General features: G+C 49.5%; 46 protein-coding genes and 1 pseudogene. 32 read left to right on the top strand and 15 right to left on the bottom strand.

What is annotated here, in order from left to right; genetic code table 11:
• Positions 1–423: 423 nt before the first annotated feature.
• The 3 genes from ACTOY7_RS15840 (at position 424) to ACTOY7_RS15830 (ending at position 2,728) form a co-directional block, all read left to right on the top strand.
• Positions 424–573 (top strand): hypothetical protein, encoded by a 150-nt coding sequence (locus tag ACTOY7_RS15840; protein ID WP_482670790.1) that lies wholly within the window; start codon positions 424–426, stop codon positions 571–573.
• Between the two features lie 52 nt (positions 574–625).
• On the top strand, positions 626–1,333 hold the full coding sequence (locus ACTOY7_RS15835) for an HAD family hydrolase (protein ID WP_394684510.1): 708 nt from the start codon (positions 626–628) through the stop codon (positions 1,331–1,333).
• Positions 1,334–1,435: 102 nt separating this feature from the next.
• Positions 1,436–2,728, top strand: a complete 1,293-nt coding sequence (locus tag ACTOY7_RS15830) for a putative ABC transporter permease (RefSeq protein ID WP_482670789.1) — start codon at positions 1,436–1,438, stop codon at positions 2,726–2,728.
• 380 nt (positions 2,729–3,108) lie between these two features.
• On the opposite strand, the gene ACTOY7_RS15825 is transcribed toward ACTOY7_RS15830, so the two are convergent.
• Positions 3,109–4,014 (bottom strand): DegV family protein, encoded by a 906-nt coding sequence (locus ACTOY7_RS15825; protein WP_004076722.1) that lies wholly within the window; start codon positions 4,012–4,014, stop codon positions 3,109–3,111.
• 326 nt (positions 4,015–4,340) lie between these two features.
• Here ACTOY7_RS15825 and ACTOY7_RS15820 point away from each other — a divergent pair, with 326 nt between their 5' ends.
• A complete protein-coding gene (locus ACTOY7_RS15820; protein WP_004076720.1) occupies positions 4,341–5,480 on the top strand; it encodes a DUF362 domain-containing protein in 1,140 nt (379 codons plus the stop codon).
• A gap of 110 nt (positions 5,481–5,590) precedes the next feature.
• Here the strand turns inward: ACTOY7_RS15820 and ACTOY7_RS15815 are convergent, their stop codons facing one another.
• Together ACTOY7_RS15815 and ACTOY7_RS15810 are read right to left on the bottom strand one after the other, a co-directional pair.
• Positions 5,591–6,388 (bottom strand): hypothetical protein, encoded by a 798-nt coding sequence (locus tag ACTOY7_RS15815; RefSeq protein WP_482670788.1) that lies wholly within the window; start codon positions 6,386–6,388, stop codon positions 5,591–5,593.
• Positions 6,389–6,390: 2 nt separating this feature from the next.
• On the bottom strand, positions 6,391–6,864 hold the full coding sequence (locus ACTOY7_RS15810) for an RNA polymerase sigma factor (protein WP_300885103.1): 474 nt from the start codon (positions 6,862–6,864) through the stop codon (positions 6,391–6,393).
• 263 nt (positions 6,865–7,127) lie between these two features.
• On the opposite strand from ACTOY7_RS15810, the gene ACTOY7_RS15805 reads away from it, so the two are divergent.
• Positions 7,128–7,637 (top strand): acyl-CoA thioesterase, encoded by a 510-nt coding sequence (locus ACTOY7_RS15805; RefSeq protein WP_004076715.1) that lies wholly within the window; start codon positions 7,128–7,130, stop codon positions 7,635–7,637.
• A 75-nt stretch (positions 7,638–7,712) separates the two neighbouring features.
• Here the strand turns inward: ACTOY7_RS15805 and ACTOY7_RS15800 are convergent, their stop codons facing one another.
• Complete coding sequence (locus ACTOY7_RS15800) at positions 7,713–9,269, bottom strand: response regulator transcription factor (RefSeq protein ID WP_004076714.1); 1,557 nt, start codon at positions 9,267–9,269, stop codon at positions 7,713–7,715.
• 24 nt (positions 9,270–9,293) lie between these two features.
• Positions 9,294–11,057, bottom strand: a complete 1,764-nt coding sequence (locus tag ACTOY7_RS15795; RefSeq protein ID WP_482670787.1) for a sensor histidine kinase — start codon at positions 11,055–11,057, stop codon at positions 9,294–9,296.
• Between the two features lie 124 nt (positions 11,058–11,181).
• Between ACTOY7_RS15795 and ACTOY7_RS15790 the strand changes: the two genes are divergently transcribed.
• The 5 genes from ACTOY7_RS15790 to ACTOY7_RS15770 all read left to right on the top strand — a co-directional run bounded on the left by ACTOY7_RS15790 (position 11,182) and on the right by ACTOY7_RS15770 (position 18,664).
• Positions 11,182–12,528: an ABC transporter substrate-binding protein gene (locus ACTOY7_RS15790; RefSeq protein ID WP_160282689.1), complete on the top strand. Its 1,347-nt coding sequence runs from the start codon at positions 11,182–11,184 to the stop codon at positions 12,526–12,528.
• Positions 12,529–12,648: 120 nt separating this feature from the next.
• Positions 12,649–13,560, top strand: a complete 912-nt coding sequence (locus tag ACTOY7_RS15785) for a carbohydrate ABC transporter permease (RefSeq protein ID WP_482670786.1) — start codon at positions 12,649–12,651, stop codon at positions 13,558–13,560.
• Complete coding sequence (locus tag ACTOY7_RS15780) at positions 13,550–14,413, top strand: carbohydrate ABC transporter permease (RefSeq protein WP_394684105.1); 864 nt, start codon at positions 13,550–13,552, stop codon at positions 14,411–14,413. Before ACTOY7_RS15785 ends, ACTOY7_RS15780 begins: the two co-directional genes overlap by 11 nt.
• 10 nt (positions 14,414–14,423) lie before the next feature.
• Positions 14,424–17,624, top strand: a complete 3,201-nt coding sequence (locus ACTOY7_RS15775) for a glycosyl hydrolase family 2 protein (RefSeq protein WP_482670785.1) — start codon at positions 14,424–14,426, stop codon at positions 17,622–17,624.
• Complete coding sequence (locus ACTOY7_RS15770) at positions 17,621–18,664, top strand: zinc-binding alcohol dehydrogenase family protein (protein WP_300885109.1); 1,044 nt, start codon at positions 17,621–17,623, stop codon at positions 18,662–18,664. The genes ACTOY7_RS15775 and ACTOY7_RS15770 overlap by 4 nt, the downstream gene beginning before the upstream one ends.
• A 190-nt stretch (positions 18,665–18,854) precedes the next feature.
• Here ACTOY7_RS15770 and ACTOY7_RS15765 read toward each other — a convergent pair whose 3' ends face one another.
• Entirely contained in the window at positions 18,855–19,685 is an 831-nt protein-coding gene (locus tag ACTOY7_RS15765; protein ID WP_482672481.1) for a hypothetical protein, read from the bottom strand.
• A gap of 958 nt (positions 19,686–20,643) precedes the next feature.
• Between ACTOY7_RS15765 and ACTOY7_RS15760 the strand changes: the two genes are divergently transcribed.
• The 4 genes from ACTOY7_RS15760 to ACTOY7_RS15745 all read left to right on the top strand — a co-directional run bounded on the left by ACTOY7_RS15760 (position 20,644) and on the right by ACTOY7_RS15745 (position 23,500).
• Positions 20,644–21,090, top strand: a complete 447-nt coding sequence (locus tag ACTOY7_RS15760; protein WP_394683821.1) for a glycoside hydrolase family protein — start codon at positions 20,644–20,646, stop codon at positions 21,088–21,090.
• A 352-nt stretch (positions 21,091–21,442) separates the two neighbouring features.
• Positions 21,443–22,087 (top strand): hypothetical protein, encoded by a 645-nt coding sequence (locus ACTOY7_RS15755; RefSeq protein WP_482670784.1) that lies wholly within the window; start codon positions 21,443–21,445, stop codon positions 22,085–22,087.
• Between the two features lie 38 nt (positions 22,088–22,125).
• A complete protein-coding gene (locus tag ACTOY7_RS15750; protein ID WP_160282709.1) occupies positions 22,126–22,608 on the top strand; it encodes an RNA polymerase sigma factor in 483 nt (160 codons plus the stop codon).
• Positions 22,592–23,500 (top strand): anti-sigma-I factor RsgI family protein, encoded by a 909-nt coding sequence (locus tag ACTOY7_RS15745; RefSeq protein WP_482670783.1) that lies wholly within the window; start codon positions 22,592–22,594, stop codon positions 23,498–23,500. Before ACTOY7_RS15750 ends, ACTOY7_RS15745 begins: the two co-directional genes overlap by 17 nt.
• 197 nt (positions 23,501–23,697) lie before the next feature.
• Here the strand turns inward: ACTOY7_RS15745 and ACTOY7_RS15740 are convergent, their stop codons facing one another.
• The gene (locus ACTOY7_RS15740) at positions 23,698–24,423 is read right to left on the bottom strand and encodes a FadR/GntR family transcriptional regulator (RefSeq protein WP_160285053.1); all 726 of its coding nucleotides are present in this window, start codon (positions 24,421–24,423) and stop codon (positions 23,698–23,700) included.
• Positions 24,424–24,757: 334 nt separating this feature from the next.
• Between ACTOY7_RS15740 and ACTOY7_RS15735 the strand changes: the two genes are divergently transcribed.
• The 4 genes from ACTOY7_RS15735 to ACTOY7_RS15720 all read left to right on the top strand — a co-directional run bounded on the left by ACTOY7_RS15735 (position 24,758) and on the right by ACTOY7_RS15720 (position 29,416).
• Complete coding sequence (locus ACTOY7_RS15735; protein WP_300885838.1) at positions 24,758–25,618, top strand: hypothetical protein; 861 nt, start codon at positions 24,758–24,760, stop codon at positions 25,616–25,618.
• Between the two features lie 91 nt (positions 25,619–25,709).
• Positions 25,710–27,242 carry a phytoene desaturase family protein gene (locus ACTOY7_RS15730; protein WP_160285052.1) on the top strand — a complete coding sequence of 511 codons (1,533 nt, stop codon included), beginning with the start codon at positions 25,710–25,712 and terminating at the stop codon, positions 27,240–27,242.
• A gap of 1 nt (position 27,243) precedes the next feature.
• Positions 27,244–28,410, top strand: coding sequence for an iron-sulfur cluster-binding domain-containing protein (locus ACTOY7_RS15725; RefSeq protein ID WP_300885840.1), 1,167 nt, complete (start codon positions 27,244–27,246; stop codon positions 28,408–28,410).
• A gap of 85 nt (positions 28,411–28,495) precedes the next feature.
• The gene (locus ACTOY7_RS15720) at positions 28,496–29,416 is read left to right on the top strand and encodes a DUF5692 family protein (RefSeq protein WP_394683815.1); all 921 of its coding nucleotides are present in this window, start codon (positions 28,496–28,498) and stop codon (positions 29,414–29,416) included.
• 102 nt (positions 29,417–29,518) lie between these two features.
• Here ACTOY7_RS15720 and ACTOY7_RS15715 read toward each other — a convergent pair whose 3' ends face one another.
• On the bottom strand, positions 29,519–29,872 hold the full coding sequence (locus tag ACTOY7_RS15715) for a hypothetical protein (RefSeq protein ID WP_482670782.1): 354 nt from the start codon (positions 29,870–29,872) through the stop codon (positions 29,519–29,521).
• Between the two features lie 730 nt (positions 29,873–30,602).
• Positions 30,603–30,773 carry a hypothetical protein gene (locus ACTOY7_RS15710; RefSeq protein ID WP_160284923.1) on the bottom strand — a complete coding sequence of 57 codons (171 nt, stop codon included), beginning with the start codon at positions 30,771–30,773 and terminating at the stop codon, positions 30,603–30,605.
• 286 nt (positions 30,774–31,059) lie between these two features.
• On the opposite strand from ACTOY7_RS15710, the gene ACTOY7_RS15705 reads away from it, so the two are divergent.
• The 3 genes from ACTOY7_RS15705 (at position 31,060) to ACTOY7_RS15695 (ending at position 34,093) form a co-directional block, all read left to right on the top strand.
• Positions 31,060–31,716 (top strand): VanZ family protein, encoded by a 657-nt coding sequence (locus ACTOY7_RS15705; RefSeq protein WP_160284922.1) that lies wholly within the window; start codon positions 31,060–31,062, stop codon positions 31,714–31,716.
• 89 nt (positions 31,717–31,805) lie between these two features.
• Entirely contained in the window at positions 31,806–33,458 is a 1,653-nt protein-coding gene (locus tag ACTOY7_RS15700) for a hypothetical protein (protein WP_482670781.1), read from the top strand.
• Positions 33,459–33,613: 155 nt separating this feature from the next.
• Entirely contained in the window at positions 33,614–34,093 is a 480-nt protein-coding gene (locus tag ACTOY7_RS15695; protein WP_160284921.1) for a helix-turn-helix domain-containing protein, read from the top strand.
• Between the two features lie 37 nt (positions 34,094–34,130).
• Here ACTOY7_RS15695 and yaaA read toward each other — a convergent pair whose 3' ends face one another.
• The gene (gene yaaA / locus ACTOY7_RS15690) at positions 34,131–34,922 is read right to left on the bottom strand and encodes a peroxide stress protein YaaA (protein ID WP_394683846.1); all 792 of its coding nucleotides are present in this window, start codon (positions 34,920–34,922) and stop codon (positions 34,131–34,133) included.
• Positions 34,923–35,081: 159 nt separating this feature from the next.
• Here yaaA and ACTOY7_RS15685 point away from each other — a divergent pair, with 159 nt between their 5' ends.
• Together ACTOY7_RS15685 and ACTOY7_RS15680 are read left to right on the top strand one after the other, a co-directional pair.
• Positions 35,082–35,759 carry an ATP-binding protein gene (locus ACTOY7_RS15685; RefSeq protein ID WP_300885845.1) on the top strand — a complete coding sequence of 226 codons (678 nt, stop codon included), beginning with the start codon at positions 35,082–35,084 and terminating at the stop codon, positions 35,757–35,759.
• Positions 35,760–35,822: 63 nt separating this feature from the next.
• Positions 35,823–36,695 carry a DMT family transporter gene (locus tag ACTOY7_RS15680; RefSeq protein WP_482670780.1) on the top strand — a complete coding sequence of 291 codons (873 nt, stop codon included), beginning with the start codon at positions 35,823–35,825 and terminating at the stop codon, positions 36,693–36,695.
• Positions 36,696–36,880: 185 nt separating this feature from the next.
• On the opposite strand, the gene ACTOY7_RS15675 is transcribed toward ACTOY7_RS15680, so the two are convergent.
• Complete coding sequence (locus tag ACTOY7_RS15675; RefSeq protein ID WP_482670779.1) at positions 36,881–37,246, bottom strand: hypothetical protein; 366 nt, start codon at positions 37,244–37,246, stop codon at positions 36,881–36,883.
• A 514-nt stretch (positions 37,247–37,760) separates the two neighbouring features.
• On the opposite strand from ACTOY7_RS15675, the gene ACTOY7_RS15670 reads away from it, so the two are divergent.
• On the top strand, positions 37,761–38,081 hold the full coding sequence (locus ACTOY7_RS15670) for a FlxA-like family protein (RefSeq protein WP_482670778.1): 321 nt from the start codon (positions 37,761–37,763) through the stop codon (positions 38,079–38,081).
• Positions 38,082–38,238: 157 nt separating this feature from the next.
• Positions 38,239–38,946 (top strand): sialate O-acetylesterase, encoded by a 708-nt coding sequence (locus tag ACTOY7_RS15665; RefSeq protein WP_482670777.1) that lies wholly within the window; start codon positions 38,239–38,241, stop codon positions 38,944–38,946.
• A 58-nt stretch (positions 38,947–39,004) separates the two neighbouring features.
• On the opposite strand, the pseudogene ACTOY7_RS15660 reads toward ACTOY7_RS15665, so the two are convergent.
• The 3 genes and pseudogenes from ACTOY7_RS15660 to ACTOY7_RS15650 all read right to left on the bottom strand — a co-directional run.
• Positions 39,005–39,301 (bottom strand): annotated as a pseudogene (locus tag ACTOY7_RS15660) (hypothetical protein); the annotation flags it as partial.
• Between the two features lie 153 nt (positions 39,302–39,454).
• Positions 39,455–39,655, bottom strand: coding sequence for a hypothetical protein (locus ACTOY7_RS15655; protein WP_300886335.1), 201 nt, complete (start codon positions 39,653–39,655; stop codon positions 39,455–39,457).
• Between the two features lie 245 nt (positions 39,656–39,900).
• Positions 39,901–41,193, bottom strand: a complete 1,293-nt coding sequence (locus tag ACTOY7_RS15650) for an MFS transporter (protein ID WP_300886336.1) — start codon at positions 41,191–41,193, stop codon at positions 39,901–39,903.
• Positions 41,194–41,965: 772 nt separating this feature from the next.
• Between ACTOY7_RS15650 and ACTOY7_RS15645 the strand changes: the two genes are divergently transcribed.
• Positions 41,966–42,484 (top strand): P-loop nucleotide/nucleoside kinase family protein, encoded by a 519-nt coding sequence (locus ACTOY7_RS15645; protein WP_300886337.1) that lies wholly within the window; start codon positions 41,966–41,968, stop codon positions 42,482–42,484.
• A 138-nt stretch (positions 42,485–42,622) separates the two neighbouring features.
• A complete protein-coding gene (uraA, locus tag ACTOY7_RS15640) occupies positions 42,623–43,879 on the top strand; it encodes a uracil permease (protein WP_160284223.1) in 1,257 nt (418 codons plus the stop codon).
• Between the two features lie 505 nt (positions 43,880–44,384).
• On the opposite strand, the gene ACTOY7_RS15635 is transcribed toward uraA, so the two are convergent.
• Entirely contained in the window at positions 44,385–44,951 is a 567-nt protein-coding gene (locus tag ACTOY7_RS15635; protein ID WP_160284222.1) for a flavin reductase family protein, read from the bottom strand.
• Between the two features lie 206 nt (positions 44,952–45,157).
• Here ACTOY7_RS15635 and ACTOY7_RS15630 point away from each other — a divergent pair, with 206 nt between their 5' ends.
• The 5 genes from ACTOY7_RS15630 to ACTOY7_RS15610 all read left to right on the top strand — a co-directional run bounded on the left by ACTOY7_RS15630 (position 45,158) and on the right by ACTOY7_RS15610 (position 47,980).
• On the top strand, positions 45,158–45,490 hold the full coding sequence (locus tag ACTOY7_RS15630; RefSeq protein WP_160284221.1) for a winged helix-turn-helix transcriptional regulator: 333 nt from the start codon (positions 45,158–45,160) through the stop codon (positions 45,488–45,490).
• Between the two features lie 445 nt (positions 45,491–45,935).
• Positions 45,936–46,337 (top strand): bacteriohemerythrin, encoded by a 402-nt coding sequence (locus ACTOY7_RS15625; protein WP_160284220.1) that lies wholly within the window; start codon positions 45,936–45,938, stop codon positions 46,335–46,337.
• A gap of 201 nt (positions 46,338–46,538) precedes the next feature.
• Positions 46,539–47,327, top strand: a complete 789-nt coding sequence (locus ACTOY7_RS15620; protein ID WP_300885956.1) for a DUF134 domain-containing protein — start codon at positions 46,539–46,541, stop codon at positions 47,325–47,327.
• Positions 47,328–47,338: 11 nt separating this feature from the next.
• Positions 47,339–47,506, top strand: a complete 168-nt coding sequence (locus tag ACTOY7_RS15615) for a CGGC domain-containing protein (RefSeq protein WP_160284218.1) — start codon at positions 47,339–47,341, stop codon at positions 47,504–47,506.
• A gap of 327 nt (positions 47,507–47,833) precedes the next feature.
• A complete protein-coding gene (locus tag ACTOY7_RS15610) occupies positions 47,834–47,980 on the top strand; it encodes a hypothetical protein (RefSeq protein WP_482670776.1) in 147 nt (48 codons plus the stop codon).
• Positions 47,981–48,275: the final 295 nt, after the last annotated feature.

Below are 48,275 nucleotides of genomic sequence, written 5' to 3'. Positions count from 1 at the left end.
ATACTATTCCCTGAGATTCAGAAAACCAAGAAAAAGCTGTTAAAAATGTAATGTTTTTATAGCTTAGAAAAATAAAATTAAATTTATGCGTCAGAGCTGGAAGCGAAGGATAATCCTATCTAAAATGTGTGATATGTGTTATAATTAATAAGGAAAGCATCTGATTCATCGAACAAAAAAAGCAGGGGAAAACCTGCTTTGAATCTGATGATTTCCAATTGTACCAGATTGCGGAAATATTTTCTGACAATTCATTATGTAATTGCAATGTTTCGAGAAACAATTCTTTGAATTGACAGAAAATTTTTCGATAATACTACGTTAGAGATAGTGTAACATAATAGGATAACGTACGCAAGCCATTGCGAAGCAATTTGGTACAATGAATTGCGCAAGCAGGTCATCATTTTCCTGCGGAAATGGGTGACAAATTATAATGAATTGTACTGGTGGGTAAGACTTTTGGCGTGGATCGCCGAGGCTGTGGCGAACCGTGGGATCAATCATGAGGCATCGATGGAAAATGGAGTGGATAAATTGCGGAAGATTTATCAGATCGGCGGAAGTATATGATGCCTTGCGGCAAGGCACAAGGCACTGTAAATAGTAACGAAAGGACGGACAAATGATGAAAACAGTGATATTTGATATTGACAACACGCTCTATGATTTTGACAGAGCCAACCGGTTCGGGATGGAGGCGGCGCGGGATTACTGCCGGCGTTCCTTTGGACTGGAGGAACCGCATTTTCGGGAATATTACCGGAAGGCGTGGCGTATGGCAGAGGAGCGGGTGGGATCGGATACGGCCGCGATCCACAACCGGATACTCCGGTTTCAATGCATGATGGAGCTGCTGGGTGAGCCTCTGTTTCCCCATGTGAAAACACTGGCCTGCACATACTGGGATACAGTGCTGGAGCAGATGAAGCCCTATCCCGGCATTGTAGAGCTATTCCGGACTCTGCGCGAGGATCAGATCCGGATCGGGATCGGCACAGATATGACAGCTTATATCCAGTATCGGAAGCTGGAGGAGCTGGGAGTCGCCCCTTATGTGGATTTTGTGGTGACCAGCGAGGAAGCAGGAGTGGAGAAGCCGGATCCGAAGTTTTTCGGGCTGTGCGCGGAAAAGGCCGGATGCGCGGCGGAGGAATGCGCATTTATCGGAGATCATGTGAAAAAGGATGTGCAGGGATCGATCGCTGCCGGGATGCGCGGGATCTGGTACAGCCAGGGAAAAGAACCGGAAGCGGAACTGCCGTACCCGGTGATCCGTTCTTTTGAAGCAGCGGATGAAGTGAAAAAGTTCATAACCAATCTGGACAGGTAAGAAGCTGTAAACTGAACAGGCGGAAATCCTGATCCGCGCCGTAGACGGATCTGCCTGCGGATCATTAGGGACAGTTCCTCAGCACAGAGAAGGAGAAGTATCATGCAATACATAGGATATGGGCTGCTCTGGCTCTTTCTGGCATACTCATTTTTGGGATGGGTTCTGGAAACGGCGGCTGCGGCAGTGAAGCAGAAAAAATTTGTCAACAGAGGGATGATCAACGGACCGTTCTGTATCATTTACGGTACGGCGGCAGTTCTGATGAGCATCGGCCTTCATGAAGTGACCGGGATCTGGCTGTTTTTCGGAAGCGTCATCTATGCGGTATCGCTGGAATGGATCGCGGGGCATTGGATCGAAAAGTATTATCACGAGAGATGGTGGGACTATTCCGGGATCCGCTGGAATCTGGACGGCTATATCTGCCTTCCCATGTCCCTGCTCTGGGGAGTGCTTGGATTTTTCTGCGTCAGATGGGGAAACCGGATCCTGATCCGGCTCTTTGACATGCTGCCGGTGCTGCTCCGGAATATCCTGATCTGGGCTTTGGTGGTCGCGCTGGCCGTGGATGTTCTGGCAACGTACATCCTGCTGACAGGAAAAAGCGGCCGCCTGGACCGGTGGGAGGCGGCGGACAACCGGTTCGAGCAGGTGTCTGCGCGGCTGGGAAAATGGATCTCCGTACAGGTAGAAAAACGAATCCACAACGCATATCATGTTGTGGAGCAAATGGAGCTGGAGGAAGTATTCGGGACCTTTGCGGAAGGGTGCGGTTTTTATAAGGTGGTGTGGCTCTTCTTTGCGGGCGCGTTTCTCGGGGATATCACGGAAACCATCTTCTGCCGGATCACGGCGGGAGTCTGGATGAGCCGCAGCAGTGTGGTCTGGGGGCCGTTCAGCATCGTCTGGGGGCTTGCCATCGCGCTGGTAACGGCCATGCTCTATAAGTACCGGAACCGGTCGGACGGTTTTTTGTTTCTTGCAGGCACCTTCCTGGGCGGCGCTTATGAATATTTCTGCAGTGTCTTTACGGAAATGGTATTCGGCACGGTGTTCTGGGACTACAGCGAGATCCCCTTCAATCTGGGCGGGAGGATCAACCTGCTGTACTGCTTTTTCTGGGGGATCGCGGCGGTGGTCTGGTTCAAATGCTGCTACCCATTCATTTCCCGGATGATCGAAAGGCTGCCGGTGATCTTCGGGAAGGTCGCGACGTGGGCGCTGATCCTGTTTATGTGCTGTAATATCACCGTGTCCTGTATGGCGCTGGTGCGCTATGGAGAGCGGCAGGAAGGCGTGCCGGCAAAAGAGAGCTGGCAGGTGTGGACGGATGCGCATTTTGAGGACGCGAGGGTGGAGCGGATCTATCCCAACGCGATCCTGGTGGAATAAACCACTCCGATGCAAGCAGCAGGGCATAAAATCCTTGAAAGAATAAAAGCAGAAAAAGCGGCTGCCGAATCGCAACCGCACAGGTGGAAAAATTTCTACCTGTACGGTTGGATGCTCTTTGAGCATCCAATCCACCTCATTCATTCGTAAAATCCGTGCTTCGCACTTTTATGCCTGCTAACGCAGTCACATTTTACTTATTAATGAGGTAGGTTGCTGATCCGAAGTCGCATTTTCATTGCAATAAATTGCATAAAAATGTGACTTCGGATTGCAACCGTACAGGTGGAAAAATTTTAAGATCAGGTCCCGCAGGACAAAACACTCTGCGTCAGAGGTCTTTTGGTCTACGGTCATCCAGATGTGGGAGATCATGCCCTTTAGCTGTGGATCCCTTTTTCGATGATCCCGAATCCCAGTGGATAGGGCCCGGTGTGGACTCCAATGGTGGCGCCGATCTGGTAGACAGGGATCTCCTCGATCGCATACCCTTTTTTCTGCAGCGACTCCAGCGCATGGTCACGGAAGGCAAGCCCCTCCTCCAGGTCATATCCATAGCCAACCGCAAGGCTGTAGCATTCAATCCCCAGACGGCTTTCCTGTAAATACTCCAGCAGGAGATTCAGGGCTTTCTGAGTGGTGCGTTTCCTTCCACGGTCGATCCCGGAGGGGAAGATCTCGCCCTCCCTGAGTGTGATGACGGGACGCACGTCCAGGACGCTTCCGGCCAGGGAAGCCACCTTCCCGACCCGGCCTCCGTGCTTTAAATATTCCATATTTCCTACCGTAAAGAAGATCCGTCCGGTGCTCTTGATCTCCTCCAGCCGTGCCGCCGTATCCCGAAAGCTCCAGCCGCTGTCCCGCAGGCGCGCCGCCTCCAGCACATACTGGCCCTGGAGGACTGTATTGACGGTGGCATCGATGACCGTGATCTCCGCCTGGGGCCAGGTCTCCTGTATGAGCGCCCGGGCATTGAGCGCGGACTGCATGGATCCGCTGAATTTGGTGGTGATGCAGATGCAGATCACGGGAATATTGGCCTTGGCAAAGGGTCGGAAGGCCTCCTCGTAATCCTGGATGGAAGGCATGGAGGACTTGGGAAATACGCCTTTTTTGTCAACCATCTGCTGGTAAAAATCCCGGATATCAATGTCTACATTTTCTTTTAGATAATGCTCATCATCAAATGAGACATAAAACGGAACGACCGTAATATTTTTTTCCTGTGCCAGCTCTGCAGGCAGATCGCACGATCCGTCGCTGATAATGTGAAATGCTTCGCTCATATCATACCCTTCTTTTCATTGCGTTTCTATATAGAATACTACGTTTTTTTGGGAAATGCAATCGTTTTGCGTTTCAAAATACATGAAGAGTTTTTTAAAGCCTTATTAAGTGGTTATATATACTACATAAAACTCAAAATATGATGTAGAAACTATTTTCTAAATGTGGTAAACTGATGGAAATGACGCGTTACAGCCTTCCGGCCATGAATCTTGTTTTTGTACAGTTTAGCGCAGAATGGAAGTTCCTTAGATCAGAGAATGTACATGGGAAGGATGTTCCGCGAAAAGTACAGTAGATCCTGTGATAAGAGAGGAGAAATAACATGAGTGATACCAAAAAAGCAAAGGTATACTTTACAGATTTTCGATGTGAGATGGATGAGAGTCCGGTGGAGAAGCTGAAACGGCTGCTGAGGAAAGCCGGGATGGATCAGATCAATATGGACGGCAAATTTGTCGCGATCAAGATGCATTTCGGAGAGCTGGGGAATATGAGTTATCTCAGACCTAACTATGCGAAGGCAGTCGCGGATCTGGTAAAGGAATGCGGCGGCAAGCCATTTTTGACGGACTGCAACACCCTCTATCCCGGCAGCAGGAAGAATGCCATTGAGCATCTGTATTGTGCGTGGGAGAACGGCTTCACACCCATGACGGTGGGATGTCCGGTGATCATCGGCGACGGCCTGAAGGGTACGGACGACATTGCGGTGCCGGTGGAAGGCGGCGAATATATCAAAGAAGCAAAGATCGGGCGCGCGGTCATGGACGCGGATGTATTTCTCTCGCTGACCCATTTCAAGGGGCATGAGATGACCGGATTCGGGGGAGCCATCAAGAATATCGGGATGGGCTGCGGTTCCAGAGCAGGCAAGAAGGACCAGCACCATAACGGGCAGCCGGTCATTGACCCGGAGAGCTGCCGGGGCTGCAAGCGCTGTATGCGGGAATGCGCAAACGACGGACTGGTATTTGACGCGGAAAGAAAGGTCATGACCATTGACGGGGAAAAATGCGTGGGCTGCGGACGCTGCATCGGTGCCTGCAACTTCGATGCCATTGCATTTGGACAGGATGCGGCGGTCAAGGAGCTGAACTGCCGTATGGCGGAATATACGAAGGCGGTGGTGACAGGCAGGGATTGCTTCCACATTTCCCTGGTGTGCGATATCTCACCGGTCTGCGACTGTCATTCGGGAAATGACGTGCCGATCCTTCCGGATATCGGGATGTTTGCTTCCGCGGATCCGCTGGCGCTGGATCAGGCCTGCGCGGATGCCTGCCTGCGGCAGACCCCGCTGCCCAACTCCCAGCTGACGGAGCAGATGGCGGGCAGTAGCTTCTGCGACCATCACGACCATTTTGAGAATACCACGCCCAATTCCGAGTATAAGACCTGTCTGGCCCATGCGGAGAAGATCGGGCTGGGGACGAAGGAATATGAATTGATCACCGTCAAATAAAAGGGAACGGCTCAGGGCAGGGCAGTATTTTGCCATGAACAGGCAGATTTATTCCGAATAAAAAGGAAAAATCTGCCTGTTGTATTGCGCGCCGGAGTAATCTGCAGGGACTATTTTGTCCGGTTATCGTCAATGACATGCTTTACCAAATTCAGAAATTCACGTTGTGTAAGGCACGCTGTATCACGGTTTTGTGTTTCCGTTTCATCCTGGATCCAGTCGGGACCGGAAGAAAGGACAAGACAAAGCCCGATCTCCGGATCGACCCAGTGGGCCTCCATGCTTCTGTTTCGGGCGGCCAGATAAATCGTACAGCCCTGATACTTTGTTGTCTCCACATTTTTTATATCCGGGCCGGAACTTCCGGCGGACGATTCCGTATCCTGCTTTTCTGTGTTTTTTTGTCCGGTATCTGTCTCTGCGCCGAGCCAAACCTCCGCTTCCGCGTCATAACTGAAACAGTATGCCCAGAGAGGATGATCGGTTTTTCCGAAGCCGAGAGAAAGAGTCTGGCCGGCTTCATTTTGATATTCCGCGCTCATCCAGGTATAGTCCGGATCCAGCCAGGCTTTCAGGACGCTGGATTCTTCCGGGGCTACATGGATGCGGCGGAAAGGGGAGGGACCGGACAGCCGGTATTCTCCAAGCCGGTCCGGGCAGGAAAGCCCCATTTTTTCCACACTTCGAACCGAAGCATGATGTACCCAGCCGCCCATCCTCCGGCTGCCTGCGGCTAAGGCTGCAAAGGACAGCAGAAAAACCAGCAGGGCAGTAAGCAGGACGACAGGGCGGATCCCATGTGGTGCTTTTTTTCTGGTCTGTGACGTGAGCTTTCGAATTTCAGCCAGCGTATCCTCAGAGGCATGAAGGGCCGAAAATGTTTCTACATAGAGTTTTTTGTCAAACATGGTCATTTCACCTCCATCAGTTTTTTGCGGAGCAGCTCCCGCCCCCGGTGCAGGTGGGTGGCCACCGTTGCCTTCGGGATATGCAAAAGCCGGGCAATCTCCTCAGTGCTGCAGTCCTCATAGTAATAGAGATAGATTGCGACCCGGTATTTGCGGGGAAGATCCATGGTCAGATAAAACAGTTCGCCGTGCTCCGGTGTGGAAAAGGACAGCTTGTCCGCATAGGTTTCCAGCGGTTCGGTTTTCCTCCACGGGGACAGAAATGTTTTTTTGCAGCAATTGACCGTGACGCGCATCAGCCAGTGCCTGATGTGGTCTTCATTTTCAAAGTCCTTTTTCGTATTGTACAGCTTTAACAGGGCTTCCTGTGTGATATCATCGGCTTCCGGACGGTTCTTTACATAGTGAAACGCGATCCGGAAGATCATGTCCATATATTTTTCTGCCATTTCAATAAACTGCTCTTTCGGTAACATTTCAGGATCTCCTTATATTCTCCGCTGCTATTTTGGCGCTTCTCTTTCAAATAGTATAACCCCGGCGTTGTGTATACCACTCTACTATATATATCTTTGAAATGGGGAAAAAATTTCATCAGGGAAGAAAAAACTTGAGATTTTTATGATTTCGGAGGGATTATGGTATATACTATAGAAATGAATTCCAATTGTGCGGTTTGATGATCCAGGGATCACGAAATTCATTTATCCAATCGCAACCGCATAGCTGGAAAAAATGAATGACAAATCGAATGGAAGTGAAAGGCATGGAGCAGAAAAGAGCAATGAAAAAAGTGGGGGATTCCAGGACTGAGCAGGTCTATGTGATCCGTTCCCAGCACATCAATCCCCAGGGCAGGCTGTTCGGCGGCTATCTGATGCAGTGGATCGATGAGATGGCCGGGATCGTCAGCCGGCGCCATTCCGGGAAAATGGTGACAACGGCATCCATTGACAATCTGAATTTTAAGGCAGGAGCTTATCAGAACGACATGATCGTCCTGGTGGGCCGGCTGACCTATGTGGGACGCGCGTCCATGGAGGTGCGGGTAGACACCTATGTTGAGGACTACCAGGGAAACCGCAGGAGTATCAACCGGGCGTACCTTGTCATGGTGGCGGTGGATGAAAAGGGAAATGCGGTGGAGGTGCCGGGGCTTGAGCTGGCATCGGAGGCTGAGCAGGCAGAATGGCTTGGAGGGGAAAAACGGTATCAGCTGCGGAAGCGGAGGCGGGAGGAAGGGTACTGAATGGCCGGATACACTTCCGCCGGAGCGCGGCCGCGGGAGCGGCCAGAGCACCCGCTGTCCGGACTGCTGTTCGGATCATCGCATCTTCCGATATTGCTCCGGCGTAACCCCTTCGGCTTTCTTAAACACGCGAAAAAAGTATTTATTATTTTCATATCCCACCGCTTTGGCGATTTGATACAGCTTCCGGTCTGTCGTCTCCAGAAGCTTTTTTGCCTGTTCGATCCGGATCGAATTCAGGTACGAGACGTACTTAACCCCGGTCCGTTTGCGGAACAAATGGCTTAAATAGCTGCTGTTCATATAAAAGAGCGAGGCAAGGAATTCTACAGTCAGGTTCTTCTGGTAGTTCCTCCTGGTATAAATCTGGATCTGTTCAATGGGATCATTGACAGCGTATACGCTCTGGGGCTTGAGCATCTCCGAGAGATTGCCGAAAAACTGCCTGTAATAACCGTGGAGCTCTTCAGGAGAAAAAATTTCCCTGACAATATTATGCATGCTTCTGGACGGATTGGTCTGGCTGACATATTGCTTTAAGATCAGCATACATTCTTCAGTCAGCTGATGATAGTGGTATTTGACATCTGCCAGCGTGAGGGAGGGGATTGCCTGATAGCAATCCTGCAGTTCCCGCAGCAGCTGAAAAACGGCATCCGTCATCCCGGCTTCCACACGGAACAGAAATTCTTCCTTTTTATCCCAACTGATCTCCCGGAGTTCATTTTTGGTATCCGGATGCCAGACATAATAATCTGAGGAGGTCTGGAGGATTGGAATGGTATCCAGGGCTTCACGGCATTTTTCGTAAGCGCCATGGAGCTGTTCCGGCGCGGAACAGGGGCTGCTGACGCCCCAGTAGGATACCGCGCCGTAACTGTGCAGATGCGCCATAAAATCCTGTATAAATCTCTGGTAAAAAGACTGAGGCGTAAAATCTGCGTCATTGGGAGTGCAGAGTACAAAAAAGCCCTGCAGCGCATTGGTCGGATGCGGCAGATAAAGTGCCATTTCCGAAAAACCAAGCTCTGCCACATGTTCCTGCAGACGAAAATCATGGAGCGGCGCGGAGGAACACAGCGCGGCTAGGCAGATGCGCCCGGACTGCCTGAGAAAAGCCAGCTTTTCCGAATTGATGGCAGTGTCAGATACGGCATAGCCCAGGATGAGGTTCTGGATCAGCTGCAGATCATATTCGTAATAAGCCATTTCCTTCTGCTCTTCGCTGAGGCGTATTTTCTTGTCGATTGATTCAGAGGCTTCGAGACGCCGGAGAGCCTGAAGTACCGTCTGCTGGATCTGCTCATCTGTAAAAGGTTTTAATATATAATCAATCACGTTGGCGGAAATCGCATATTTGATATAGTCAAAGCTTTTATATCCGCTGATCACAATCAGCTGCATATCAGGATAATGCTCTGCCAGGAAGGGCAGGAGCTGTGTTCCGTCCATGACCGGCATTTCCATATCCAGAATGACAAGGTCAGGATGAAATTCTTCAATCAGTTTCAGCGCCTGCTTTCCATTGCCCGCTTCACCGGAACAATGGATCTGGTCTTTCAGCGGTTCCAGCTTTTTTAAGGTTCCCAGACGAATCAACGGTTCATCATCTACAATAATAAACTGATACATAGGATTTGCCTTTCATATTTTTTCTCAGGAATGGTCCGGGACGCTCTCGTTCAGGCAGGGCAGCTTGACACGGATGAGAGTTCCGCGGCCGGGTCTGCTTTCCGCGTACAGACCGTATCCTTTCCCATAATAAAGCTCAATGCGTGTATTGATATTTTTTAGCCCGATGCTCTGGCTGCTCCGATGCCCCAGCTCCGTAAAAGCAGGCTCTTCCATCAGGGAAGCATTCAGCGCCTGCAATTCTTCGGGAGACATTCCCTTTCCGTCATCGACAACATAGAGATAGAAGTAAGTATCAAATAAAAAACCACGAATACTGATGCGATGGCCGAACTGACAATTTTGCAGTCCGTGTGAAAATGCATTTTCCACAATAGGCTGCAGGATCAGCTTCAAAACCTTCAATCCCTTCATGCGTTCGGGAATGCGCAGGCGGAATTGAAAAAGCCCGTCAAACCGGATCGACTGGATGGAGATGTAATCCAGAACGTGGTCGATCTCGTCCCGGAGGGTAACCACCTCGCTGGGTGTCTTGATCGCATAGCGGAACATATTTCCCAGAGACATGGCCATCGTGGAGATGGATCGGCTCCCCTCAATGGCGGCAATGCTGTTGATCGCCTCCAGTGTATTGAATAAAAAGTGGGAATTGATCCGTGCTTCCAGTGATTTCATCTGGGCATCCAGAGAGATCAGCCGGCTCTGATAATTGGTCTTGATCGCGGTATCCAATTCCTCGATCATGGAATTATATTCATTGTATAAAATACCGATCTCATCCGTTCGGTTCAGATACCGCGTAGAAACACTCAGGTTCTCTTCGCTCTGGCGTGACATCTTCCGGCTCAGATGAACAATCGGCTCTGTTACGGATTTTGAAAAATACAATGCCAGGAGGATACCACTGATCACGCAGATGACCGCAATCAGGAGCAGCAGGATGCCTGCGGCGCCGAATTCGCGATATAGCCGGCTGTTATCCACAAAAGTATACAGGGACAGAGAGGGATGCGCAAGCTCAGCAGAATATGCGGCATGCGTTTCTGCTTCCTCCGGTGTCATGACGCGCCCATTTGGCGGGGTACAATAAAGTGTTTCTCCGCTTTCATGGTTGATGACCGCGATGGAAGTGACATCAGGAATCGTGTTCAGGGCATCCAGGTCGAAGATATCAGGACTGCAGTTGATCATTAAGATTCCCAGGCTTTTGGACGTATAAATATCGTAGAGATTCTTTGCCAGAAAAAAGCTTTTTTTACCTCCCTGAAAGATATCGGGGTGGGTGGAGATCCTGCTGATATACAGAGTTCCCCGCTGGCTGTACGTCTCTTGATACCAGGCTTCCTCTGAAGGGGCATATCCATAGACCAGCCTGGTGTCGGGCGTATTTTCAAATGTAAAATGAATGCCGGACGGGGTAAAAAAATATATACCGTAGATATAGTCATAGGTATTGAACAGGTTCTGGCACAGGTATTTTAGATTCTGCCTGTTCTGATAGATAGACAGTTCGCTGTGCTCCTCCGCTGGGTCGGCATAAGGCTTTAGATTCCGGGTCAGGGAATAACTGCCGGAGGAGTATGAGGAAAACTGGTTCGCCAGCTTTTCCAGCTCCGCAAGTGTCGTATTGGTCTGTTGGACCGCCCTGGAAAACAGGTTGGAAGAGTACTCAGTCATCTGCTGCCGCGTGGTCTTCTGATAACGGTGATAGGATACTGCGGTGATGCAGATGGTTGGCAGCAATGCCATAAAAAACAGAATGATAAACAATTTCTGCCGTAATTTCATAGAAAACGCCCTTTCTGAAAAAACTAAGAAAAGTATACCACAGGAACCAAGAAATGTCCACTTTACCTGTGTTAGAATAAAACCATCAAAAGAGAAAACTGAAAAGAAAAGGAGAAAGAAAATCATGAAGAGAAAAATTATTTCCATGCTCATAGCTACAGCGATGGCGGGAACCCTGCTGGCAGGATGCGGCTCTTCGGGCAATACCCAGACGGAGCAAAGCGGTTCCGGATCAGAGGAGCAAAACGAAAAAGCGAAGATCCGGTTTTTGTCTGCCATGGAGCTGGTGGATGAGGATATGATCAGGGCTTTTGAAGAAGAGAATCAGGACATAGAAGTGGAGTTTGATTATGTGGATTCCGGAAATTATTCGGCAAAGTTTGCGGCGCTTGCATCCTCCCATGAAGTGCCGGACGTATTCTGGACACAATCCGGTTATTACTGTGACCAGATCAGTGAGGGCCTTCTGATGGATATTTCCGACGAATTGGCGGATCAGGCATATGAAGGCGATATGGCGTGGAAGGATACGTATATCCCATCCCTGCTGGAAAGCCTGGAGAACATCGCATATACGGGCTGCGGCGAAATGGAATCTTATGATTACGGCGTTCCCTTTACGATGACTACGGTGGCGGTGATGTATGACAAAGCAATCTATGAGAAGCTGGAATTGTCTGAGCCGGAATCCTGGGAAGACTTTATGGACAATTGTGAGAAACTCAAAGATGCAGGATACACTCCGTTATCCGTACAGTCCAATACCTGTATTGACTGGATGCCGAGATTGTTCTGGGATCAGTTCTGCAGGAAGGAGATCGAGGAGGATGGAAAAACCTTTGAAAGCGGAGAGATGACCTTTGAGACAGAGTCGGTAAAGGCCGGATTGGAAAGCTATAAGGAAATCTGGGATAAAGGGTATCTGCCGGAGAACTTCATGACCTCGGATCTGGATACCACCGCGCAGCTCTTTCTGCAGGGAAAGCTGGCTCAGGTGATGATCGCCCCGGATAAACTGGAATATATCATGGATAATGCGCCGGATACGATGGAGCTTGGAACATTTCCGCTTCCGGGAATAGACGGACTTCCCTCCAGATCACTGGGAGGGGCAAGCAATATTTTCGCGGTCAGCGCAGATACAAAAGAGCCGGAGGCAGCGGTGCGGCTGCTGAAGTATCTGACCTCCAGGACCAATTTTGAGACTGACGAGGGATTAAAATATTCCAACTCGGGCCTGAATGATGTGGAACGCAGTCCGGAACTGGACGGAATCCTGGCGGGCTACGGCGCGGCGGCGGAAAATGGCTTCTGCCCGGATATTTTTGTACCGACGACAGTGTCAACAGAGATCAATACGGAGTTTAAAGAAAACCTGATCCCGAACTATCTGCTTGGACAGATCACCCTGGAGGACGTGACGAAAACCTTACAGGAATCCTACGATTCTTATCTGGAGGATAAGGAGTAATAGGGAAACGTAAAAACGGCTGGCTGGCGGCCAGCTGTTTTTATATCTTCATATGCGGAAATGCTGCCGGCGGCAGGATTTTGCGTATGCTGAAAATACGAAAAAAGAGGAGGCAATATTGTGGGCAAACATAAAAAAGCAGGTCTGCTGCAGGAGTTAAAGGAGAGCATCCCGGCGTATATCCTGATTCTTCCCACCCTGGTGATCCTGGTGATCTTCCTGTTTATCCCATTTGCGAATGCATTTCGGATCAGTCTTTACAAGTATAAAGGCTATGGGGAATTGACAAAATATGTGGGGCTGAAAAACTATGGATCCGTACTTAAGGATGATCAGTTTTACCGGGCGTTTGGCAATACGTTTCAATTGATCGGATGTGATCTGATCTTTTCCATTACGATTGGATTTATCCTTTCCTACATTTTATTCCGGGGAATTCGGATGAAACGGTTTTTTAATACAGCGCTGTTTATTCCCTATCTGATCTCCATGGTCGTGATCGGATGTATATGGCGCATTATTTACGATCCTACGATCGGACCTCTGAACCAGCTTCTGGAACTGATCGGGCTCGGAAGCCTGGCGCGGCCCTGGCTGTCCCAGATCGATACGGCGCTGCCTGCGATCATCGTGACATGGATCTGGCGGACGATTCCATTTAATATGCTGATCTGCTATGCCAATATCATGACGCTTCCAAAGGACCATCTAGAGGCTGCAGAGATTGACGGGGCATCTCAATTTCAGAGATTGAGGTACATCATCGTCCCCCATATGATCCCGACTTTTGCTACACTGGGAGTCCTCACAGTGACCAATGACCTGCGGGCATTCGATCTGGTATGGGTGATGACCCAGGGAGGACCGGGGGGAGCCTCCGATGTGCTGACCTCCTACGTTTATTCTAATGCATTTGTATCTCAGAAATTCGGACCGGCTACGGCCGCTTCTATCATCATGATGGCTGTTATGATCGGAATTACGGTGATCCTGCAGCTGGTAAAGAAGGCAGGTGGAAAAAATGAAGAATGACCGAAGAAACAAAAAAGAACGATCCGGAGGAAGAAATCAGATTTCAGCAGCGGTATTTGTGATCATGCTGTTTGCCGCGTTGATCTCTGTCTATCCGCTGGTATGGGTGATTCTGCAGTCCTTTAAGACCGAAGGAGAATTTTTGAGCAGTATCTGGTCACTGCCGTCTTCGCTTCACTTCGACAATTATATCAAGGCATTTGAAGAGGCGAACCTGCTGACTTATTTGAAAAATACAGTGATCAATACAGCGGCTACACTGGCTGTTGACCTAGTGCTGATCACCTGCCTGGGCTATGCGTTTTCAAAGCTGAAAATGAAATTTAAGAAATTTTTTTACTATGTGATCCTGATCAATATGCTGATCCCGACGCCGATCATTTTGCTGCCGATGTATCTGCAGGTTGTAAATTTAGGCATCCAGAATACCCTGGCCGCGATCGTATTTCCCTATTATCAGGGATTTGCGCCGCTGGGACTGATCCTGATCAAGAACTACATGGATAATATTCCTAATGAAATTATTGAGTCGGCAAAAATGGACGGCTGCGGTACATATCGGATCCTGTGGAGCATTATGGTGCCCCTGGTAAAGCCGATGCTTGTCACACTGGCGATCCTGGGAGGCATGAATGCCTGGAATGAATACATGTGGGCGCTGGTATCCATCAGTGATACATCAAGATATACGTTGTCCGTGGGGATTGCGGTAATCCGGGATAAGATTGCCACGATCGGCTATACACCGGTATTTGCGGCACTGACAGTCAGCGCCATGGTATTTGTCGTGATCTATCTGTTTGCCCAGAAGACGTTTGTTCGCTCTATAACGGCAGGCGCGGTGAAAGGCTAGGTGAAAAAAGATGAAGGAAAATGCATTCCCCCAGGGATTTTTGGAGGAATTTCAGAATCCGGGAAAGGAACATCGGGGAACCCCCTTCTGGTCATGGAATACGAAGCTGGATATGGACTGTCTGGAATGGCAGGTCGAACAGTTCCGTGAGATGGGGATGGGTGGTTTTTATATTCATACAAGAATCGGCCTGGATACAGAGTATATGGGGCCGGAATATATGGAATGTGTGAAGAAGGCGGCAGCCCTGGCAAAGGAAAAGAACCTGTTCTGCTGCCTGTATGATGAGGACCGCTGGCCCTCCGGCTACGGCGGGGGAAAGGTGACGCGGCATCGGAAATACAGGAGCCAAAATCTCCTGATCACACCCTATCGGAAGGGGACAAAAACGTATGTCGGCAGAAATTTTGACTCGATGGCATCCCCGTCCCCCCAGGGAAATGGAAGATTCCTGGCGGCATATGAGGTGGAGCTGCATCCGGACGGAACCCTGAAGGCCTATAGGAGACGCGGGGAAACGCTGCGGGATGGGGCAGGCCAGAGAGCCGCAGGGGGGGAGGAAAATGTCATGGGGGCAGGGCGGACGAGAATCTGGTATGTTTATCTGGAAACAGCCCATGACAGCCCGTGGTTCAATCACCAGTCTTATGCAGATACATTAAATCCTGAGGCAGTCAGATATTTTCTGGAAGTGACGCACGAAAAATACTGTCAGGCAGTGGGCGGGGAATTTGGAAAAACCATTCCCGCGATCTTTACGGACGAACCTCAGTTTGGGAAAAAAAGGTGCCTTGGGAACGCGGATTCCCAGGAGGAAGTGATGCTTCCGTTTACGGAGGATTTTCCGGACAGCTTCCAAAAAGCATATGGGGAGGATCTGCTGGATCATATTCCGGAACTCCTGTGGGAGCTTCCGGGGGAAGCGGTTTCCCAATATAGATACTGGTATCACGATCATTTGACTGAGCGATTTGCCAAGGCTTATTCAGACCAGATCGGGGAATGGTGCTCTCAGCATAAGATCCGTCTGGCGGGCCATATGATGGAAGAGCCGACTCTTCAATCCCAGACTCAGGCTATAGGAGAAGCGATGCGGGGACTGCGTGGTTTTTCCCTTCCCGGAATTGACATGCTGTGCGACGCTCGTGAATATACGACAGCAAAGCAGGCAGAGAGCGTCTGCCATCAATATGGAAGGGAAGGCGTGGCCAGCGAATTGTACGGAGTTACGAACTGGGATTTTGACTTCCGCGGCCACAAGCTGCAGGGTGACTGGCAGGCCGCGCTGGGGGTGACGCACCGTGTACACCATTTAAACTGGATGAGTATGGGCGGGGAAGCAAAACGGGATTATCCGGCAGCAATCGGTTTTCAGTCTCCGTGGTACAAGGAATACGGGATTATTGAGACCCATTTTGCAAGAGTGAACACCGCGATGAAACGGGGGCGCGCACTGGTCCGGATCGGGGTGATCCATCCGATCGAATCGTTCTGGCTGCTGTTCGGGCCGAATCAGCAGACAGGGCAGAGGCGCCAGGAGGCGGATCAGAGATTTCGGGACGTGACCAAATGGCTGCTATTCAACCAGCTGGATTTTGACTATCTATCGGAGAGCCTTCTGCCCGGGCTTTGGAAAGACGGAAAGGTGGGACAGATGGACTATGACGCGGTAGTAGTGCCGGGATGCCTGACACTTCGCCGCACAACACTGGATATTCTGAAACAGATGCGGACCGCGGGAAAGAAGATCATTTTTATGGGAAAAGTCCCCGCATATGTGGATGCGCGCGCAAGTGACGATGTCAGGGTATTTGCCCGGACCTGTACAAAGACCGCGTTTGCCAGGGAGGAGCTTTTGACGCGGCTGGAAGAATTTCGGCTGCTGGATATCCGGTATCATGGGGAAAAGCATTTGAAAAAGCCGAACCACAAGAAAAACTGGAATGGAGAGCGGGCGGAAAAATATCTCTGCCAGATGCGGCAGGAAGGGAATTCGCGCTGGCTCTTTGCGGCAAATGGGATGGAGGAAGGGAATCCTGACCTGGCGCTGCCGGATGACGTTCGGATAGAACTGGACGGCATCTGGAGTGTAACCGAGATGGATACGATGAAGGGAATCGTGAAAAAGAAGCAGTCCTTAGCGGAAAAAGGAAAGACTGTGTTTTATCATCGCTTTTATGGATATGATAGTTTGCTGCTGTATCTGGAGCCGGCGGAGGAAGGCTGCGCGGCGGGACAGAAAGGATTTTTCCGGCAGGAAGACCATGGTCATTTACTTTGCGGGGAGCGTCTTCCGGATCCCGGAGAGATCCGTCTGGAAGAGCCCAATGTATTGATCCTGGATATGCCTGAGTACCGATTTGGGGAAGCGATATGCTATGAAAAACCAGAAGAAATCTTGCGTATCGATAATCTGCTGCGGGAAAAACTGGGACTTCCGCTCAGGCAGGCAGCGCTGGCCCAGCCCTGGACACGCAGGGAAACGGCAGAAGCTTACCCTGTGGTACTCCGGTATTCCCTGAACTGTGAAACAGAGCTTGAAGGGATATCACTGGCACTGGAAGCGCTGGGAGCAACCGAGATCTATCTGGATGAGAAACGTGTCGATAAAAAATCGGTCTGCGGATTTTATGTGGATCCGTGTATTGTGAAAGTGAAGCTGCCTGCGCTTTCTGAAGGGAGACATGAACTGAAGCTCTGCATTGCCTTTTCAGAAAAAGTGAATTTGGAATGCTGCTATCTGCTGGGGGATTTTTCGGTAGATGTGAATGGATGCCGTACTGTGATCAAAAAGAGAAAAAACGCGGCTTACTGGGGAAGCCTGACAGGGCAGGGGATGCCCTTCTACGGGGGAAACGCGGTTTATGTTACGGAAGTGGAGCTGGAACCGGGAAACTATCAGATCGAAGTGTCAAAATACAGGGCCCCGCTTCTGGAAATCAGGGTTGACGGAGAAAAAGCAGGGGATATCATCACTGCTCCGTATCGGGTGCCATTTGAGATCAGGAGGGAGGGAATCCATCGGATCGAGATTAAAAGCTTTGGAAGCCGGGTGAATACGTTCGGAGCGGTACACAATTGTGATGAAAATGAGATTTATTTTGATCCAAACGCATGGCGGACAACCGGGGAAAGCTGGTCTTATGAATATCAATTAAAGAAGACAGGTGTCTTAAAATCGCCTGTGCTGTGGAAGGAGAGGACGATATGAAAGCAGTAAAGGTACCAAAACCATTTGAAATCAGAATTGAGGATGTGCCGGAGCCGGAAGTGAGAGCGGAAACAGATGTAAAGATCAGAATTACGTCAGGAGGAATCTGCGGTTCTGATGTTGGAATCTGGAACGGCACAAATTCTCTGGCAGTCTATCCAAGGATTATCGGGCATGAATTTGGCGGGATCGTGACAGAAACAGGAAAAAACGTGAAGTCGGTAAAGCCGGGCGACCAGGTTACGGTGGATCCGGTCATGAGCTGCGGGCATTGTTATGCATGCAGAATCGGACGTCATAATGTGTGTTCCACGCTGGAGGTATTGGGCGTACACCGGGATGGAGGATTCTGTGAATATGTCTGTGTGCCCGAAAAAAATGTACATAAATTCCATACCAAAATGGATGAAAAGATGCTGAGTGTGGCAGAACCATTTACAATTGGGACAGAGATCAACCGGCGCGGACAGATCGGGAAGGGAGACCAGGTACTGATCATGGGCGCCGGACCGATTGGAATAGCAGCGATGCAGTGCGCGAAGAGAAACGGAGCGGAGGTTCTGATGACAGACTTGGTGCCTTCACGCCTGGACCGGGCGAAACGGATGGGCGCGGATCGGACCGTACTCATCCATCCGCAGGGGCAGCAGGGAAAAGACCAGGGACAGGAGCTGGATGCGGAGCTTGCTGCGTTTACGGGAGGAGAAGGAATTCCGGTTGTAGTAGATACCGTCTGCATTCCATCTTCTTTTGAGCAGTCTGTGCAGCTTGCTTCACCGGCCGGCAGGGTGGTCGTGATCGGATTGAAAAACCAGCCATCCAGGATTACAATGGCGGATATTACTAAAAAGGAACTGACGATTGTCGGATCGCGGCTGAACTGCGGCTGCTTTGATGAAGTCATAGAGGGACTTGAGGACGGTACGCTGCATGCAGAGGAATTCGTGACACATGTATTTCCGTATTATGAGGTGGAAAAAGCATTTCAAATGATCCGGGAACATCCCCAGGAGGTGCTGAAGGCAGTGATTACATTTTAATGACATTACATAGAAAAGGGGCTGCGGCAAAATAAGGAATATGGGAAGTTATTTTGGGACAGTTCCTAACTGCAATATACAGGGTATGGCATTTGGATTACACGCTCAGCCATACAATGTATACGATCTGTATTTTGCGGCAGTCCTTTCAGCATTTTATAGGATATTCTGCGCTGCCGAAGAAAGAGAATCAGGCAGTGACCGGAATATGATATTGCTCCAGCAATGCCCGCATTCGGGCAAGCTCCGCATCCTTATCAGCAAGTAAAGCATTTTTTTCTGCAAGACCAGCAGTCAGGGTGTTGTTTTCAGCAATCAAAGCATCTTTATCAGCGATCAGAGCATCTTTATCAGCGATCAAAGCATCTTTATCAGCGATCAGAGCATCTTTATCAGCAATCAAAGCATCTTTATCAGCAGCCAGAGCCTCATTATCAGCGATCAATGTCTTTTTGTTTTCATTCAAACTGTCAATCTCATCATACAAACGTTTCTGCAGTACACTGGGCAGTTCAATCATCGGTTTCGTCATACGGTCTACCTCCCTTCGAAAATCAGCATGCTTCTCAAATATTTTTTCCGCGGCACGGCGGAAGAGGTTGATGTAATCATCATATTCCTGTTGCGTCAGATACCCTTTTTCTAATTCATTTTCTAATATCATCATAACTTTATCCACAAAGTCTGTCAATTCCTTTTTGTCTAATGGAAATTTTCTTTCCGGATCCAACTTCGGCCGCAGTCGGAGCAATACATAAGGAATAAAAAGATTCAGATGCTTTTCATGAATTTCCTGCAGAGAATAGGACTGGATCCTGACGGTGGGGATTTTGTAAATGTGCTCAGTTTCATCCTGAAAAAAAATGCGGCACCGCAGATATTCCGGAAGCTTTTCATTTTTTTCAGGATAGATGACCGCAGAACGTGGGAAATGCATAGTATAACCGCCATTTTCGTCAGCTTCATGAATGGTATACTGCATGGCAAAATGCAGATCATACGCGACCATACGGATGACCATTTCACGATCATTGCGCATCTGACATTCCAGATGATAATAGTCTGATTGTACCAAAAGCGCGATATCGGACAGACGCGAGCCTGGCGGAGCATTTGGATCCTCCCTGTAAGTGGAGGATTCCGTCGCGAGCAGGGTGACTGGGGTTCCTTTTGGATACTCTTTTCCGTACACTTCCTTGAAGAGTGGAAAAAGCTGTTCCGGCATGGCATCCACGATGGCTTTGAGAATTTCATCCCACAGCATGGCGTTGCCGGGCATGTTTTTTTGAGACATAGAGATCAGTCCTTTCTTCTATAAATTGTCAACCAATGAGTTCCTGTGCTGCTGTGAAATATGGCGAGACGCCAGAATTGCCGGACGGCCGGAATGGCATGGTCCGATAGGTTTTCACAGAACAAGTATAGCAGAAATGTTCGGGAAAGTAAATACGAAATGTCAAAGCAAGATTGTGCAATTATTCGGCAATAAAAATGTTGAAGGAATACGCAATCTTTTTTAGTATAAAGAAAAATACAACCATTCAGAACAGTAGACCGTCCTCTGCTTTGCATAGTTACAGGCAAAGGAAGAACGATCATGCATTCAGAAAAGAAGGAGGAGAAGAAATGGCTCTGCGATATTTAAATGATGTGGGAGAAAAATTTGTTTGGACGGACAGAAAGGAGAGTGGTGATGACAATGGTGCGAATAGAGTTTCCAAAAGAGCGCGAGAAAAGGAAGGGAATTCCTTCTGGTGCGAAGCATACATAAAATACGCATCTCTATTGGAGGCAAGAGTAGTCGATCTATGGACACCGGAAAAAGAGGGAGCCAGACTCGGCCGGTCTCTGTGCTATATAAGAGGGGGCAGTGCGCTTCGTCTGCATACGGAATTCGAGCGCAGAGACAACAGGGCAAGTTCATTCGACAATTATCAATTCATTTTTCCAAACCAGGACAGCCGATCAGGGGACCGGAGATGTGGTTCGGATGCAACCGGATTGAGCGGGGATCCGGCGTGATCTTTCCAATCGAGGTGTTGACAAAGGTATATCTGGAGACGAAGGATGAAAAATATCTGAGATCCTGTATCAGAGCCGCAGACTTTATCTGCCAGTATTATGTGAAAGATATCAAATATATCGGAGGACTGAATGATACGACACATAAAAAATCTGTTAAGATTGACGCGGTCGGAGTGATGTTTGCCATGCGTTCTCTGCTATTTACATATGAAATCTGTCGGGAACAGAAATATCTGAGTGCGGCGGAAAAAGCGGCGAAAGTATTGTCTACATGGATCTTTTTATGGGATGTTCCTTTTAATAAAGGGACAGTGCTGGGAGATCATGAGTTTAAGACGACAGGCTGCGATGTGATTCCGGCAGGAAGCTATGTGGATACGGTGATCAATCAGATATTTTAATGCCAGAGAAGTGCCAGGCTGGCACCAGCATGTAATAAAGAATCGCACTTGTATTCCGGCAGCTGAAGAGCTATAATTAAGAGAAACCAAAGAGGAGAATGAATGGGACAAAAAGATATCGTAGAGAAGAATTTGGAAGATTATAATAATATATTCTCTGACATCGTTAAAGGGTTAGTGTTTGACGGGAAAAGCGTGTAATTACAGGATATCTCAGATGGATGAGGAACTGGAAGAACAGGTTCTCCATGCGGCGGCCAAGTCTTTTTGCTTTTTATGAAAGGATTTGCCCAACTCATTCGTATTATTTATAAAGGGGTTCTTATTGGAAAAATAAAGGAGGTATGTAAAAATGAAAAAGTCAATTGTTTCCTTTGTGATTGCGGCTGCCCTTGTGATCGGCGGCGTGACGGTATATGCGTCTGCGTCAGGCGAGGCGCAGAGGGCGGCTGAGACGGAAGCCGTGGAGAAGGCAAAAGCGGAAAAGGAAGTGGCGGAGTTAAAGGCCGAACTGGCATCCATACAGAGGAAGACCGAGGCGGCAGCAAAGGAAAAGGCGGAAGAGGAAGCGGCAGCGAAAAAGAAAGCCGAGGAGGAAGCGGCGGCAAAGAAAAAGGCGGAAGAGGAAGCGGCAGCGGCTCAGAAGAAGGCCGAGGAGGAAGCGGCGGCGGAAGCCCAGAGACAGGCAGAGGAAGCGGCGGCAGCGGCAGCCCAGAGTACTGTGCAGACGGCGGCGCCGGCCGAAACCTATGCGGCTCCTTCGGAGCCTGTGGTGGATACACAGCCTGTATATCAGCCGGTCTGTCCGTATGGACATCCGATCTGCTATGATAATATGTGCGGTTATTCAGATTGCCCGAATAGCTACTGCTATGTGGGCGGCACATATAACAACAATACTGGGACGAACTATGATTACTCAGGCGGTAACTGCTACCAGGGCGGTTACGGTGACGGACATCATGGCGGCGGTCACCATAGGCGCGGGTGCTACTGACCGACAGTACATGACTGCGGCGGGATGAGGGAGTTGCTATGCGAAGTGAACAGGAGGCTGCGAGGGCAATTGAGCTGTATGCAGATACGGTACGCAGGATTTGTATGCTGCAATTAAAAAGCAATTCTGACACAGAGGACATATTTCAGACCGTATTTCTGAAGTATGTCCTTTATTCGGGTGTGTTTGAAAATGAGGAGCATGAGAAGGCATGGCTGATCCGTGTGACGCTCAATGCCTGCAAGGACTTTATGAAGAGCTTTTTCAGGAGCCATACGGTTCCTCTCGATGAGATCAAAGACCTCATCGCAGATGTTCCGGAGGACCACAGTGATGTCCTGGAAGCCGTCCTTTCCCTTCCCGCAAAATATAAAACCGTGATCTACCTTTATTTTTACGAACAATATTCGGCGGTGGAGATTGGCAGGCTTCTTGGAAAAAATGTGAACACGGTGTATACGCTTCTTGCCCGTGCCAAGGCAATGTTAAAGGAGCGGCTTGGAGGTGAGGGATTTGAGTAACCGGATCTATGATGCATTTGATTCTGTTTCCGCAGGCCGGGAATTAAAGGAAAAGACAAAGGCGTATCTGTCCCAGGCGTCGGTCCGCAGACATTCTGGTTCCGCCCGGTATGCTGCCGCGGTGGCCTGCCTGCTGTTTGTATTGCTGGGGATCGGAGGATATGCGTTTTATATGACCCCTGTCGCGGCGATCAGCATCGACGTCAATCCATCCATGGAGTGGGAGGTAAACCGCCTGGACCGGGTGGTATCTGTGATTTGTTATAACAAGGAAGCAGAGCATGTTGTGGAAAAGCTGCATTTAAAGCACAGAAAATATGATGAAGCCATCACCGTATTGCTCACCAGCAGGGAAATGTCCGGCTATCTGGCGGAAAATGCCGAAGTCAGCATTTCCGTGGCGGCGGAGGATGAGACACGGAGTATCCGGATGCAGGGCCGCGCCGCGGAATGTGCGGGGGAGCATTGCGGGAATGTCAGCTGCCATGGGGGAAGCGCGTCAGACAGACAGGCGGCCAGTGAGGCCGGGGTGTCTCTTGGAAAATACGAAGCTTTTCTGGTATTGCAGGAATTAGACCCGTCTATTACCCTGGATAAGATCAGCGGGATGTGCATGGGAGAGATCCAGGCTCTGATCCGGAACTATCAGGGGCAGGAGGAAGAAACGGATTCGGTAGATTCCCATCATACAGACGGGGAACACTGCCAGAGATGCAGGAACAGGAACGGCCGGGAGCGTGAAAACACCACTGGTCAGAATATGGAAAATCTGAACAGCCAGGAGAGTGAGAGCACCGACAGCCAGGAAAGTGAAAAGGGAAACGATGATGAAATCGGATATCACCACATTCACGGATATCACCATGCTCACGGACATCGCCACGGTTCATGAGACACGCTGCAGAACTAGTACAGCATTGCGTAATTAACGGTGAATACTGCACCTGCTATTTCTGCCAGTTCTGCGTTGGCGTCAATCAACGATGCCACCGCATCGCCTCTTTCCTCCGCCTTGTCCTGACAAAAATATCAGGCACATTATTCACCATTATATACGCAATACTGTACTAGTACAACGAATAATAAGTATCATTCTGTCCCTACTGGTCCGAATGGATACTGCTCCATCAGGATCTGGCTGCACCGTACCGTATGCTCCGCCATCAGCTCTTCTGCCTGATCCGCATCCCGTGCCGCGATAGCCTCCGCAACGCTGCGCATGGCAGTGCAGATCTGAGAAAGCGGGAGGTGGCGGAAGAGGATCCGCGTCACTGCCAAACTCATTTCCCCAAAGGAATTGTACATCAGGGGATAGATCAGATTCTGTGTGGCAAGGAAAATGGCATGATGGAACCGGGTGCTGACCTCTGCGCATTCCTCCGGGTCACGGCAGGCTTCCATCTGCTCCAGCAGTTCAAACATCCGTTTCAGATCGTCCTCCGTATGGCGTTCCGCCGCCAGCCGGGCGCACTTCTGTTCATTGATAGAACGGTATTCCATCAACGCAGTCAGCATGGACATGTCAAACTGCCCGCCGCTGTGGTGGAAGATGGAGGTCAGAGTTCCCAGATTTCCCTGCCGCAGAAAATCATTGACAAAGGTTCCTTTTCTTGGGACGATGCATACAAACCCGTTCTTCGCAAGCTCCTGGATCCCCGAATTGACCACCGTCCTGCTGATGTTCATCTGGGCGGCCAGGTCCCGCTCATTGGGAAGCTGCTCTCCGGCGGCAAGCTCTCCGGACAGGATCATGGACTCCATCTGGCGTACAAACAATTCTTTCATTGTAGGCATGACAATCTTTTGAAATGGCATGAATATTCCTCCTGCTGATTTTTTGATTCGGTAAGTATCTGGCTGTTTATCATTCACTATACCGCATATCGTATCGGTCCCGCATCTTTAATAAATATATACGCAATTCTCTTTCGCGCAATTGGGAGCTGCATAAAGCTATCCTATCATATTTGGTCAGACCATCTTTTTGTATATTACCACGATATTTGTTTAATTTCAACAAAAGAAATAATTTCCATAAACTTTTTGTGTTATATATCCATAAAATTCTGGTTGCTATTTCCTGGCTTTGATGTTATAGTAATCAAAAGAACTGTGGTCAGACCAAACACAAGAGAGAAAGGATGGGGTGATGATGAGTAACACAAAAAGAAATGCATTCTGGAGTTTTTTTGACAGGATCGGGCAGCTTCCGACCTTCCTGATCTGGACGGCTTTGATCTGCGTCGTATCGATGCTGGCATCCTATTTTCCGCTATGGGTCAATGTGATCGTCAATGTATTGCTGCCGGTGCTGGTGCTTCTGAAATTGAAAATGGTCATGTTTGAGAAGCTGAAGCTGTCCACGCTGGTGCTGATGCGGGCGCTGATCCTGCTTCCGATCTTCGGGATTATGAGCGGAGAGCTGTTTGTCAAGATCGTGCTGGTATTCCTCGTGATCAACTGCATGGAAGCGACGCTGACGGATCTGCTGAAAAACCACCAGCCCTATAATTTTGTTACCGGGCTGGTACTGAGCCTTTCCGTGCTGACCCTTGCCGGAAAATGGTTCCCCGAGGCGGCAGGCCCGTTTACCGGGATCTACACGGCCAATGCAGGTCCCCGCGCGGATGCGCTGTTCGTGTCCGATCAGGTGGTGGTCATCGGCACAATCTGCTGGCTGGTCGCTTATACGATCTGGAACTGGCTGTTTGTGATCGGGGAGTTCAGCCCGTCCATCGGATATCTGCATATTGGGATCCTGTCATCCCCGATCATCAGTATCCTGCTGACGATGAATCCCGGCTACTGGCTGGTATTCCGCGCCAACAGCCTGACCTGCGGCGGGGTGTTCCAGATCTACTGCAAGGACGATATTGAAAAGAAACTGGAAAATGAAAAGCTGGCGGCATTTATCGAAAAGGTAAAATCCCCTCCGGCGCAGATCGTATTGATGATCCTGAATCTGGTATTGATCGCGGTTCCGGTGGGAATCTATTTCGGAATCATTTGATTATAAGGAATCGCGCGCATGAAAATCGCTGTGCGATGGCGCGCGGGCAGGCGCAAATTGGTTATAATATGAGACAAGAAAGGAAGATAACATGGCGAATTATGATGTGATCGTGATCGGCGCGGGGAACGGAGGGCTGGCGAGCGCGGCTACCCTGGCGGTGAATCACAAAAAGACAGTGGTATTTGAGAAGCACAATATTCCCGGGGGCTGCGGCACTTCATTCCGCAGGGGGCGGTTCGAATTTGAAGTGGCGCTGCACCAGCTCAACGGGATGAACACGAAGGACAAGCCTGGCCCGACCAGGCAGCTGTTCCGTAAATGGGGGATCGAGGATGCCATTGAGTGGATCCCCATCGAAACCTTATACAAGATCAACCTGCCGGGAGGCCGGGGAGTGGCGCTTCCGGCGGATAAGAAGAAGGCTTGCCATCTGCTGTGCAGGGAATTTCCGGAGGAGGCGGAGGCCATCCGGCATTATTTCCACATGGTCTGGAAATTCAACGAGGAAATTGCGGATTTCCTGGCAAAGAGCGCCGCAAGCCCGGCAAATCCTTCGGAGCTGAAGAAGTTTATCACTAAGACGGGATTTCCGAAGATCTACAAGGTACTGGCAAAGTACGGCGTCCGGAGCACCCAGGACGTGCTGGATGAATTTTTCAAAAGCAGGGAACTGCAGCTCTGTCTGTCGGCTTACTGGTGCTTTATGGGAATGCCGCCGGAGCGGTTCCCCTTCTCCATCCTGGCCAGATGCATGTATCTGTATACAGTAGACATGCCTTACTATGTGCGGGGAGGCAGCCAGGTCATGAGTCAGGCGCTGATGGATACCATCCGCAGACATGGGAGCGACGTGTTCCTGAACCGCGGCGTGAAGCGGATCCTGATAAAAAACGGCCGGGCTGTGGGCGTGGAGGATGAAAACGGCAATCAATACCATGCCCGCAAGATTATTTCCAATGTATCTCCCACCGTGACCTATGCAGGGCTTCTGAAGGATGAGGAGGTGCCGGAGGCCTGCCGGCAGTATTTTAAGAGCTATACCACGGGCATTTCCGCGCTGACCTGCTTCATCGGCCTGGACTGTACGCCGGAGGAGATCGGATTTACCGATTCCTTCAATTTGATCTATGACAGCCTGGATGCCAACAAGGATTTTAAGAATGCGTATTTTACTGATACAAAGACAGACCCAATTGTAGCTACCTGCTATACCATTGACGATCCTTGCGTCTCGCCGCCGGGGACGTCCATTATCACGGCGGGCACTCTGAAATACGGTGAGGCATGGGAAAAGCTCTCGCCTGAGGAGTACCATCGGACGAAGTACGCGGCGGCGGACGAGATCGTCAGACGTCTGGAGACCCGCTTCCCGGGACTGCGGGGACACATTGAGGAAATGGAGGTAGCCACGCCGCTGACCCATATGCGGTATCTGGGCCATCCGGGCGGGGCGATCTACGGCTATGAGCAGGATCTGAAATCCAGTGTCTTCTTCTTCCCGCAGGATGAATTTATCCCCGGACTGACCTTTTCCGGCGGCTGGGTCAATACATGCGGCTTCGGCCCCAATTATGCATATGGGGACAAGATCGCGCAGTCTATTTTAAAGGAGGGCAGATAGGATGAGCAAAAAACCAATCAAAGAGATGATCATCAGTACCATGCAGAACGGCCCGGAAACCTTGAAGGAACTGGAAATGGCGAAAAAGACGGGAAAGGATATCTCTCTGGAGCGGGGGACGGTCCAGAGGAAGGTGGACCAGTACCACCCTTCTGTCCTGCACCTGACGGTCAGCGAGATCGAACCGGTCAGCCCCATCGCGAAGCGGATCCGGCTGGTATCAGACACCGGATATCTGCCGCCCTTTGAGGCAGGGCAGTATATCAACGTATTCTGCGAGATCGACGGGGCGCGCACGTCCAGGCCCTACAGCCTGTCCTCCTCGGCAAAGCAGCGGGCCTATTATGAGATCACCGTGGCAGCGGTGGAGGGCGGATTTGTATCCGGCTATCTTCTGCGGCAGCTAAAAGTCGGGGACCGGCTGGAAGCAAACGGCCCGGCAGGGGTGTTTCGGTATCATCCGGTCTTTCACTCCAAGCGGTCCGTATTTTTGGGCGGCGGGAGCGGGATCACGCCCTTTGTCAGCATGATCCGGACTGCGCTGGAGAGCGGGGAGGATCGGGATATTACGCTGCTGTACGGGAGCCGCACAGAGGAGCTGGCCATGTACCACGGGGAGCTGGCCGCATTTGCCGAAGGGCATCCGAATTTTCACTATACGCTGATCCTGTCGGATGAGGAGAAGGAAGGAATGGAGCACGGCTTCATTGACGCGGAGCGGATCCGGGCGCATGTGCCGGACATTCTGGATTGCACCTATTATATGTGCGGCCCGGCGGTGATGATGGAATTCTGCCGCAAGGCGCTGGATGAGCTTCAGATCCCGGGACGATCAATCCGCAGAGAGGTATTCGGGACAAGACGGGATATCTGGAATGAACCGGGCTGGCCGGAAGGAATGACGGGAGAGGAACTGTTTCAGATCAAAGTGGGAGATCAGACCATCGAAGCGAAAAGCGGGGAAAGCGTGCTCACTGCCCTGGAGCGCGGCGGCCTTCGGGTCAATGTATGCTGCCGCTCCGGCGAATGCAGCCTGTGCCGGGTGCAGCTCGTATCCGGGAAGGTATTTACCGCCCAGGGGGCGCTGCTGCGGTATGCGGATGAGCTGTTCGGATATATCCATTCCTGCAAGGCGTATCCCATCAGTGATCTGGAGCTGCGATTCTGAAAATGCCGCGATAGCCCGGCGCGGATTCAGCTAAAACGGGATTGCGGGGGGCTATGAGAGGACTTAGAATAAAGGGGGGCTTTTGATGTTCTTTTTTACAGGTTATACATTTACAAGTGTGTTGGTATTTCTCGGGCTGACCGCGGCTCTGATCGGGCTGAATGAGGTGACCCGGCGTTTTAAATGGGCAGGGATCGGGATGTATGTCATCATCCCGGTCATCGCCACCTTTTTTATCTGGCCCAAGACCGCGGGAGGAAATGTGGGCGGCACCTGGTTCGCCTGGGTCAAGACCTATTCCGCGCTGGCCGGCGTGATCGGATTCATGCTGCTGCGGTATATCCCGAAGCTGCAGAAAAATAAATTCATGCTGACCTACCCGGCATTGATCCTGGCAGTCAATATTCTGGAGGCGGTGTACGCGGACCTGGAATGTCTGCCCAAGACCGGGCAGATCGAGGCCGGGCTGCAGATGATCGGCGGCCCCTGGAATGTGATCAATGCCATTGCGGGCATCCTGAATATCATCACCATCACGGGATGGCTGGGCATTCAGATCGGAAAGACAAAATCCCAGGATATGGTGTGGGCGGACCAGCTCTGGTTCTGGATCATTGCCTATGACCTCTGGAATCTGTCCTACTGCTACAACTGCATTTCCAACCGTTCCTTCTATGCAGGATTTTTGCTTCTGGTCTCCTGCACGGCGGCGGAGTTTTTGATCCGGCGGGGGGCGTGGCTGCAGCACAGGGCGCAGACATTGGCGCTGTGGGCCATGTTTTCCCTGACAGTGGATTATTCTGCGGCGGAGGAGTATTTTGCCATCACCTCCACCCAGTCCGACCTGCCCAAGCTGCTGCTAAGCGTAGCGGCGCTTGCGTTCAACATCGGGGTGCTGGTGTACGAGGCGCGGATCATCCGGCAGACGAAGCGGAATCCGCTCAAAGAAGCGATCTATACGGAGCTGGGAGCTTATAAGAAGAATCTGGAGGCGAATGGGCTGTAAATCAAAATGTGAAGCACAGGGGGATTCCTGAGTTATGCAGCTTTTTAGGTGTTTTCAAGAGAAGGTGAAAACAAGCGTAGTTCTTTTTGGTGAAACCACAGTTCAGACTGGTGGTTCAGGTAGATCATCTGCAAGGCGGCAAGCGTCCCGCTTCCATTGGGGGACCAGGCCATTCCATTGTGTTTCTGCCGCTGTGCCACGGCCAAATCGCTTGCTTTTTCGACAGGATTGCTGGAATTCCTGACGCCAAGTTTTTGCCCTTAGCGCATAACATGTGATGGCATCCCCCTTTTTTTCGAAGTATCCGATGACATTATCAAGCCATTTCCTATTCTTGATGTCGGCAGGATCCAAGGATAAAAGGTATTCTGAGGCGCTCGCCACATCATCGACCCAAAGGTAGCGCGGCATCTTTTCAAGAATGGCATTCCGCCTGTCTTTTTCGCGGATTGCCATACTGGATATGTGCGGCCGTATTCTCAACATACTTGTAATCCCTTATGGAGCCTTCTTTGCGGGAATCGTTCACTGCGGCAATCCTCTCATTGATCTCCGGCTTACCTTGTTCTGCGACTTGGGCAACGGCGGCAGCCGTTATGTTGTCAGAGAGTACCATGCCCTCTAATGGAAGGCCGCTTTCACCATCGAATCCGTACATGGACAAAATGTGCGCGGTAACATTGGAAAGTTCTTTGGAAATCTCGGCGCCAATACGGCTTATGCTGTCCGATAATGTGCGGAGTTTGACCGAATTTATGTCTGTCCTTCCGAGAAAACGGTTGAGGATATCGGCCACATCCCGGTAGCTTGCTTTGGTACATACACATGAGGCGGCTTCCAGATATTCACGGGACAGTTCCCTGTTAAGCTTTCTGCTGGTTTCGAGGACGGTTTTTTCTAAAAGGTCAAAGTCATGGAGAAGGTCATCCCGTGTAGAAAGGTCAAAATCCTCAAGGGAAGGGAAATCCCCCTCCGCGTTTCTTGACTACAAATCATCCTGCCAAAGGGCATAATAATACCCTTGTTAAAAGAGATAAGGGCTATTAACTGAAAAATCCAACCGCACAGGAGGAAATATTTTAAAGAACGGTATTTCAATATATTTTTACTTCTCGGATTGTCCCTGTGTTTCATTGCCCTTTTATATTGATTGACATATTTTGTAAGTCCATAGTGCATTTTTTGCTCATTTTTTAATCACTGCAAATTCGCTGCTGTCAATTGTTGGCTTATCATCAGACAAAAAGAGCGGATCTGTGATGATGACTGCTTTTGTATAATCAAGATAGGCATCTCCTATAGTATAGAAAGAGTGCGGATGCTTCATGTGATGGCGGAAAGGTACTGCGAATAACAATCCATGGAGCCTTCTTTTGATTATGCGCCTTGCGCTCTACTGTACAAGGAGAATCATCCATTGGGGCGCCTTTACTTTCGGCTCGCCGGCTCTTAGGCGATGTTCTATTACATTTTAATTATATGCGATTATATATAAAAATACAGGTATTAATAAAATGTTAAGAAAATTTGTTCCTATCCGTTAAAAAATTTTCTGTATGATCATCTTATAATAAATGCTGTTGATATATCGACAGGAAATCGGTTTGTTATGTAAATTGATTGCAGATGAAGGAGGAACGGAGATGGGAGCAGCACAGGAAAATGCGTCAGGCATAGAGATACAGATGGGGGTATTTGAGTCGATTACAGATCTTTTGGTTTTGAAGCTGGTCTGTTTTTTGGGTTTTTTGATCATAGGAGTCCTGTTAGTTGCTTTGGGCAGAAAAAAACAGCTTCCTAAGATAAAAATATGGATTGCGTCACTGGGACTATATTATTATCTGTGTTTGATGCTGAATCAGATTGTGGGGATTCCGACACGGAGTGAATTTGTCAGGCTGTCTGGTCTGGGGGAATCCTTTTTTCATCCGAAATTCAATCTGATCCCTTTCTATGATGTGGGGATTCTGAGCTTTATACTGAATATTTTTCTGTTTATTCCGTTTGGATTTCTGTGTCCTGTGATCAGCGAAAAGTGTCGGAATATCCGGAATATGCTTCTGCTGGGAGCTGCTTTTTCTGTCGTGATCGAATTTGGTCAAATGTTTACCTTATATCGGATTACGGACATTAATGACCTGCTTACAAACGTATTGGGGACAGCCGCAGGGTATCTGTTCTGGCGGATCATTGCAGGAAGGAGAGAAAAACAGCCTGCGATTGCGGGAAAGGATGCTTATGCATATCTTCCGGTCATGATTGTTGTGACTGCATACTTGATCTGTTTTTTTGGCGGATGAGTGTTAAAAATAAAAAGGAATGCTGCAGAGAATTGCGGCATTCTTTTTTTGGGTGTATAATATAAATCAGCTTAGTGGAAGCTTTAGTTTTGAGAGAAAGGACAGGCAATCTAGCAATGGAAGAGATCATCAAAACAGGGGATGATACTGCCGGCAGGGGGATTACTATCGAGGCAGCAGGTTTTTTGGCGTTGCTGGGAACAGCGGTGCTCTTGAATTATGCTGATCCGGGAATGGAAGGAAAGGCAGTGGACGGACAGATCACGAAAATGGAAAGTGAAGGAATTGCAGGCAACATAGTCAAGGTCTGGAATCCGAATGACAGAGCGCATGTGTTGGAAGACGCAGAAGGATTGGTGCTGAAAAAGCTGCTGACGCAGGACAGCCCCGCTGCGGACCTGGTTCATACAGAGGACAACGGTTCAGACCCGACATTGATGTTGCCGGATCTTTCGGATGGAGATGTATGGGGAGCGATACATTTGGAGACAGAGGAGATGCAGGGAGGATGGGCTGCTGCGGATCCGACTGTGCCGGAGAAGCCGTTTACCTCAGGAAGTTTATCGGGTGAGGAAATGACAGTGGATTTGTTTGCGGAAGAAATTCCATCCAATATTGGGACAGCGGTGAATCCGGCAAAGCCTGTGGCTCCATCCCACAAAGAAACGATTGTAAATCCGGCAGTTCCGGAGATGCCAGGGGATAAAGAGACAGTAGTAGATTCGATGGCTCCGGAGGATAAAGGGACAGTAATAGATCCAATAGTTCCGGGGAAACCGGAGGAAGGAACAGTGGCGGATCCGATGACTCCGGAGATGCCGGGGGATAAAGGGACAGCAGTAGATCCGATGACTCCGGAGATGCCGGGGGATAAAGGGACAGCGGTAGATCCGATGACTCCGGAGGTACCGGAGGAAGGAACAGTGGTAGACCCAATGACTCCGGAGGTACCGGAGGAAGGAACAGTGGTAGACCCGATGACTCCGGAGACGCTGGGGGATGAAGGGACGGCAATCGATCCGATCAATCCCGAGACACCCTCGGAGGGTGAGAACGCAGTGGATCCCATTGTGCCGGACAATCCGGCAGGAGATGGAGGAGCGGTGGAACCGGCAGTACCGGATCAGGGTTCCTCGGACTCTGCTGAGGGGGATGGAACCGTGTCGGATACCGGAGACGAAGAGAATGGGGATCCGGAAGCGGTGTCCTGCTTTGTTCTTGATGAAACAGGAATGCTCTGCGGTTTTCTTCCGGAATATGCGGAGATTCCCGATGGATGTCTGACGCTTCCGGCAGAATGTACCGGGATCCGCAGAGGGGCATTTTCCGGCTGCGGAGCAGGGATCCTGGAATTGTATATTCCGGCGGGGGCGGTTACGATTGAAGAAGGAGCGCTTGCCGACCTGATCTCTCTGGAATGGATTGATGTGGAGTATGGCAACCCGGGATATGTCAGCGACTGCGGTGTTCTGTTTGACAGTACCATGTCTGTGCTTCTGGCATTTCCGGCAGCCTGGACGGATGTTTACGCAGTGCCGCCGGGGGTGGCAAGGATTGCGGACAGGGCATTTGACGGAACCTCGATCTACAGGCTGGATATCCGGGAATGTACCGGACTTTCCTTTGGGCAGAATGTCTTTGGAAGCTCTGGGGGAAGCGGGATCCAGGTGGCTGTGCCTGAGCCTGAGATGGAGATGTATGCGGGTATGCTGGCGGGGTATGCGGTGACGCTGACGAAGTGAGAATGCTTCTGGCCGCGCGGTTCGGTATCTGGAAAGATTTTAACAGAGAGATGTGAACGGCAGTTGCTTTTTTGCAAATAGACGATTCTTTTCAAAGGGAACCTTATGGAGTATCATAGTCTGCAGATATGGAAAAGAAAGGACGGGCGGAGGTTATGAATACATTCGTTATATCGAAATATCTGCAGTTTCTGCGGAGAAAATACGGTTTCACCCAGGAAAATCTGGCGCGGGAACTCCATTTATCCAGGCAGGCGGTCTCGAAATGGGAAACCGGGGCTGCGCTGCCGGACCTGGATACGCTCCTGAAGCTTTCCCGCTTCTATGGCCTGACGATCAATGAGATCCTGGAGCCGCGGATTCAGGGGGCGAAAGTGCTGGAGTTTGAAGATATCGTAAAAATGGACCGCCACCGGCTAAAGGAGATTTTGGAGGAATTTGAAACGGAAGACGTGGTGAAGGCATCCATGGGGGCCTCGCCGGCAGTTTATGAGCTTCTGCAGAGCATTTGCGCGGAAGTGGATTTCCAAAAGGAGCGGGAGAGGATCGGACAGGTCAGGATGGAGGAGGTCGAGAGTATTCAAAAACAGATGGTAGCTGCAGTTCAATTGTCAGGAACAGAGTTTGAATCATGAAAAAAGGACTGCAGGTATTCATGCATGTAACGCGCGGTCACAGGTCCGTGCGTTCTTTTAAGAATACATATTCTGTATCGGAGGATAATTCTTTATGATACAGGTAGTTCAAATGATGGAAATTCTGCAGTTCCCGGACATCTTCTACCTGGTTTTCCGCCATCCAGCGGACCATCTCTCCCCGGGCCATTTTTGCAAGAGTACCTTTTACTTTCACGTTCCCGTCAGTCATTTCTCCGAAAACGCAGGAGATCCGGGCTGACGGAGGCGTGAGATAAGGAAGAACGATCCTGCTGTATTCCGCGGAAGCCAGATTGACGATCTGCAGGGGCGCCTTATCGCCGCAGACTTCCGCGGCCAGATTTTCATAAATGGAATTCTTCCAGTATTCATAGAGGGAAGCGGCACAGCCGAAGGCATGGCTTACAGGAGCAAGCCTGGACTGCATTTCCAGGCGGTAGGGGACGACACCGTCTGTTGGACGCAGAATCCCGTAAAAACCGGACAGGATCCGCAGATGTTTTTCGGCATATTCCCACTGTGGGCCGGAGAAAATGTGGGGGGCCATATACTGATATTGGATGCCTTCATAGGCTAAAAGGGCCGGGGTGAGGTGTTTGTCAAGCGCAAGGGTATGAAGCTGTTCATAGTTTTGGAGGGCCAGCTTTTCACTGCAGTTCCAGAGCTTTTTTAATTCCGCAAAGGAAAGGCTTAACAGGGCGGCATGGAGCTGCCGGGCACGTTCCAGGAAAACAGGGGAGGTAAGCCGGCAGGGATATTCGTCCGTGATATTCATTTTTTTCGCCGGGGAAATGATGATTTTCAGCATGTGGGATCTCCATTTGTAAGTATGGCTTTTAAGCGGTCATAGTTCTATCAAAATCATATAGAGGACCGTCCGAAAAGTCAATAAAAAACTACAGAAAAAGCAAACCCATTCGCAAAAACCGTGCTAACGCACTCTTACGTCTGCTAACGCAGCCGCTTTTTGCTCATTTATGATTATCTGCTTGGAGAAGGGGTTCACAAGGATCATATCATAACAATCGCCCTGGACGATGATCTGAACGTGGCCTATCGGGATCCGGCGGAGTTGTCTAAGTATATCCGATCCAGGGTCACGGATCAGGAGGGCATGTTTTATATTTTTATTGATGAGGTGCAGTACGCGATTTCCCGTGAGGAGCTTAAGAATCCGGAGAGTATTCACCTGTACAATGTGCTCAACGGCCTGAAAAGGCTCCGTAATGTGGACATCTATGTGGCCGGGAGCAATTCCAAAATGCGCTCCAAGGATGTGATGACAGCCTTTCGGGGACAAGGAGATTCGGTTGAGGTTCATCCGCTTTCCTTTCAGAAATACTACGGCTACGTGGGCGTGGTGGATATTTTTGAGACGGACGCGGAAGGGAAAAGGAGGAAAGTCAGCTGTGAGATTGATTTTGTCGTCAATAAGGGCGTAAAGAAGTCTTATATCCAGTCGGCCTTAAGCCTTGGCAATGCACAGAAGGAAAAGAAGGAGCTTCGGCCGCTGCTTGGAGTCAAAGATTTCTTCCGCAAGATCATTGTTACGAAAAGCGGAATGAAGCCGTGGCTGGATGAAGCCGGAATCTTGCATCTGAGACTTTATGAGTTCCTGTTAAATCCTGCGGCGTTGGATTTATAATAGAAATAGATATTGCCTTGTTTAAACGGAGATATTCATACTTGATGGAAGGAACGGCGAAAAATGAACGAAGCAGGACATCATTCAAAAAAAGCACGTATGGAGCTGATCTGTTCCATGACCGTATTCGGCACGATCGGAATCTTTGTGCGGGGGATCCCGCTGCCGTCCGGGGAGCTGGCGCTGTATCGGGCCGTTCTGGCGGCGCTTCTGATCCTGGGATATTTTTTGATCAGCAGGATCAGGATTGATAGGTCCTCCCTGAAACGGGAGCTCATCATCCTTCTGGCCTCAGGCGCGGCAATGGGGATCAACTGGATCCTGCTGTTTGAAGCCTACCGATACACGACCGTCTCCGCCGCGACTCTGAGCTACTATTTTGCCCCGGTCATCGTCACCGTGCTCTGTCCAGTGCTATTTCATGAAAAGCTGACCAAAAAACAGGTACTCTGCTTCGTGATGTCCACGGCAGGGGTGGTGATGATCATCGGGGTCCATAACCTGGGCGGCGGGGGAAGGGATCTGATCGGGATTCTGTTCGGATTGGGGGCTGCGGTATTTTACGCGTCCGTTATCTTGCTGAATAAACTGATCAAGGGTGTTTCCGGGATCCAGCGTACATTTTTGCAATTTCTGGCGGCCATTGCCGTGCTGATCCCCTATGTGGCATGTACCGGGGGATTCCACCTGGCAGGGCTTTCGGGATCGGGGTGGGGGAATCTTTTGATCGTGGGGCTGTTCCACACGGGGATCACCTATTGTATGTATTTTTCCTCGCTGAAAGAACTGCGGGGGCAGGAAGCCGCGATTTTAAGCTATATCGACCCCATGGTTGCGGTTTTAATCTCTGTTCTGGTGCTGGGGGAGAGTATCACGGGATTTCAGGTGATTGGGGGAATGCTGATCATTGGATTTGCGGTCTGGAATGAAATCTAAGGAGATGAAGCAGTGTATCTATATATTTGTGATCATATGCTGCCCCGCTTTTTTATTTGATTTATGAAATACTCAAAAAGTTAACCAAGCTGGATTCCTTATACAGGGGTTCTTTTTCAATACGTCTTTTTTTGGCGGCTTTTATAAATCCATTTAGATAAACTGTAAACTCAGTCTTTATGATATCATAGTCTTTTTTTGATTTTTTGATATTGTGAATTTGGAATTTTTTGTTCAACGGGTAATTTTATATCAGATTCATCATTTACAATTAATGCATATCGATAATCCAGCCCTGCGCTTTTTCTTTTTTGAGAAGGTATTGCATGGCCTATTCGGCCGAATTTTCTCATATCGGCTCCCAGATTGTTTCGCAGCGGAATATAGAAGTTATTTCCGCTCTGAGCAATCATTACACATAAGTGACTTCTTCTTGACTGCTTTTTCGTGTTTCCGGTGTCGAGCATTTTTGTAAATTCAGAATGATTTAAAAATAGGATTCTCTGATAAAGCATAGTTTGGGTTCCATAAATCCCTCCTCTTGTGTTCATTACAGAAAATCTGCCACAGGCAGAATTTAATGTATATAAAAGAATATAAAGGGAACGAAATCGTTCCCTTTATCAACAATATCTTCAGCTTTTTTTAGACAGGTACATCTGACGAACCCCTCACAATTTCTTCAGTTTTTATTCCCGCAAACCGATGAATCAACAGAACATGCTTGCATGCGTATATGACACTCGCTGCGGAAGTCAATTCTTCCATGGCTTACTGCTGTGTGTTGACTTAGCCAGGCACTTCTGACAAACGCCTCGATAGAAGCAATTGCTTCTATAATTATATTGTATGCTGACAGCTATAAAGTCAACGAAAACTTTTTCACCTGGATGCGTAGATTAGATGATCTTTAGATCATCTAACCGTACAGGTGGAAAATTTCACGCATTTCAATACATTTCAATGACAGTTCACACCAAATCTATTGAAAAGTGCGGCAGGGAGCGTTAAACTGTTCCTATACCCGATGGGCATTCCCTGTCGGAGAAATGGAGGAGGACAGATATGACGATTTCAGGAATTGGTTCGGCCGGCGGTTTTCAGAATCAGGCTCCTTCTGTGGATACGCAGTCGATTGAACAGAAGATCCAGAAGCTGCAGGGGCAGCTGAAAAAGGTGAAGGAGGATGAGAGCCTGCCTCCTGAGGAGAAGCAGAAAAAGATTCAAAAATTAGAGGAACAGATCCGGCGTCTGGAGGAGCAGAAACGGAAAGCTGAGCAAAAGGAACAGCAGAAAGAGGGAGCGCCCGGGGAGGAAGCGGAAAAAAAGTCTTCCAGGATGTCTCTTGACGATGCAGTGGGAAATTATGTGGATGAATGGGGATGATATGGAAAGATGCTGCCAAGAGCATTTTTCGGTTCCAAAGGATGAAGGAAGCCTCCGGTCCGTGCGTATGGGCCGGAGACTTTTTTAGGCAGTATCAAAAAATACAGTTTGCGGGCAGAAAAAACAAGTTCCGCTGATCTGCAACGAAAGGATTCAGATGCTTCGTAACGGCAGATGGCAGATGATGGCTGAACCGATCAATTATGACAGACCTGTTGCAGGCGTCGGTCCGGCGGGTTCCTTTGCCGCGATGTGGTGTATGGAACATGAGGAGGACAAGATCGGACTGATTCCCTGTGCGGAAGGCGGAAGTTCGCTGGATGACTGGAATGTGGATCAGACTCTTTATCAACATGCGGTCAGTCAGACAAGATTTGCCCTGCAGGATACAGAGCTGTCCGGTATTCTGTGGCATCAAGGCGAAAATGACAGTTTTGGCGGCAGCTATCAAACGTATTATGAAAAATTACAGGTCATTGTAGAGCGGCTGCGGAACGATCTCAATGCAGAAAAGGTTCCGTTTATTATGGGGGGATTGGGTGACTATTTGGGAAAATCGGGGTTTGGATCAAACTGCGCCGAGTATGAAATGGTAAACCGCGAGCTGCTGAGATTTGCTATGGAACAGGAATATACGTATTTCGCAACAGCGGAAGGACTTACGCCAAATCCGGATGGAATCCATATTGATGCAGTTTCACAAAGACGATTCGGCATCCGTTACTATGAAGCCTTTTCTAAAAAGAAACATGTGCTCAGCCCTTTGGAAAATGAAATAGAACTGCTGGATGCGTGTATCAATCACAAGCCATATACAAAGGGAGAGAAATTGTATTTGGAAATGGTAAATTTTTCGGCAGGTTAGATCACATATGAGGAATTTTTGTCAAATTTCTGAAATGACTGCCGTATCAGGAAAAGCGTTATCCATATTTTTCGCCGTCGCATACAGCGGAACGAACAGCCCGGTCAGATACGCGATTAGGAGCAGCATACCGGCCAGGAGAGAAAAATTCCCCATGGAATTCCCAAAAAGCTGCAGCAGAAATGCGCAGGGCAGAGGGGCGATCAGCGCGGACAATCCGATCTGCGAGGCGGGCAATGTCGTTGTTATGGGTAATCATCACTACGGTTTGCCGAAACTCTGTGCTGGTGCGCTTGATAAGCCCCAGCACCTCGGCACTGGTCTTGCTGTCAAGGTTGCCGGTCGGCTCGGGTGCAGATAATTTTTGTTGGTTTTTAGGTTCTGATAAAGAAAAGGCATACGTTTTTTTGATGCGTATGCCTTCGTCAATTCTGCTTTAAATAACGGAGATGCCCTTTGATAAAATCAACAACATCCCGCTCCCATCGTCCGCTTTCATATTTGGTTTTCAAAGTAAGAAGATACTGAGCCGTTCACGGTTCCCACCGCATGTCAGCCCGTTTTCAAGCAGGTCAGACATCTCTTCTGCCCACGGAATGTATTTGTCTTCTTTCATTCCGAACTTGATTTTGGAAAAAGCGTGCACGTTCTCTTTCAAATGGTACAGGTCAAGAATGTGCCGCGCATCAGGGAACAGTTCTTCCGCCATATTTGCAATCCACGCCGCCCCATCACTGAGAAGCCCGCCTTTAGGCGGAAATGCAAAGGTCTTGCCCCAGGGGGGCTTCCCCATTCCACCAGCTGAGCTGGTGGTTGGGCCCTTGGGCGGTTGAATTGAGAAAAAGGGATTGTCGCATTTTAAGACAATCCCTTTTTTAGTGCGCAAAAGCTAACGATAGAAGCTTTTTTGTATGTGGCGTATTCTAACAGGAAATAAGGCTGTGCCTGTATGAATTACTCCTCCAGCTTCCAGATCTGCCGGTCCCGCTGGAAATACAGGCACACTCCGATCCCGGCAAATGCAAGGATCAAAAACAGAAATGCCGCGCCGGAGCCTTTTCCGCAGCCGAAGAGCTTTACCAGAAGGCTTCCCCTGCTCTGCGCAGCCATGACCGGCTCAAATACCTGGTCCACCAGGAACCCGCCCAGGAAATACCCGATGGGGATGGTGAAAAACTGCAGGGAATTGCGGACGGAATACACCCGCCCCTGCATTTCCAAGGGCACATGCAGCCGCAGGATCGCGTCCAGGTTCGTGCTCATCAGAGGGATGAAGATCCAGCCCAAGAATCCGCCCAGGCACCAGACAAGCGGTGTCCGGCCGAACGCCAGCAGGAAATTCTCCGTGCTCATGGAAAACAGCAGGCAGCCGCAGATCACCCGTACCCGGCTTTTCGGAGCTTTCAGGAATGCTGCCAGGAGACTGCCGGAAAATGTGGTGATGCCGATTACCGTATTGACCAGCCCCAGCACTTTTTCACTGCCGCCGTTTCTGGAAAGCATCATGGCAGGAAATGCCGCGTCATAGATGGAGGCTACCAGATTGATGGAGGCCAGAAACAAGATCAGATGAAAGATCCCCTGCTCCTTTTTCAGATAAGCAAGTCCTTTTTTCGTAGAAACCAGAAGCTTTTCGTGTGCTTCGGCCTCTTTCGTGTGCTCCGGGATCCGGATCCCGAATGCCAGTACCAGAAATGCGGTAAAAAAGGTAAACAGGTCGAAGGCGACCACCGCGCCCATGCCTGCCATTCCCATGACAGCCGTGGCAATGATGGGTGTCATGACAGAATTGAGAGAACTGGAAAAATACTTCAATCCTCCCACACGCTGATAGTATTTCTCAGGCAGCACCCTTGTGGTCGCTACCTCCGAGGCCGGCTGCTGGACCGTGTTCATCAGTCCGTTGATCCCGTTGATCACATAGAGATGCCAGATCTGCAGCGCGTCATTTCTCAATAAGAGCAGCATGACAACAGTGGTCAGCGCGGCCATAGAATCGCATACCAGCATGGTTCGCTTTTTGTTCCAACGATCGCTGAGCGCTCCGGCAAAAATACTGAGCAGCACATAGGGCGCGTACGAGCTGACCATCAAAAGCGCGGTCATCAGGGCCGAGCCCCTCTGCGAATAAGACCAGATCACCAGCGCGTAGCTTGTCATGGCGCTGCCAAGGCCGGAAAAGGACTGGGTAGACCACAGCAGCAAAAAGGTTTTCATTTCGTGTATTGTATGTATCAGATTTTTCATAGACTTTGCTCCTTATCATGTGGAACCAATATGGATTCAAATTGATTCCGGTATCTTGTTTTTGATACGGCTTCCTTGATAAATGCAAAGTCTTAGGAACTGTTGATAAATCACTTGTGCAGACGGACTTGGAGACCAGCCGGATGCGTCGGTTGTTTTTCACAGCTCCCTAGAGCAGGTTTACCGCTCCATGCTGTCCTGCCCTAAAAGACTTTGCATGGAGCTGCGGCAACGCAGAGAACCAACGGCATGAATGCCCACCTCCTTTTTGAAAAATCAGGAACCGCCCGCCGGACGAAAAGGTATATCGCCAGAATATGCTGCCGGACGGAACATGAGCTTAGTATACGCTAAAAGGAAGAAAAGGGCAAATGTTTTTTGGGAATGAGGAAAGTTATTGTTCACACGGTGTCGCGCGCTTGCCGCGCGGCATCCGGCCAATTCAGTGATGGGGCGGGTATCCAGCCCGCCTACACTCCGTTCCGGTCCGTCCTAAACAAGCGCCGCTGGCGCTTGGGACCGCCCTCAGGCGACTTCTCAATGGGCTGGATGCCGTTACTGTGAGCGCCCGGTCAGGGTGTGAACAGTAACTGAGGAAAAACAGAGCAATACCGTTATTTTATTGCAGGTTGTAATTCGGCAAAAACGATGGTAAGATGATTTTAACGGAGACCGATGGAACTGGCGGTGTGATCTTGGTAAGTCAGAACCGGCAGTGCTCAGGTCTGGTATTTTGGAAGGCAGAGGATCGGGATCAGAAGGAGGAGCAAACATGATCGTATTAATCACGGGAGCATCCCATACAGGAAAAACAGTGCTTGCCCAGAAGCTGCTGGAGCGATATCATTTTCCGTATCTGTCCATCGACCATTTAAAGATGGGACTGATCCGAAGCGGACATACGACACTGACACCGGAGAGCGGGGATGAAGCCCTGACGGACTATCTGTGGCCGATCGTCCGTGAAATGATCAAAACGGCGATGGAAAATCAGCAGAATCTGATCGTAGAGGGCTGCTATATTCCATTCGGCTGGCAAAAAGATTTTTCGCCGGAATATCGGGAGCAGATCCGGTTTTACTGTCTGGTCATGAGCCGCGGCTACATAGAAACGCATTTCCGGGAGATCAGGGAATACGCCGACGCGGTGGAAAAGCGGCTGGATGACGGCGGATGCGCGATGGAAAGTGTTTGCAGGGATAACGCGGAATTTTTAGAAAAGTGCCAGGCTTATCATGCAGAATATATTTTTATAGATGAGGAGTATCAGGTGGAGGTTGAACTGCAATAAAAAGGTCATCCTGCTTTTATTCGATCTGCCGGAAAGCAATATAAAAATATTGAAAGAAAGGATTTGATACAGTACAATAAGAAAAGAGCTGCCGGGGAATACTATGGAAATGAAAGGCAATCGAAAAGGAGAGAGAAAATGAAAGAAAGAAACATTATCCAGGTTGAAGAGAAGGTTCCTGTTAATCTGCTGATTCCGCTGAGTATCCAGCACATGTTCGCCATGTTCGGCGCGACGGTGCTCGTGCCCTTTATCTTCGGGATCAATCCGGCCATCGTTCTGTTTATGAACGGTGTGGGAACGCTTCTCTTTATTGCTGTCACAAAGGGAAAGGCGCCGGCCTACCTTGGTTCCAGCTTCGCGTTTCTTGCGCCGGCGGGGATCGTCATCAACCAGATGGGGTATGAATACGCGCTGGGCGGCTTTGTGGTTGTCGGCTTCTGCGGATGTATCGTAGCCTTTATCATTTATAAATTCGGTTCGGACTGGATCGACGTGGTGCTTCCGCCTGCGGCCATGGGCCCGGTGGTGGCGCTGATCGGGCTGGAGCTTGCCGGGAGCGCGGCGGGAAACGCAGGGCTTCTGGATGAAACCATCAATATGAAGCATGTGATCGTCTTTGCAGTGACGCTGGGCGTGGCTGTGTTTGGAAATATTATGTTCAAGGGATTTTTGTCGGTGATCCCGATCCTGATCGCGGTCATCGCGGGGTATATCGCCGCTTTGCTCTGCGGGATCGTGGACTTTGCGGAGGTGGCAAAGGCACCATTTTTCGCGCTGCCCAATTTCCAGCTGCCGAAGTTTGACATCGGGGCGATCCTGACGATTCTTCCTGTGATTCTGGTGATCACTTCGGAGCATATCGGCCACCAGGTCGTGACCAGCAAGATCGTAGGACGGGATCTGCTGAAAGACCCGGGGCTGCACCGTTCTCTCTTCGGAGATAATTTTTCCACCATGCTTTCCGGTATGATCGGTTCCGTTCCGACCACGACCTACGGAGAAAATATCGGCGTGATGGCGGTTACAAAGGTTTACAGCGTGCGGGTGATCGCGGGAGCGGCAGTGCTCTCCATTCTCTGCTCCGTGATTGGAAAGCTGTCCATGCTGATCCAGACGGTTCCGGGGCCGGTGATCGGCGGGATTTCCTTCTTGCTGTACGGAATGATCGGCGCGTCCGGGATCCGGATCCTGGTAGATTCTCAGGTGGATTACGGGCGTTCCAGAAACCTGACGCTGACTTCCGTGATCTTTGTCACTGGTTTGTCTGGGATTTCCGTGAAGCTGGGAAATGTAGAACTGACCGGAATGGTGCTGGCATGTATCGTGGGGATGCTTCTGAGCCTAGCATTTTATGTGCTGGACAAGCTGAACCTGACGAATGATCAGGAATAAGACCGGGCAGATCCGGATCCCGGACGCGGCGTGTAAGCAGCGGATAATCTGTGCGGCAGGCAGGTCTGTGGTCTGCCATTTTGAATACCATCGTATGCAGAAAGGATGCCAGCGGCAGGTTTTCTGTATAATTACAAATGAGAATAGTACAGAACAGAAAAAGAAATTACATTGAAACCGCGGGACCTGAAGAACGATGATTTTCGAAATGATGGATTGCGGTTTCTTTAGAAATTAAAAATATGCTTTGTAAACTAATTAATTGACCGAATAGATGAGGATGGAGTAAATGAAAAAGTTTCTTTGATTGAAGTATAGTTTGTTTACGGAAACGACAAGCCGAATCTTCATTGATGTTCCTCCAAAAAGAAAGATTATGGAAGGCATACGAGAGGCGGCATGATCCTGACGCCCCTGACGGGACATTACATGATGCATCTGCCGCCTTGTCTGAATTATCTGCCGATTGTGGACTGACAGGAATGGAATTTCGGAACGCTTAATCTCATTTTTTCAGCGCCAGACCATCCTTGAATGCCTCGCCGACTCTTTCGGACACTTTATAATATCCATGTGTATAGGGATCAAATGCAATGGCATTTACGAGGGACATGTCGATCCTGCCGTTTACGATCACACGTTCGTCTGCGGTAACATTTACGACCTTGCCGATCACACCGCATCCATATCCGCTGCCCTGATATTCGATAAACTCACACTCTAAACAGATCGGAAATTCGTTGATGACCGGCGCGTCCACAGCTTCCGACCTGACTGCGGTGAGGCCGCTCTTCTCGAATTTATCTGCCGCCTTGTTGCCCGATTCGACACCAAAATAGTCCGCCTCAACGACATGAGCGGCATCGGCAATGCTTACTGTAAAGGCGCCTCTTGCCTTGATATTTTTCACTGTTTTATGAGTTTCCGTCAGATTAAGGGCTACATTGCCGCGCTCCTGCATAGTGCCCCAGGCAGCATTCATGACATTTACACTTCCGTCTTCGTTGTAGGTGGCCACCATTAAAACCGGCATTGGAAAAATTCCTTCTGTGATATTGAGTTTTTTTCTCATTATGAATACCTCATTTCTCGTATAGGATTGACAGAATCTGTGTCTGTATCTATAATTATAAAGAATAACATAAAAAACACAAGTACTATCTTATTTGTAAGGTACTATCGTAAAGGAAAGCAGTTACAGTTCATTGGCCAGCCAGCATCTGTAATCGAATAATGGCTGTGCGGTATCTGGTCAATATAGTAAGGAGTTGTAGAAAAATGATCAGCAATTATATTGAGCAGGCGAATTTTGAGGATACCGGATTCTGTTATACGATGTCACTGATTGCCGGCAAGCATAAAATGGTGATCCTTTACTGCCTGATGGAATTTAAAGTTGTAAGATTCAATGAATTAAAACGTTATTTGAAAAATGTGTCCGATAAAACACTCAGCAGCAATTTGAAAGAGCTGGAAGCAAACAGGCTGATTATCAGAAAAGAATATCCTCAGATTCCGCCGAAAGTGGAGTACAGCTTAAGTGACAGAGGGAAATCTTTGATGAAGGTTTTGGATCAGCTGTGTGTCTGGGGGGAAAATAACAGGGAATAGCATCGGCGCTTTGACGGGAAGCCTGCATATTGCGGGGATTTTGTTGCCTGAGTCCGGCAGCGAAAAATAATATCCGATTTTATCCGATTAAAGGAATGGAAACAGGGAAGCACCATCTGTGATATTCACTCTGGTATTAAGGTGTTACTGTTCACACCCTGACCGGGCGCTCACATTAACGGCATCCAGCCCATTGAAAAGTCGCCTGCCGGCGGTCCTAAGCGCCAGCGACGCTTGTTTAGGACGGACCGGAACGGAGTGTAGACGGGCTGGATGCCCGCCCCATCACTGAATTGGCCGGATGCCGCGCGGCAAGCGCGCGACACCGTGTGAACGGTAGCTGGGCTCCAGCTCAGGGAATGGAGAGGGTTAACAATAGCTTGAATCCGGTCTGCTTTTATGATATCATATTATCGCCATACGTCGAAATGGGAGGAGGATACAAATGAACAGATATGAATTTACGAAGGCGCTGGAAACGGGGAACGCAACGATAGACCAGGAGCACCGGGAGCTGATCCGGGCGGTGAACAAATTGCTGGATGCCTGCGGTGAGGGGAAAGGGCGGGCATCTATGAATGAAACCATTCAATTTCTGAACCAATATGTAAACCAGCATTTTTCGCATGAAGAGCGGCTCCAGAAGCAGAGCGGCTATCCTGGGATGCCTGCCCACAGGATTTTTCATGAAAAATACAAACAGACATTGAAGGAGATCACATCTCAGATCGCGGTATCCGGTCCGACGATCGCGGAACTGGGAAAACTGAATAAACATATCAGCGTCCTGATCACGCATATCACTACAGAGGATAAAAAGCTGGCCGCATTTTTAAATCAGGCATAGCGTTCAGGTATGTGACGCCAATCTATATCTGGATTTTTTCTGAAACCTGTGTTATAATATTTCCGACATATGACGGAAATGAATGCGGTCAACCCTCCGTACAACGAATCAGAAGCATCTGGTCCTGCCATGCGGAATGATCTATACCACAGGGCGCGCAGCGTAAAGAGCAGTTTTTCACCGGAAATGGAGGCACAAGCGATGGCAAGACCCAGCAGATGCAGACGAATCTGCATAGAACCGGCTTATGACAGCTTTGCTCCGGAGGGGATCTCCTGCGGGGAGCAGGTCAACCTGACGGTAGACGAGTATGAGGTGATCCGGCTGATCGACCTGGAGAAGCTGACCCACGAGCAGTGCGCCAGGCAGATGGATATCTCCAGGACCACGGTGACAGAAGCTTACGAAGCCGCCAGGGAGAAGGTTGCGGACAGCATTGTCCATGGAAAGCAGCTCCTGATTGAGGGTGGGAATTACCGGCTCTGTGAAGGCTCGGCAATTCATTTTTGTCAGAGGAAATGTCGTAAGCATTGCGGAAAAACAGACGGCACAAAGCAGGACGTGCAGATGAAAGGAGCAGGCGAGATGAGGATTGCGGTTACATTTGAAAACGGAGAAGTATTTCAGCATTTTGGACACACGGAGCAATTCAAGATTTATGATGTGGCGGACGGCCAGATCACGAAGGAGCAGGTGATTGATACCAACGGCAGCGGACACGGCGCGCTTTCCGGGCTTTTGGGCGGCATGGAGGTGGACACCCTGATCTGCGGAGGGATCGGCTACGGCGCCCAGGTTGCGCTGGCGGAAGCAGGGATCAGGCTTTACGGAGGCGTGACAGGAAATGCGGACGATGCGGTCCGGGCATTTCTGGCGGGAGACCTTGCGTATGATCCGGAGGTTCAGTGCGACCACCATGGACACGGACACGAGGAAGGACACTGCCAGGGCCATTGCGGAGAGAATAAGCATGGCTGCGCGGGGAATTGAGGCGGCCGAAGATGAAGGCAGGAATTATCCGATGCATGCAGACAGAGGATATCGCGTTCGCTTCCTGTATTCAGAAGGGGACTCCCATCGGCTATCCATGCCCTTTCGCGAAAAAAATGAAAGAACTGATCCAGGATGACTTGGGACAAGAAATCAGGGTTCTGGACTATACACATTAGAAACCATATGGAAATATCCTGTACAGTCTGTTTAGGCTATTTCCTTCAGTTCCTTAAAAACCGGCTGTGCTTTTTGAAGGCGCGGCCGATTTTCTTTGCCACATGGAATACAATGTATCATTTGGACTTTCTATCAGAAAGCCAATTGTCTCTGATCTGCAAGTCTGACACAAATGTACGGAAAGTCAAAATCCAGCCTTGCATATTTCTACCTTTTTCGTTTTTTTTATAATTTCTGTGAAATCCACAGCATGTATAATAAAAAAGGGGTTTCTTTTTCCACCCGATACAAAAGAAAGACCGATGATTTCCGCGGAGGAGTCTGCCATGAGAAAAATAAGAAAATTCAAACCTGACAGGAAGAGCATCCGGATCCGGCTGGTGACGGCATTTATCGTGACCTCTGTGATTCCGATCCTGTTGATCAATATTATTTCCTATTGTACCAAATCGCTGGCGCGATGGCCAGAGTAGGTACATATTTCCTAAAAATTAGTAGTTTTTCCTTCTATCTTTCAAAAAAAGTAGCAGTTTTTGTAGTTATGCTGTATTGTTAAATCACCAAAAAAAACAATCACATAACACAAGAACTGCTATGCTTAGTTTATCATACATTTGGACAATCAACAACTACATATTTTATTTCTCTCCAAGACCACCGCCTTGAAAGTTACTGGTCAGACCCTGACCAGATTCCATTAAATACTGAATAGTAAAAGTGGGAATAGACACATGTTTGCTCATTTTTTTGCAAGGCATATTTCAAAAA

Source organism: Schaedlerella sp., from assembly GCF_056796775.1.
Note: the sequence above shows the minus strand (reverse complement) of the source record. Positions and strands in the feature narration are given on the sequence as shown.

What these genes read in the sequence shown, in the direction of transcription:
- ACTOY7_RS15835 (WP_394684510.1), top strand. Translation starts at nt 626, where the DNA reads ATGATGAAAACAGTGATATTTGATATTGACAACACGCTCTATGATTTT.
- ACTOY7_RS15830 (WP_482670789.1), top strand. Translation starts at nt 1,436, where the DNA reads ATGCAATACATAGGATATGGGCTGCTCTGGCTCTTTCTGGCATACTCA.
- ACTOY7_RS15825 (WP_004076722.1), bottom strand. Translation starts at nt 4,014, where the DNA reads ATGAGCGAAGCATTTCACATTATCAGCGACGGATCGTGCGATCTGCCT.
- ACTOY7_RS15820 (WP_004076720.1), top strand. Translation starts at nt 4,341, where the DNA reads ATGAGTGATACCAAAAAAGCAAAGGTATACTTTACAGATTTTCGATGT.
- ACTOY7_RS15815 (WP_482670788.1), bottom strand. Translation starts at nt 6,388, where the DNA reads ATGTTTGACAAAAAACTCTATGTAGAAACATTTTCGGCCCTTCATGCC.
- ACTOY7_RS15810 (WP_300885103.1), bottom strand. Translation starts at nt 6,864, where the DNA reads ATGTTACCGAAAGAGCAGTTTATTGAAATGGCAGAAAAATATATGGAC.
- ACTOY7_RS15805 (WP_004076715.1), top strand. Translation starts at nt 7,128, where the DNA reads ATGACAAATCGAATGGAAGTGAAAGGCATGGAGCAGAAAAGAGCAATG.
- ACTOY7_RS15800 (WP_004076714.1), bottom strand. Translation starts at nt 9,269, where the DNA reads ATGTATCAGTTTATTATTGTAGATGATGAACCGTTGATTCGTCTGGGA.
- ACTOY7_RS15795 (WP_482670787.1), bottom strand. Translation starts at nt 11,057, where the DNA reads ATGAAATTACGGCAGAAATTGTTTATCATTCTGTTTTTTATGGCATTG.
- ACTOY7_RS15790 (WP_160282689.1), top strand. Translation starts at nt 11,182, where the DNA reads ATGAAGAGAAAAATTATTTCCATGCTCATAGCTACAGCGATGGCGGGA.
- ACTOY7_RS15780 (WP_394684105.1), top strand. Translation starts at nt 13,550, where the DNA reads ATGAAGAATGACCGAAGAAACAAAAAAGAACGATCCGGAGGAAGAAAT.
- ACTOY7_RS15775 (WP_482670785.1), top strand. Translation starts at nt 14,424, where the DNA reads ATGAAGGAAAATGCATTCCCCCAGGGATTTTTGGAGGAATTTCAGAAT.
- ACTOY7_RS15770 (WP_300885109.1), top strand. Translation starts at nt 17,621, where the DNA reads ATGAAAGCAGTAAAGGTACCAAAACCATTTGAAATCAGAATTGAGGAT.
- ACTOY7_RS15765 (WP_482672481.1), bottom strand. Translation starts at nt 19,685, where the DNA reads ATGGTCATCCGTATGGTCGCGTATGATCTGCATTTTGCCATGCAGTAT.
- ACTOY7_RS15760 (WP_394683821.1), top strand. Translation starts at nt 20,644, where the DNA reads ATGTGGTTCGGATGCAACCGGATTGAGCGGGGATCCGGCGTGATCTTT.
- ACTOY7_RS15755 (WP_482670784.1), top strand. Translation starts at nt 21,443, where the DNA reads ATGAAAAAGTCAATTGTTTCCTTTGTGATTGCGGCTGCCCTTGTGATC.
- ACTOY7_RS15750 (WP_160282709.1), top strand. Translation starts at nt 22,126, where the DNA reads ATGCGAAGTGAACAGGAGGCTGCGAGGGCAATTGAGCTGTATGCAGAT.
- ACTOY7_RS15740 (WP_160285053.1), bottom strand. Translation starts at nt 24,423, where the DNA reads ATGCCATTTCAAAAGATTGTCATGCCTACAATGAAAGAATTGTTTGTA.
- ACTOY7_RS15735 (WP_300885838.1), top strand. Translation starts at nt 24,758, where the DNA reads ATGATGAGTAACACAAAAAGAAATGCATTCTGGAGTTTTTTTGACAGG.
- ACTOY7_RS15730 (WP_160285052.1), top strand. Translation starts at nt 25,710, where the DNA reads ATGGCGAATTATGATGTGATCGTGATCGGCGCGGGGAACGGAGGGCTG.
- ACTOY7_RS15725 (WP_300885840.1), top strand. Translation starts at nt 27,244, where the DNA reads ATGAGCAAAAAACCAATCAAAGAGATGATCATCAGTACCATGCAGAAC.
- ACTOY7_RS15720 (WP_394683815.1), top strand. Translation starts at nt 28,496, where the DNA reads ATGTTCTTTTTTACAGGTTATACATTTACAAGTGTGTTGGTATTTCTC.
- ACTOY7_RS15715 (WP_482670782.1), bottom strand. Translation starts at nt 29,872, where the DNA reads ATGGCAATCCGCGAAAAAGACAGGCGGAATGCCATTCTTGAAAAGATG.
- ACTOY7_RS15705 (WP_160284922.1), top strand. Translation starts at nt 31,060, where the DNA reads ATGGGAGCAGCACAGGAAAATGCGTCAGGCATAGAGATACAGATGGGG.
- ACTOY7_RS15695 (WP_160284921.1), top strand. Translation starts at nt 33,614, where the DNA reads ATGAATACATTCGTTATATCGAAATATCTGCAGTTTCTGCGGAGAAAA.
- yaaA (WP_394683846.1), bottom strand. Translation starts at nt 34,922, where the DNA reads ATGCTGAAAATCATCATTTCCCCGGCGAAAAAAATGAATATCACGGAC.
- ACTOY7_RS15680 (WP_482670780.1), top strand. Translation starts at nt 35,823, where the DNA reads ATGAACGAAGCAGGACATCATTCAAAAAAAGCACGTATGGAGCTGATC.
- ACTOY7_RS15675 (WP_482670779.1), bottom strand. Translation starts at nt 37,246, where the DNA reads ATGAACACAAGAGGAGGGATTTATGGAACCCAAACTATGCTTTATCAG.
- ACTOY7_RS15670 (WP_482670778.1), top strand. Translation starts at nt 37,761, where the DNA reads ATGACGATTTCAGGAATTGGTTCGGCCGGCGGTTTTCAGAATCAGGCT.
- ACTOY7_RS15665 (WP_482670777.1), top strand. Translation starts at nt 38,239, where the DNA reads ATGCTTCGTAACGGCAGATGGCAGATGATGGCTGAACCGATCAATTAT.
- ACTOY7_RS15655 (WP_300886335.1), bottom strand. Translation starts at nt 39,655, where the DNA reads ATGGCGGAAGAACTGTTCCCTGATGCGCGGCACATTCTTGACCTGTAC.
- ACTOY7_RS15650 (WP_300886336.1), bottom strand. Translation starts at nt 41,193, where the DNA reads ATGAAAAATCTGATACATACAATACACGAAATGAAAACCTTTTTGCTG.
- ACTOY7_RS15645 (WP_300886337.1), top strand. Translation starts at nt 41,966, where the DNA reads ATGATCGTATTAATCACGGGAGCATCCCATACAGGAAAAACAGTGCTT.
- uraA (WP_160284223.1), top strand. Translation starts at nt 42,623, where the DNA reads ATGAAAGAAAGAAACATTATCCAGGTTGAAGAGAAGGTTCCTGTTAAT.
- ACTOY7_RS15635 (WP_160284222.1), bottom strand. Translation starts at nt 44,951, where the DNA reads ATGAGAAAAAAACTCAATATCACAGAAGGAATTTTTCCAATGCCGGTT.
- ACTOY7_RS15630 (WP_160284221.1), top strand. Translation starts at nt 45,158, where the DNA reads ATGATCAGCAATTATATTGAGCAGGCGAATTTTGAGGATACCGGATTC.
- ACTOY7_RS15625 (WP_160284220.1), top strand. Translation starts at nt 45,936, where the DNA reads ATGAACAGATATGAATTTACGAAGGCGCTGGAAACGGGGAACGCAACG.
- ACTOY7_RS15620 (WP_300885956.1), top strand. Translation starts at nt 46,539, where the DNA reads ATGGCAAGACCCAGCAGATGCAGACGAATCTGCATAGAACCGGCTTAT.
- ACTOY7_RS15615 (WP_160284218.1), top strand. Translation starts at nt 47,339, where the DNA reads ATGAAGGCAGGAATTATCCGATGCATGCAGACAGAGGATATCGCGTTC.
- ACTOY7_RS15610 (WP_482670776.1), top strand. Translation starts at nt 47,834, where the DNA reads ATGAGAAAAATAAGAAAATTCAAACCTGACAGGAAGAGCATCCGGATC.